Origin of the sequence: Cystobacter fuscus, assembly GCF_044360685.1 — a bacterium.
Taxonomy (GTDB): domain Bacteria; phylum Myxococcota; class Myxococcia; order Myxococcales; family Myxococcaceae; genus Cystobacter; species Cystobacter fuscus_C.
In genome coordinates this window covers 9,642,459-9,700,129 of sequence record NZ_CP043491.1, presented here as the reverse complement: position 1 = coordinate 9,700,129, position 57,671 = coordinate 9,642,459, and the positions used below count along the sequence as shown (strand labels likewise).

At 68.3% G+C, this 57,671-nt stretch carries 41 protein-coding genes (2 of these 41 cut by a window edge); 15 read left to right on the top strand and 26 right to left on the bottom strand.

The window, feature by feature from the left end:
* From F0U63_RS39730 to F0U63_RS39705, 6 genes are all read right to left on the bottom strand, one after another.
* Positions 1-354, bottom strand: the start of a protein-coding gene (locus F0U63_RS39730) for a hypothetical protein (RefSeq protein ID WP_395838601.1). 1,080 nt of this gene lie to the left of the window's left edge; the window shows 354 of its 1,434 coding nt (coding positions 1-354); the start codon lies at positions 352-354; the stop codon falls past the left edge of the window.
* Between the two features lie 36 nt (positions 355-390).
* The gene (locus F0U63_RS39725) at positions 391-2,274 is read right to left on the bottom strand and encodes an AAA family ATPase (protein WP_395838599.1); all 1,884 of its coding nucleotides are present in this window, start codon (positions 2,272-2,274) and stop codon (positions 391-393) included.
* Positions 2,275-2,346: 72 nt separating this feature from the next.
* On the bottom strand, positions 2,347-3,240 hold the full coding sequence (locus F0U63_RS39720; protein ID WP_395838597.1) for an EamA family transporter: 894 nt from the start codon (positions 3,238-3,240) through the stop codon (positions 2,347-2,349).
* Positions 3,241-3,324: 84 nt separating this feature from the next.
* The gene (locus tag F0U63_RS39715) at positions 3,325-4,926 is read right to left on the bottom strand and encodes a sodium/solute symporter (protein WP_395838595.1); all 1,602 of its coding nucleotides are present in this window, start codon (positions 4,924-4,926) and stop codon (positions 3,325-3,327) included.
* Positions 4,927-4,944: 18 nt separating this feature from the next.
* Positions 4,945-5,223, bottom strand: coding sequence for a DUF485 domain-containing protein (locus F0U63_RS39710; protein ID WP_395838593.1), 279 nt, complete (start codon positions 5,221-5,223; stop codon positions 4,945-4,947).
* 171 nt (positions 5,224-5,394) lie between these two features.
* Positions 5,395-5,763, bottom strand: coding sequence for an Hpt domain-containing protein (locus F0U63_RS39705; protein ID WP_395838591.1), 369 nt, complete (start codon positions 5,761-5,763; stop codon positions 5,395-5,397).
* A gap of 372 nt (positions 5,764-6,135) precedes the next feature.
* On the opposite strand from F0U63_RS39705, the gene F0U63_RS39700 reads away from it, so the two are divergent.
* Both F0U63_RS39700 and F0U63_RS39695 read left to right on the top strand, forming a co-directional pair.
* A complete protein-coding gene (locus F0U63_RS39700) occupies positions 6,136-6,528 on the top strand; it encodes a DUF2750 domain-containing protein (RefSeq protein ID WP_395838589.1) in 393 nt (130 codons plus the stop codon).
* A gap of 147 nt (positions 6,529-6,675) precedes the next feature.
* Positions 6,676-9,525 carry a kelch repeat-containing protein gene (locus F0U63_RS39695; protein ID WP_395838587.1) on the top strand — a complete coding sequence of 950 codons (2,850 nt, stop codon included), beginning with the start codon at positions 6,676-6,678 and terminating at the stop codon, positions 9,523-9,525.
* A 58-nt stretch (positions 9,526-9,583) separates the two neighbouring features.
* Here F0U63_RS39695 and F0U63_RS39690 read toward each other — a convergent pair whose 3' ends face one another.
* From F0U63_RS39690 to F0U63_RS39665, 6 genes are all read right to left on the bottom strand, one after another.
* Positions 9,584-12,733 (bottom strand): protein kinase, encoded by a 3,150-nt coding sequence (locus F0U63_RS39690; RefSeq protein WP_395838585.1) that lies wholly within the window; start codon positions 12,731-12,733, stop codon positions 9,584-9,586.
* Between the two features lie 100 nt (positions 12,734-12,833).
* Positions 12,834-13,307 (bottom strand): GNAT family N-acetyltransferase, encoded by a 474-nt coding sequence (locus F0U63_RS39685; RefSeq protein ID WP_395838583.1) that lies wholly within the window; start codon positions 13,305-13,307, stop codon positions 12,834-12,836.
* A gap of 69 nt (positions 13,308-13,376) precedes the next feature.
* Complete coding sequence (locus F0U63_RS39680; RefSeq protein WP_395838581.1) at positions 13,377-14,189, bottom strand: hypothetical protein; 813 nt, start codon at positions 14,187-14,189, stop codon at positions 13,377-13,379.
* Between the two features lie 174 nt (positions 14,190-14,363).
* The gene (locus tag F0U63_RS39675; RefSeq protein WP_395838579.1) at positions 14,364-15,245 is read right to left on the bottom strand and encodes an aldo/keto reductase; all 882 of its coding nucleotides are present in this window, start codon (positions 15,243-15,245) and stop codon (positions 14,364-14,366) included.
* Position 15,246: 1 nt separating this feature from the next.
* Entirely contained in the window at positions 15,247-16,065 is an 819-nt protein-coding gene (locus tag F0U63_RS39670) for a hypothetical protein (RefSeq protein ID WP_395838577.1), read from the bottom strand.
* An 80-nt stretch (positions 16,066-16,145) separates the two neighbouring features.
* Entirely contained in the window at positions 16,146-16,601 is a 456-nt protein-coding gene (locus F0U63_RS39665) for a Spy/CpxP family protein refolding chaperone (protein WP_395838575.1), read from the bottom strand.
* A 362-nt stretch (positions 16,602-16,963) separates the two neighbouring features.
* Between F0U63_RS39665 and dnaE the strand changes: the two genes are divergently transcribed.
* From dnaE to F0U63_RS39640, 5 genes are all read left to right on the top strand, one after another.
* The gene (dnaE, locus tag F0U63_RS39660) at positions 16,964-20,533 is read left to right on the top strand and encodes a DNA polymerase III subunit alpha (protein WP_395838573.1); all 3,570 of its coding nucleotides are present in this window, start codon (positions 16,964-16,966) and stop codon (positions 20,531-20,533) included.
* Between the two features lie 67 nt (positions 20,534-20,600).
* Entirely contained in the window at positions 20,601-21,836 is a 1,236-nt protein-coding gene (locus F0U63_RS39655) for an ATP-binding protein (RefSeq protein ID WP_395838571.1), read from the top strand.
* A 27-nt stretch (positions 21,837-21,863) separates the two neighbouring features.
* On the top strand, positions 21,864-22,667 hold the full coding sequence (locus F0U63_RS39650; protein ID WP_395838569.1) for an SDR family oxidoreductase: 804 nt from the start codon (positions 21,864-21,866) through the stop codon (positions 22,665-22,667).
* A 143-nt stretch (positions 22,668-22,810) separates the two neighbouring features.
* Positions 22,811-24,964, top strand: a complete 2,154-nt coding sequence (locus F0U63_RS39645; protein WP_395838567.1) for a lamin tail domain-containing protein — start codon at positions 22,811-22,813, stop codon at positions 24,962-24,964.
* 220 nt (positions 24,965-25,184) lie between these two features.
* On the top strand, positions 25,185-25,637 hold the full coding sequence (locus tag F0U63_RS39640) for a hypothetical protein (RefSeq protein ID WP_395838565.1): 453 nt from the start codon (positions 25,185-25,187) through the stop codon (positions 25,635-25,637).
* 69 nt (positions 25,638-25,706) lie between these two features.
* On the opposite strand, the gene F0U63_RS39635 is transcribed toward F0U63_RS39640, so the two are convergent.
* Entirely contained in the window at positions 25,707-28,214 is a 2,508-nt protein-coding gene (locus tag F0U63_RS39635) for a glycogen/starch/alpha-glucan phosphorylase (RefSeq protein WP_395838563.1), read from the bottom strand.
* A gap of 311 nt (positions 28,215-28,525) precedes the next feature.
* Here F0U63_RS39635 and F0U63_RS39630 point away from each other — a divergent pair, with 311 nt between their 5' ends.
* Positions 28,526-29,113: a TIGR02265 family protein gene (locus F0U63_RS39630; protein ID WP_395838561.1), complete on the top strand. Its 588-nt coding sequence runs from the start codon at positions 28,526-28,528 to the stop codon at positions 29,111-29,113.
* 42 nt (positions 29,114-29,155) lie between these two features.
* Here the strand turns inward: F0U63_RS39630 and F0U63_RS39625 are convergent, their stop codons facing one another.
* The 6 genes from F0U63_RS39625 to F0U63_RS39600 all read right to left on the bottom strand — a co-directional run bounded on the left by F0U63_RS39625 (position 29,156) and on the right by F0U63_RS39600 (position 40,465).
* Entirely contained in the window at positions 29,156-30,238 is a 1,083-nt protein-coding gene (locus F0U63_RS39625) for a class I SAM-dependent methyltransferase (RefSeq protein ID WP_395838559.1), read from the bottom strand.
* A gap of 180 nt (positions 30,239-30,418) precedes the next feature.
* Entirely contained in the window at positions 30,419-31,591 is a 1,173-nt protein-coding gene (locus tag F0U63_RS39620) for a peptidoglycan DD-metalloendopeptidase family protein (RefSeq protein WP_395838556.1), read from the bottom strand.
* A 153-nt stretch (positions 31,592-31,744) separates the two neighbouring features.
* On the bottom strand, positions 31,745-33,238 hold the full coding sequence (locus tag F0U63_RS39615; protein WP_395838554.1) for a SpoVR family protein: 1,494 nt from the start codon (positions 33,236-33,238) through the stop codon (positions 31,745-31,747).
* 50 nt (positions 33,239-33,288) lie between these two features.
* Positions 33,289-34,398: a DUF444 family protein gene (locus F0U63_RS39610; RefSeq protein ID WP_395838552.1), complete on the bottom strand. Its 1,110-nt coding sequence runs from the start codon at positions 34,396-34,398 to the stop codon at positions 33,289-33,291.
* A gap of 21 nt (positions 34,399-34,419) precedes the next feature.
* Entirely contained in the window at positions 34,420-36,492 is a 2,073-nt protein-coding gene (locus F0U63_RS39605; protein WP_395838550.1) for a PrkA family serine protein kinase, read from the bottom strand.
* A 430-nt stretch (positions 36,493-36,922) separates the two neighbouring features.
* Positions 36,923-40,465, bottom strand: coding sequence for a PAS domain-containing protein (locus F0U63_RS39600; protein WP_395838548.1), 3,543 nt, complete (start codon positions 40,463-40,465; stop codon positions 36,923-36,925).
* 392 nt (positions 40,466-40,857) lie between these two features.
* Here F0U63_RS39600 and F0U63_RS39595 point away from each other — a divergent pair, with 392 nt between their 5' ends.
* Complete coding sequence (locus F0U63_RS39595) at positions 40,858-42,453, top strand: ArnT family glycosyltransferase (protein WP_395838546.1); 1,596 nt, start codon at positions 40,858-40,860, stop codon at positions 42,451-42,453.
* Positions 42,454-42,555: 102 nt separating this feature from the next.
* Positions 42,556-45,042: an ATP-binding protein gene (locus F0U63_RS39590; RefSeq protein WP_395838544.1), complete on the top strand. Its 2,487-nt coding sequence runs from the start codon at positions 42,556-42,558 to the stop codon at positions 45,040-45,042.
* Positions 45,043-45,075: 33 nt separating this feature from the next.
* Here F0U63_RS39590 and F0U63_RS39585 read toward each other — a convergent pair whose 3' ends face one another.
* Both F0U63_RS39585 and ruvX read right to left on the bottom strand, forming a co-directional pair.
* On the bottom strand, positions 45,076-45,987 hold the full coding sequence (locus tag F0U63_RS39585) for a hypothetical protein (protein WP_395838542.1): 912 nt from the start codon (positions 45,985-45,987) through the stop codon (positions 45,076-45,078).
* 185 nt (positions 45,988-46,172) lie between these two features.
* Positions 46,173-46,634: a Holliday junction resolvase RuvX gene (gene ruvX, locus F0U63_RS39580; RefSeq protein ID WP_395838540.1), complete on the bottom strand. Its 462-nt coding sequence runs from the start codon at positions 46,632-46,634 to the stop codon at positions 46,173-46,175.
* 207 nt (positions 46,635-46,841) lie between these two features.
* Here ruvX and F0U63_RS39575 point away from each other — a divergent pair, with 207 nt between their 5' ends.
* On the top strand, positions 46,842-47,933 hold the full coding sequence (locus F0U63_RS39575; protein WP_395838538.1) for a hypothetical protein: 1,092 nt from the start codon (positions 46,842-46,844) through the stop codon (positions 47,931-47,933).
* A gap of 8 nt (positions 47,934-47,941) precedes the next feature.
* The gene (locus F0U63_RS39570) at positions 47,942-48,457 is read left to right on the top strand and encodes a tetratricopeptide repeat protein (RefSeq protein WP_395838536.1); all 516 of its coding nucleotides are present in this window, start codon (positions 47,942-47,944) and stop codon (positions 48,455-48,457) included.
* A gap of 50 nt (positions 48,458-48,507) precedes the next feature.
* On the opposite strand, the gene F0U63_RS39565 is transcribed toward F0U63_RS39570, so the two are convergent.
* The 4 genes from F0U63_RS39565 to F0U63_RS39550 all read right to left on the bottom strand — a co-directional run bounded on the left by F0U63_RS39565 (position 48,508) and on the right by F0U63_RS39550 (position 52,995).
* On the bottom strand, positions 48,508-49,704 hold the full coding sequence (locus tag F0U63_RS39565) for a M48 family metalloprotease (protein ID WP_395838534.1): 1,197 nt from the start codon (positions 49,702-49,704) through the stop codon (positions 48,508-48,510).
* Between the two features lie 38 nt (positions 49,705-49,742).
* Positions 49,743-50,858, bottom strand: a complete 1,116-nt coding sequence (locus F0U63_RS39560; RefSeq protein WP_395838532.1) for a tol-pal system YbgF family protein — start codon at positions 50,856-50,858, stop codon at positions 49,743-49,745.
* A gap of 68 nt (positions 50,859-50,926) precedes the next feature.
* Entirely contained in the window at positions 50,927-52,078 is a 1,152-nt protein-coding gene (locus F0U63_RS39555; protein WP_395838531.1) for an ArsA family ATPase, read from the bottom strand.
* Complete coding sequence (locus tag F0U63_RS39550; protein WP_395838529.1) at positions 52,075-52,995, bottom strand: ArsA family ATPase; 921 nt, start codon at positions 52,993-52,995, stop codon at positions 52,075-52,077. Before F0U63_RS39550 ends, F0U63_RS39555 begins: the two co-directional genes overlap by 4 nt.
* 161 nt (positions 52,996-53,156) lie before the next feature.
* Here F0U63_RS39550 and F0U63_RS39545 point away from each other — a divergent pair, with 161 nt between their 5' ends.
* The 3 genes from F0U63_RS39545 (at position 53,157) to F0U63_RS39535 (ending at position 57,258) form a co-directional block, all read left to right on the top strand.
* A complete protein-coding gene (locus F0U63_RS39545; protein ID WP_002632664.1) occupies positions 53,157-53,456 on the top strand; it encodes a hypothetical protein in 300 nt (99 codons plus the stop codon).
* Positions 53,457-53,826: 370 nt separating this feature from the next.
* Positions 53,827-55,257 (top strand): beta-1,3-glucanase family protein, encoded by a 1,431-nt coding sequence (locus F0U63_RS39540; protein ID WP_395838527.1) that lies wholly within the window; start codon positions 53,827-53,829, stop codon positions 55,255-55,257.
* A gap of 102 nt (positions 55,258-55,359) precedes the next feature.
* The gene (locus tag F0U63_RS39535; protein ID WP_395838525.1) at positions 55,360-57,258 is read left to right on the top strand and encodes an RICIN domain-containing protein; all 1,899 of its coding nucleotides are present in this window, start codon (positions 55,360-55,362) and stop codon (positions 57,256-57,258) included.
* Positions 57,259-57,328: 70 nt separating this feature from the next.
* On the opposite strand, the gene F0U63_RS39530 is transcribed toward F0U63_RS39535, so the two are convergent.
* Positions 57,329-57,671: the 3' portion of a polyhydroxyalkanoate synthesis regulator DNA-binding domain-containing protein gene (locus F0U63_RS39530; protein WP_395838523.1), read on the bottom strand. The gene runs 302 nt beyond the window's last position; 343 of the gene's 645 nt are visible here — the last part of the coding sequence; its start codon lies off the right edge, out of view; the stop codon is at positions 57,329-57,331.

The following is a 57,671-nucleotide window of genomic DNA, read 5'->3' as shown; positions in this document are numbered from 1 at the left end:
CTTGTAGAACCAGCGGTAGAAATCCCGGCGCTCGATGATGCGGGTGTAGCGGCGGAAGTTGTTCGCCCTCAGATTGTAGAGGCAGGCATCCTTCCAGCGTTGGGTGGCGTTCTCACGATCACTCTCCGTCCAATCTCCCGGTGAGAGCAAAGCGCTGGTGGGCAACACTCCACCGTGTTCGACTGGGCCCTCCGTTTTCAGCGTCAGTGTGTTGGACGCGAGCCGATTCTGCGCAGGGGAGAGCTGTGACTGAGGAATCCTGACCAGCGCCACGATGTGGCTCTGGTTGGAGGGGCAGATTGGCGTGCTGTTCTGGAACTGGCGCTTGCAGCTACGGCACTCGAACGTGTTCATGCGTCATGCTCCTCTGAGTGCGATGTTTCCCGGAGGTCATTTCTCCGGGTATCGCTCCAGCGCGAGTTGGGCATTGGCGTAGAGAAGGGTGAAGTGTGCGTGCCGGCGTCCGAGTTGGTACGTGCGCTGACTCATCTCGACGGCACGAATCTGACGGATCTCCGCATGAGCGCGCTTCAACACCTTGCCGAGCGCCTTGCCGATGCTCTTGGGGGTGACCTTCTTGAGCGCCGACCGGGTAATGGCGAATGCCGTCAGCCGGGCATTGGCTTCCGTGTGGAGGGGGCACACGGCCTCCTGGGAGCGGAAGAGTTCCTGGAGCGCCAGTTCGTCCAGGATGACGTATCCGTTCTCATGTGGCAGCTCGCCCACGTTGGGAAGCTGGTCCTCGAGGATGACGAGCCTTCCATCCTTGGCGAGGACGTCGGAGATGTCGTTGAAGCACCGCTGCCAGTCCTCCACGGGAACCTCGTGGAGCACATTGCACATCACGACGATATCCATCGGTGCCGAGCCTGGACCTGTGAGCTTGTAGAGGCTATCAACGAGGTACTGCTCGGGGGCGCCTGGCTGCTCGAGCTGTCGGATGTGCTGTAAGCACTCTTGAGCTTCGTCCTGCTTGGAGAAGCGAGGATCGTTGAAGGCGTAGTAAGTGAACGGGCGGTTGGCCGTGAGGCCCGCTTGCTTGAGGGCGGCGGCGAAGCGACCTCTTCCCGCCGAGAAATCCAGGATGCGAACGTTCTCCTTGTGGCCTCCGGTGTTGGACGCGATTCCCACCATTTGTGCCTGCTGTGGGTCCTTTTCCCGGGCACTCGCCACTTCGGGGGAGAGCAGGCATTGAGCGGCGAAGACATCGAAGGCGATCTCCCCTGCATCGGAGAGGAACGTGCGAAGCTTGGTACGTCCCTCGTGCCCTCCCATCAGCCGGTCGATGACTTTTTCGATCTTGTTGCCGGCGTACGTGATGGTGCCATTGTCCACGAAGTACACCGAATCCATGCCCGCGTGCGCGATCAATGGGATGGAGTGGGTGGCCAACCAGATCTGTCCATCGGGTCCGATGATGTCCTTCTGGAGCGCGGAGAGCGCCCTGATGCAGACGTCGGGGTGGAGGTGGTTTTCGGGTTCATCAATCAAGATGCAGGCGCCTTTGAGCCAATCCTTCTGCCGATGGAGGAGGATTGCCCAGACAGCCAGGACGAGTTCTCCCTTGGATAGTTCATCGGGGTCGAACGGTCGGCCTCGGATCTGCGCGACGACTCGCCTGTTCGCGTTCAGGGCGGGCTCTATTTCCACGTTCAGGAGCGCGCGTAGAACCTTGTTGAAGGCCTTCGCATCCGCGAGTGCTTGGACGACTTCCTCTATCTCTCGTGAGCGTGGATGCTCTGCTTCGTGGATCGCACGGGCCACTTCGAAGAAGTATGCGTAGACACTTCTAAGGGCACTGTTGAAGCCACCGGCCGTGTTGGATGCCACCGTTTCGTCAACGGAATCAGGTGAGGCAGTAAGGGGATTTCTACCATATTCTCCTGATCTTCTGACGATACTGTCCGATTTGTACTCGATGTTGATGTTGTACGTCAGTGGGATGGTCTTGAGGGCGGTCTCTCCACTTTGCTTGATGAGTTGTAGTGTGGATTGGAGTCCAGGGATCTGGCTCTGAATGGTTTCAATCGCATGACGCTTGTCGGGCGAGTCACGGCTTCCCTCCAACATCTCTAGGAGATTCTTCTTGTGTTCCAGGTCATTGCGAGCGGATTCCACGACACCCGAGATCTTCTCAACGAGTTCCAGATAGCGGGACTTTCCGGCTCCATTGGGTCCGGCCAACACGACGAGCGATTTGAGTTCGCGGAGCGTGGCCGGTTGGAGTCCCAGCGGTGTTGTGTGCTCCCCGGTGAATTGAATGTCAGTGATCACGGCGGCTTCCTGTGCGCCTCGATGCGCGTCTAGAAACTCTAGAGAGACAGCTCGGGTGAAAGTGGTTCCCGGTCATCCTTTGATGACGGGGACGCTCGCTGGCGAGGCAAGGCGCAGGGGGCGCCGGCCCAGGACGATGAGCACCAATCCGGCGAAGACGAGCAGCGCGGCCCCCATGGCCACGGGGCTCAGCCGCTCGGCCAGCACCAGCGAGGAGCAGGCCATGCCGAAGAGGGGCACCAGCAACGAGAAGGGCGCCACCACGTTGGGCGAGTACTTGCGCATCAGGTGGCCCCAGATGCCGAACGCGAGGATGGTGGCCAGGAGGCCCGTGTACAGCACGGCCCCCGCTCCCTTGACGGTCATCAACCGCGACAGCGCTTCCGTCTGACCGTCCTCGAAGAGGAAGGACAGCACGAACAGCGGCAACGGCGGCACCACGCTCATCCACACCATCAGCTTGAAGGTGTCCACCGATGCCTTCTTGATGAGGATGTTGGCGAAGGACCACGCCACCGCCGCGGCGATGACGAGCGCCAGACCCAGGCCGCTGACGTCGCCCTGGCGCGTGGTGGCGATGAGCACCATGCCGAGGAGCGCCACGCCCATGCCCACCCGCTGCCATGGCGACGGCGAGTCCTTGAGCAGGTACGCCGACAGCACCGTGGTGAAGATGACCTGCGACTGGAGGACCAGCGACGACAGCCCCGCCGGTACTCCCGCCTTCACGCCCAGGTAGAGCAGCGCGTACTTCACGACTCCCAGCACCAGACCCACCTTCAGGAGGGTGCTCCAGCCGAGGGAACCGCGGCGCAGGAAGAAGACCGCGGGGAAGGCCGCGAACAGGAAGCGCAGTCCCGAGAAGAGCAGGGGCGGAAACGCGTCCAGCCCCTCCTTGATGACGACGAAGTTGAAGCCCCAGATCGCCGCGACCAGCACGGCGAGGAGGATGTCGCGAAAGGCCATGGCTCCACTCCATACCACCGTGGCCTCGGGGAACAGCCCACCCAGGAGGAACCCACGCCTCCTGGTGGCAGCGCCTTCCACCCGTCAGTTGTGGGGCGTCGCGGGGACCACGGGCGCCGCCGGAGCCGCGGGGGCCACGGCGTCCTCCTCCTTGCCCATGTGCATGCGGTGGCGCACCTCGGCGAAGCGCTGGGCCGCCTCGGGCTCGGGCGAGAGAATCGACACCACCCAGCCCACCAGGAAGGCCAGCGGCATGGTGACCAGGCCCGGGTTCTTCAGCGGGAAGAAGGCTTCGGGCCGGCCGAGCATCTCCACCTGCACCGTGGGCGACAGGATGATGAGCACCACCGCGCTGATTGTGCCAGTGAGCATGCTGACCACCGCTCCGCGCGTGGTGAAGCCCTTCCACGCCATGGACAACAGCAGGGCGGGGAAGTTGCCGCTCGCCGCGATGGCGAACGCCAGTCCCACCATGAACGCCACGTTCTGCCCCTTGAAGAGCAGGCCCAGCACGATGGCGAGCACGCCCAGCCCGAGGCTCGACAGCCGCGCCACGCGCAACTGCTCGTGCTCGGGGGACTGGCCCTTGCGCACCACGTGCGTCCACAGGTCATGCGACAGCGCCGCCGCGCCCGACAGCGTGAGCCCCGCCACCACCGCGAGAATGGTGGCGAAGGCCACCGCGGAGATGAAGCCGAGGAACGGCGTGCCGCCCACGGCCTCGGCCAGCAGCGTCGCGGCCATGTTTCCGCCCTTGTCCACCTGGGTGATGGTGCTCCGGCCCACGATCACCGAGGCGCCGAAGCCGAGGATGAACGTCACCAGGTAGAAGTAGCCGATGAGCCCCGTCGCGTAGAACACCGAGCCGCGCGCCGCCTTCGCGTCGGGCACCGTGTAGAAGCGCATGAGGATGTGGGGCAGTCCCGCCGTGCCGAACATCAGGGCGAGCCCCAGGGAGATCGTCTCCAGTGGGTTGGACACCAGCTTGCCCGGCGCCAGCGTCTCCGGCCCGTACTGCTTCACCGCCTCCTGGAAGAGCAGCAGCGGGTTGTAGGAGAAGCGCGCGAGCACCATCAGCGCCAGCGCGCTCGCCCCCGCGAGCAGGAGCACCGCCTTGACGATCTGCACCCACGTGGTGGCGATCATCCCGCCGAAGAGGACGTAGAGGATCATCACCCCGCCCACGATGAGCACGGCGGCCTCGTAGGACAGGCCGAACATCATCCGGATGAGGTTGCCGGCGCCCACCATCTGCGCGATGAGGTAGAAGCTCACCACGGTGAGCGTGCCCACCGCGGCCGCCAGGCGCACCGGCGTCTGCTTGAGCCGGTAGGCCACCACGTCCGCGAAGGTGTACTTGCCCAGGTTGCGCAGGGGCTCGGCGATGAGGAACGTCACCACCGGCCAGCCCACCAGCCAGCCCACCGAGTAGATGAGGCCATCGAAGCCCGAGAGGGCCACCAGCCCCGCGATGCCCAGGAAGCTCGCGGCGCTCATGAAGTCACCCGCGAGCGCGAAGCCGTTCTGCACGGCGCTCACTCCGCCGCCCGCGGCGAAGAACTCCGAGGTCGTCTTGGTGCGGCGCGCCGCCCAGTAGGTGATGCCCAGCGTGAGGCTCACGAAGGCGAGGAAGAAGATGATGGCGGTGGGATTCGCCTGGCCAATCGTTGTCGTTGCCTGATTCATGGCGGTTGGAGTCCTCGGTCAGCGGCGCAGTTGGCGGATGGTCTTGTCGTAGCGGCCGTTGGCCCACCAGACGTAGGCGCCCGTGAAGGCCCACGCGGCGATGATGACGAGCGCTCCCAGGAGGATGCCCACCGACAGCCCCGGCACGAGCTGCTGGCCCATCAGCGGCTTGTTGTAGGCCACGAGCAGGATGAAGCCGAAATAGGACACGAGCGTGGCCGTGGTGAGGACGGCGGCCACGCGCCAGCGCGCCGCGGCCAGGACCTCGAGTTCTCGCGATTGGGGGGTTTGCTGCATGCTTGCGGCGTTCTCCTGCTGGGGTGGAGCGCCAGTAGAGCACGTTGGCGCTGGACCGTGCCCACATGGACCCACGACGCCATGTGTCGAAGGGGGCCACGGACGGTCCGCCCAGGAGACGTCCCGGTTGAAATATTCGGCGCGAACCGCCGGCTCGGCGGTGGCGGGTGCTCAGTCGCGCAGCTTCAGCTCGGCCATGAGGAGGGGCCGGGCCTCGGCGTAGGCCTGTTCCACCTGGGTGAGGAGCCCCTCCGCGCCCTCCAGGCTGGGGCCTCGCGCGAGGTTCTCCAGCGCCTTGCAATGCTGGCGCACCCGCATCATGCCGAACATCCCGCTGGCTGTCGCCAGGCCGTGGGCCTCGTTCGCGAGCAGTCCGGCATTGCCCGCCGTCAGCAGCTCACGCAGCCGCGAGAGCCTCGCCGGGGTACGGGCAAGGTAGCCCTGGGCCATCTCCGCCACCAGGTTGGGGGCGTCCTCGTCCTGCAGCACACTCAACTTCTCCAGTTGCCGCACATCCAGCGCGAGGGCCTGCTGCTCCATGGGGGGCCATTGTGCCTCAGCCTTCCTGGGACACCCAACTTCCGTATTTTCCAACTTGGAACGGGAGGGGGGGTCTTCGCCTCCCCAGCCCCACCGCGATAGAACGGGGATGGCTTCCTCCTGTGCCTCCCATGCGCGTCATCGTCCTCGGTGGTGGAGTCTCCGGGCTGTCCTGTGGTGTCCGGCTGCTGGAAGCCGGGTACCCCGTGGACCTCTGGGCGCGTGAGCTTTCGCCGGACACCACGTCGCGGGGGGCGGGGGGGACACTGTCGTGGGGCTGTGCCGAGGAGGGCGTCTCGCTCCTGGCGCGGGCCCGGCGGGCGGCGGCGCATGTCGGACCCATCGCAAATCCTTCGATCACGGGGAGTTCGGATGGAACGTGAGCAGAATCAGGAACGAATCGAAGCCGTGCTGCGGTTGCCCGCCGCACGGCGCTACGCGTACTTCCTTCAGCGTGTGACGGAGTCAGGAGAGGTGTGGGGCCTGGATGGAGAGGGCTGGGCACTCGCGCTCGACGACGCCGGGCGGGACGTGCTGCCCCTCTGGCCGGCCCCCGAGTTCGCTGAGTTGTGTGCCACGCGGTTGTGGTCCGGCTTCAAGCCGCGCGCCATCCCGTTGCAGGAGCTGCTCGAGAGCGTGCTGCCCCAACTGGAGCAGGAGGGCATGCCGGTGGGCATCTTCTTCACCCCGCAGGGACAGGGCCACCCGGCCTCGGCGCGTGAGCTGATCGACGCCCTGCGCTCGGCCCGGGCCCCCCTGGCCTGACGGGCGGGGACGTGCTCGCGGGTTTCGCGCGCATTGCATGAATAATCGCGTGCCCTCTCCGTCGGGGCACCGCGGGCGCGACGAGCGCGATTGCCGCCAAGGCGGCGTGTGGCGCCGTGCGCGACGCTTCGAGACGGAGTTCTATCAATGCAATCCGAGCTTCACCTGGAGAGGTGTCGCGGCATCCCGATGCGCGCGTGGATGGCCGCGTGCGTGCTGGTGCTCGCGGCCTGTGGTGGCGAGTCCCTGTCGGAACTGGACGGCGAGCCGCTGGGGTCCGAGCCGGACGCGGTCTCCCCGCGAGCGAGCACCCGGCCCCAGGGACTGGTCAGCGGCGACAAGGTGCTCATCCTGCGCGACACGGTGGAGATCCTCCGGGCGGGCGACAGCGTCGAGGAGCGGAAGGCCCGGGCGCTGGGCTATCAGGTGGATGTCTTCGACCGGGCGCGCTGGATGTCCCTGGGCTCCGCGGACTTCGCCTCCTACCGCGCCATCATCCTGGGAGACCCTTCGTGCAAGACGGATGTGGGCCGCATGGCGGCCGCCGAGAGCACCAAGCACCTCTGGGGCCCGGTGATCGACGGCAACGTCATCATCGTGGGAACGGATCCCGTCTACCACGGCAAGGCGGACGATCAGGTCACCTTCAACGCCGTGAAGTTCGCCACCGCCCAGCCGGGCAAGACAGGCATGTACATCAGCCTGAGCTGCTACTACCACGTGGAGCCGCCCAAGACGCCGGACCCGCTGCCCATCGTCCCCGTCCCGGTCCCGGTGCTCGATCCCTTCGGCTCCTTCGTGGTGACGGGCGTGGGTTGCTACAACGACGCGCACATCGTCGCCTCGCACGAGGCCCTCACGGGCCTGACGGACGGCGTGCTGTCCAACTGGGGCTGCTCGGTGCACGAGGCGTTCGTCTCCTATCCCGAGGCGAACTTCACTCCCCTCGTCATCGCGCGGGATGATCCCTTCCGGGCTCGCTGGCCGGGCTCCCGGGACTTCGCGGATGGCTCGCGGGGCGTGCCGTACGTGCTGGTGCGCGGAGCGGCGCCGGTGCGCTGTGGAGACGGGGTGGTGCAGTACCCCGAGCAGTGCGACACGGGTCCGCGCAATGGCGTGCCGGGCACGCCGTGCTCGTCGGTGTGCCGCACGCACTGGTGTGGCGATGGCGTGGTGGATCCGGGCGAGCAGTGTGACACGGGGGCCGCCAACGGCTCGGGCACCTGCAGCGCCTCGTGCCGTTCCGTCACCCCCGCCAACCGTCCTCCGGTGGCGCAGTGCAGGGACCTGTCGCTGGCGGTGGGCCCCACCTGCGGCGTGAGCGGTTCGGTGAACGCGGGCTCGTACGATCCGGATGGCAACCTGAAGGAGTGCACGCAGAGCCTCGTGAGCTTCGGTCCGGGCACCACGCACGTGACGCTCACCTGCACGGACACCGCGGGTCTGAGCTCGAGCTGCACGGCCACGGTCTCCGCCGTGGACACCACCCCGCCGACCATGGAGTGCCCGGGGGACTTCACGGCCGAGTGCTACAGCGGCGGCCTCTTCGGGGTGTATCCGCCCCAGTCCGCCCAGGACAACTGCGGCATCGCCGATGTCATCGGACCGTCCAACAACTTCTATCCGCTGGGCACCACCCGGCGGACGTACACCGCGCGGGATCCGTCCCGCAACGAGTTCTCCTGCTCGTACACCGCGACGGTGGTGGACACCCGGCGCCCGATGCTCAGCCTGTACGGCTCCGCCTCCGTCACCTTGCCGTGTGGCGAGAACTTCGTGGAGCAGGGCTACATGGCCTACGACGAGTGCTCGGGTGGGCGGCAGGTGACGCGCTCGGGCACGGTCAACACCCGGGTGCCGGGCACCTACCCCCTCACGTACACGGCGACGGACTCGGTGGGCCTCACCAGCACGGTGACGCGGACCATCACGGTGGTGCCGAGCCCCGCGTGCGAGGAGGTTCCCCAGGGCGGGTGGATTCCCACGGGCGGCATGGCGCTGCCACGTCTGTCCCATACCGCGACCCTTCTGGAGGATGGCCGGGTGCTGGCGGCCGGTGGCTTCAACTCCACCGCCGAGCTTTATGATCCATTCACCAAGACGTGGTCCCCCACGGGCAGCACCCAGAGCGCCCACCGCGGCCATACCGCCACCCGGCTGCGCGATGGCCGCGTGCTCATCGCGGGCGGCACCGGCTCCACCAGCAAGCCCTCCGCCGAACTCTACGCTCCCGCGTCGGGCACGTGGCAGGCCACCGGCTCGCTCACCGCGCGGCGCTTCTACCCTGCCGCCGTGCTGCTCAATGATGGCCGGGTGCTCGTGGCTGGTGGCTTCGGCACGGAGTCGCGCGGCCCCGCGCTGAACTCGGCGGAGCTGTATGACCCGGCCACGGGCGTGTGGTCCGCCACGGGCAGCCTCGCCCAGGCGCGTGGCTTCCACACCATGACCCTGCTGCCCGATGGCAAGGTGCTGGTGACGGGAGGCAGCGAGCAGCCGGAGGACGACGTGGAGGAAGACGCGCTGCTCTCCAGCGCCGAGCTCTATGATCCGGCGACGGGCACGTGGACGAGCGCGGGGAGCCTGAGCACGGGCCGTGCCTGGCACTCGGCCACGCTGCTGCCCAATGGCCGGGTGCTGGTGGTGGGTGGGGCGGGCATCGACATCGCCCTGAGCGCCTCGGCGGAGCTGTATGACCCGGCCACGCGCGCGTGGTTGCCCACCGGAGGCATGAAGTCGCCGCGCCGCTGGCATACGGCCACGCTGCTCGACAATGGCGAGGTGCTGGTGGCTGGCGGCTACCACCAGCTCCTGGGCATCCAGTACGCCTCCGAGCGCTACAACCCGGCGACGGGCACGTGGTCGGTGACGTCCCGGATGAACGTGGACCGCTACCGGCACACGGCGACGCTGCTGCGCAACGGCACGGTGCTCGCGGTGGGCGGAGCGAGCAACCACGATCAGGCCTCGGCCGAGTACTACGACCCGCGCGGCCTGTAGCCGCGAGGAGCCCGGGAGGGCGGTGGGCCGCCGTCCTCCCGGGGTGGTTCAAGGGGATTCAGCGAGGGCCGGGCTGGGCGATCGAGCTGGGAAGGGAGGCCTCCCGGGGGGCGTGCCGCCGCAGCAGTTTCTCCAGCCTGGCCAGCTCATTGGCGTGGCGGATGGGCGAGCGGGAGTAGGTGGCGTGGGCGGCCATGGCGAGCTTCCAGGCGCGCTCCGGCTGCTGCCGGGTGTCCCAGAGCGAGCGCGCGAGGGCGGCCTGTACCGCGGCGGTGTACGCCGGGCGCATGGGATGGGTCTCGATGATGCGCAGCACGCGCTCCAGTAGCGGAAGCGCCTCGGCGGCCCTGCCCAGTTGCTGCAGGGCCTCGCCCTTGCCCGCCAGCGGCAGCACGCCCGAGGGCGAGTCCGCGCTCAACGTCTTCTCGAAGAAGTCCTGCTCCTTGTCGTAGAGCGCCAGCGCGCGCGCGGGATCTCCCAGCTCCAGGTAGCTGCTGGCGATGGCCACGCGCATGAGCGCCGTGTGGATGTGCTCGGGGCCCAGGTCGCGCTCGCGCAGCTCCAGTGCCTGCTGCCGCAGGTGGAGCGCCTGCTCGTGCTGGCCGCGCGCGTCGTTCAGGTCCGCGAGCCCGGCGAGCGCCTGGGTCTGCACCTGGGCGTACTGGCGCGGGTCCTTCTTCGAGAGCTCCAGCACCTGTTGGTAGGTGCGCTGGGCCGGCGCGAGCTGTCCGAGCTCCGTCCGGGCATCCGCTTCCTTCACCAGGGCCTGCATCAGCTCCAGGCTCTCGGCGCCCGTGAGCTCGCGGAACAGGTGCGCCGCCTCCTCGTAGTGCCCGAGCGCCTCGGTGTCATGGCCCTCGGCGGCCTCGAGGTCTCCGTAGGCGATGTGGAACTGGGCCCACTCCTCCGAGCGCGCGCCATAGGCCTGCTGGCCGATGACCCGTACCCGATCGAGCAGCCGGCGCGCATCGGCGAAGCGCCCCTGGAAGGCGTAGAAGTTGGACAGGTTGGACAGGGGTTGGCTGAGGAAGGGGTGCAGGGGGCCGAGGTTCGTCTCGCCCAGGTGCACGAGCATCTCGAAGGCCCGCTGGGTCTCGTCGACGCGGTCCAGGTTGCCCAGCGCGGCCACCGAGTTGGTGGCGTAGCGCAGCGTCATGGCGTTGGCCGCGCCCAGGTTGTGCTCGGCCAGCGCGAAGGCCTTGTCGAAGGCCTCGTAGGCCTCGGCGAAGTTGCCCTGCTGGTAGAGCGCCAATCCCCGGTTGTTGTGGAAGATGGCGCGCAATTCGCCTTTCTCCCCCAGCCGATCGAGCGATGCCTGGGCGAACTGTTCCCAGTGCCGCGCCTCCTCGGGAGGCCCGTGCGCGCTGTGGTAGCCCATCAGCCGCACGCTGGCGGCCGCCGCGATCCGATCACTCTTGGATGCGTGCGCGAGCCACAGCGCGCGCTGGAGCAGCGCGGGCACGCCCTGGTTCTCCCCGGCGATGAGCTGCGTCCAGCCCTGCATGAAGAGAGCCTCGGCGTACAGGGGAGGGTAGTGGAAGTCCGCCGCCTTCTCGGCCACGTCCTTGGCCAGCTTCTGGGCGTGCTTGAACTTGCCCGCCTCGGTGAGCGCCTTGACGCGGGCGAGCTGGGCGCGCGCGGTGTCCACGGACTGGCGCGTGGCTTGATCCTCCGGAGGCGTCACCTCGGCCATGAGCGCCTCCACGTCCGCGCACCCCTCGAGCCCCCGCAGCGCGCTGGTGGCGGAGATGGCCTTCTCCACCACCGTGGCGTCCGCCTCGGTGAAGACCTCGGTGAGCGCGGCCACGTCCTGCAGCCGGTTGTCCAGGCAGGCCATGCGCAGCGACAGGACGGCCTCGGACTGCTCGCCGCGCAGGCGCGTGGCCTCGCACGTGCTCTGGTGCATGTTGCGCCAGGCGGCGGTGTACGTGTCGAGCGCGTCGTGCACCCGTTGCCACGTGTCGTGGGCGTAGGAGCGCTGGGTGGCGAGGAACGCCTTCTGGATGGCCCTTTGCCGGGGCGCGTCCCAGACGCCGCGCAGCCGCTCCGAGGCGCCGGTGCACAGGCTCGCCTGGCGCTGGTGCCAGGAGAACCAGGCGAGTGTCCCCGAGCCCACGACGAGCAGCAGCAGGGCGGCGGCGGACAGCCGGCGGCGGCGCACCTGGGCGGGATCCCGCTCCAGCAGGGCGAGCAGCGCATCCAGCGACGGGTAGCGCGCCGCGGGCTCGGTGTTGAGGGCGCGCAGCAGGGCCCGCGTCACCCACGGGGGCACGTCCGAGTAGGCCGGTGGCGTGCGGATGCGCCCGTCCAGCACGTTCTGGCGGCGCTCGCCCGTGGTGGTCCCCTCGAAGGGGCGCTCCCCGTACAGCGCTTCCCACAGCGACACGGCGAAGGAGAACTGATCACTGCGCGCGTCCGCCGCGGCGCCACGGAACTGCTCGGGGGCCATGTACGCCGGCGTCCCGAGCACCGCGCCCCGCTGCGTCAGCTCCAGCTCCAGCATGCTGTGCGCCTTGACCGGGCTGGTGTCGCGCGTGCCCGGAGAGGGCTCGGGCTCGGAGGGCTCCTCCGGGGGCGCGTTGTGCGTGCGCGCCAGCCCGAAGTCCGTCACCCGCACGCGGCCGTCCTTGCCCACCAGGACGTTGGTGGGCTTGAAGTCGCGGTGGACGAGCCCCGCGGCGTGCGCGGCGGCCAGTCCCCGGCCCGCGGACAGGAAGGCGGCGAGGATCTCCTTCCACCCGCGCTTCTGCTGCCGCTGCCACTGCAGCAGCGTCTGTCCCTCCACCAGCTCCATGGCCATGAAGACCTGGAGGCCGTGCTGGTGCACGTCGTAGACGGCCACCACGTTGGGGTGGGAGAGCCGGGCCATGGCCTGCGCCTCGCGCAGCAGCCGGGCCCGCCCCGTGGTCACCTCGGGATCCCCATCCAGCTCCCCGGGCGGCAGCAGCTTGAGCGCCACCTTGCGGTCCAGCACCGAGTCATAGGCGGCATACACCATGCCCATGCCCCCCTGACCCAGGGGTTCGAGCACCACGTAGCGATCCAGGGCCGTGCCCCGGCCCAGTGTGGCTGGCGCGTCGGCCTCGGGGGGGTGGGCCTGGGGTTGTTGGGGCGCCTCCGCCGTGCCGATCGCCTGCGTGCGGTGGTTCTCGGTCCTCACCGTGCGGCGATCGTCGGTCCTCACCGTGCGGCGCTCTTTGTCATCCATGGGCTGCATGCGCCTTTCTTCCCCGTCCCATGTTACGCCGTCCTGCTCGCGCGCAGATGGGGCGGCCAGGAGGGCCTCGCCGCCCGGTGGGTGGCCGAGCCTACGTGCTTCCCGCCAGCCGCGTCAGGGCCTCCCCCGTGAGCCGGAAGACGGTCCAGTCGCTCATGGGCACGGCGCCGACCGACTCGTAGAAGGCGATGGCGGGCGCGTTCCAGTCCAGCACGGACCACTCGAAGCGCCCGCAGCCCCGCTCGACGGCGAGCCGCGCCAGGTGCGACAGCAGGCCCTTGCCATGGCCTCCGCCCCGGTGCTCGGGCAGCACGAAGAGATCCTCCAGGTACAGGCTCGGCCGGGCCAGGAAGGTGGAGTACGTGTGGAAGAAGAGGGCGAAGCCCACCACCGTGCCCGCCTCCTCGGCGAGGACGACCTCGGCATGGGGCCGCTCGCCGAACAGGTGCCGCTTCAGGTCCTCTTCCTTGAGGACGGCCTGATGGGAGAGCTTCTCATACTCGGCCAGGGCCCGGATGAGCCGGGCGATGACGGGGACATCCTCGGGGGTGGCGGAACGGATCATGGGCGCGGATGCTAGCGCCCCTCTCCCACGGGGTGGGAGCCCCGGGGGTCCGTTCCGCTCGAGCTCCGCTCACTGGCCGTTGGTGGCCGCGCCCTGGGCGGGAGCGGCGGCCGGAGCTCCCGGCTCGGTGGGCTGCTTGTCGATCTCCTCCGTGGGGTAGCCCTTCGCCGCGTCGAGGTAGCGCGCCGGCTTCACCTTGCGGCGATCCTTCGCGCTCAGGCCTTCGGGCGACACCAGCGTGGGCTCCGCGCTCGCCGAGGCGGCCTGGACGCGGTGCCCATCGCAGAAGAGCCACTCGGTGCGGCCATCGGCGAACCTGCGCGCGTAGAAGAGATCCGTGCTGCCCACCTCGGGGTCCTTCGCGCACCACGTCTGCCGCGCCGTCTGCTCGCGCTGGGGCGCCTCCTCCTTCCACTTGAGCTGGGCCGCCTCGACCTTCTTCGCCTCGTTGCCCTCGGCCAGGCGCGCGCGGGACATCTCCACCAGCTCCAGCCCCCGCCGGCCCAGCTCCGGGAACGCCCCCGAGCGCGCGAAGCCGCAGCCCTGCAGGGCCTTGAGGTTGGACTGGTGCACGTCGAGCACCTTGCCCAGCGAGCCCGCGGCCTCCTTGAGCAGCGCCATCTGCTGCGCCTGCTCCGCCGCCCCCGGCGTGTTCGCCTGCTCCGTCGAGGACACGAAGCGCGCCAGCAGACCATTCATGCTGCTCAGCTCGTCCATCAACCAGCGCGGCTCCGAGTCGCAGATGTTGGCCCGCTCTCCCGCGTAGTCCCGGTACTCCGCGCGCCCTCCCGCCAGGGCGTACTGCTTCACTGGCACCTGCTGCGTCGCGCACGCTCCCAGCACCAGACCCGCGCCTACGATGACCCCTTGCTTCCAGCTCATGAAATTCATCGCTCCCAACTCTAGCGGACCATCGTCCGGCTGAATCAGTTTGATGTCAAACCACCTCGCCCGGAAGGGACGGACTCCGGGGGCGGGGTGCTGTCGTGACAGGGGTGGAGGGGACTTGCAAGGAGCGGATGGGGTTTCGCGGGGGGAGCGCGCCGAGGTGGGGCCTCAAATGAGGCCGTCCCAGGCGGCGCCCTGGCGGAGGAAGGCGTCGCGGATGGGGTGCACGAGGGGCTCGGGCAGGGGGCCCTGCTCGAGGGCGCGCAGGTTGTGCTGGAGGTGTTCCAGGCGCGTGGTGCCCACGATGCAGCTCGCCACTCCCGGGGTGAAGGCGGTGAAGCGCAGGGCGAACGCGTTCCAGTCCAGCCCCTGGGGGTCCAGCCCGAGCGCGTGCATGCGGTCCCAGTACGTGGCGATGTCCTGGGCGGCGGGGCGCTGGGGGAAGCGCCAGGGGGCGTTGCCCAGGGGCCGCTTGGCGATGACGCCGATGCCCCGCTCGCGCGCCAGGGGCAGGGCCGTGTCGAGCGCACGCTGGTCGAAGAGGTTGAGCGAGAGCTGCACCGAGCCGAACGCCCCCGAGCGCAGGGCCCAGGCGAGCGCCTCGTTGTCGCCCGAGTACGCGGCGACGCGCACCTGGCCCCGCTGCACGGCGGCGTGGAGCGCGTCCACCACGCCGGGGCGCTCGAGCACCTCCACGGGACAGGAGTGGAAGTGCACCACGTCGAGGAAGTCGGTGCGCAGCCGGCGCAGGGCCTGTTCAATCCCCTGGGTGATGCAGGGCCCCGTCCAGTCCTCCACGCCGGGCACGCCGTAGCCGCACTTGGTGGAGAGGACGAACTCGTGGCGCCGGCCCTGGAGCGCCCGGCCGATGCGCTCCTCGGACAGGCCGTAGCTCGGGGCGGTGTCGAGCAGGTTGATGCCCGCGTCGAGCACCCCGTGCAGCAGCGCGTGGGCCGCCTCCTCGGACAGCTCGGGACTGCCCACGGGTCCCGCTCCATAGCCCAGCGCGGACACGTGTGGGCCTTGGGCGCCCAGGGGACGGCGAATCATGTCAGCTGCTCCCACCTCCGCGCGCCGCCAGGTCGATGAAACCGCGCACCCAGATGAGGTTGATGGCGTGGCTGGCTTCGAGCGGAGTCTGGGTGGTGGTCTCCAGCGCCGCAGTATAGGGCACGCCGCTGCGCATGAAGTAATCGGTGACGCTGCCGTCGTGGTACTCGATGAGCCCGAGGCGGTCCGTGCGGTTGTTCTCGTCCACCTTGTCGTCGCGGATGACGTGGGCGTGCGCGGACGCGGCCTCCATCAGCGGCACGTAGGCGGCCTTGTCCCCGAAGGTATACGCGTAGGTATGGGCCCCCGGAATGTAGTTGTCCTGGTGGATGTCCAGCGCGGCGGCGGGGGCGGGGTGCCGGGCGATGTCCGTGCGCACCGCGCGCGTCTCCTTGGGCCCGCCGTCGAACAGCACCCAGCGCAGGAAGGACTCCTCGCGCTGCACCTCGCCCTTCCAGGTGCCGGGCGCGGTCTCGTAGCGCAGGAAGTCGTTGTTGATCTTCTCCCCGCTGCGGTTGTAGCGCGTGCCGTCCTCGAAGCCCGAGGGGTTGATGCACGGGTAGACGCGCAGCCCCACGCCGCGCTCGCGCGCGTACGCGGCGATCTCCTCGAAGTGCCAGCTCAACGTGAGGGGCCCGGCGGGCTCCTCCCCGTGGAAGCCCGAGGTGATGACGAGCCAGCGCTCCCCGGGAACGGTGAGGCGGAAGAGCGGGTACTCGACTCCTCCCTCAAGCACCCGGGCGTACTCGTTCACCTCGGCCAGACGGGAGTAGTCACGGATGCGGCGGGCGAACTCCTGGTAGTTTTGTGGCACCCCCATAACGTAGCCATTCGGCGGGGGGCGCGGATTGTCCCAGGGTCGAGGGCCTGTCCACCCGTGAGCATCCGGAGGCGCTCGGGCTAGTGGCGCTCGTTCATGTGTTCACGGGCGTTGGCCGACACCTGCTGGCGCTGCGCGGGGGTGAGGACGCGGTGGGCCTCCAGGGCGGCGTCGGCCACCTTGTGGGCGAAGGCGCGCCAGGCGTCCACGCGGGCGTCCACCAGGGCATGCACGGCGCGGGTGTCGGGCTGGGCGGAATCCCACTGCTTCACCAGCTCCTTGCGCGTGTCCCGCTGCTCCTCCATCACCCGTTGGCCCTCGTCGAAGAGGGAGTCCTTGAGCCCTTGAATCGTCCGCTTCTGCTCGTCCGTGGCCTTCAGGTCCTCGAGCTTGTCATCCAGGCGCCAGGTGATCATCTGCTTCATGCGCTCGGGGTTGCGCGCGCCCCAGCCCATGTGCCCGCCCCGGAAACCCGTGAGGAGGACGACGCCGAGGACCGCGGAACCGACCAGGAGGATCTTGCTCTTCGTGTTCATGACGGTTGCTCCCTGGAGGACCCCGGGGGCCCTCTCGTGTGTGGCGCGCCGTTCATTCGGCGACGGTGGAGAGAATGCGCGGCGCACGTCAGGGGCGTTTGTCGTGGGCATGAAGAAGTGTGAAGGGCACCGTCCAGCGGGGCGGCCGGGCGGGCGGGCGCCCGTTCCGAGTCCCTTCCAGGAGACGGGCCGGGTGACGCCTGGACAACCCAGGGGCTCCTTCACCGGGGGTGAGGGCCGTGCGACAAGGCGCCCGGGCCGCGCTTCCGGTCCCGGACGAACCGGGTGGACGGGAACTGGCGGGCGGCTCGGGCCTGAACAATCGTCTGGTGAAGCCACCCTCAGCCGACTACTTATCCGCCATGTCCTTTACCCACCTCCACCTGCACTCCCTGTACTCGCTCCTCGACGGAGCGATCCGGATGAAGGATCTCATCAAGACGGTGAAGGAGAAGGGGATGACGAGCGTGGCCGTGACGGATCACGGCAACATGTTCGCCACCATCGACTTCTACAAGAAGGCCAAGGACGCGGGCATCAAGCCCATCATCGGCATGGAGACGTACGTGGCCGGCCCCAAGGGGCGCGCGGACCGTACGGAGAAGGTGGGCCACCACCTCATCCTCCTGGCGAAGAACAAGGAGGGGTACGACAACCTCAAGTACCTCTCGTCCATGGCCTACCGCGAGGGCTTCTACTACCACCCGCGCATCGACAAGAAGCTGCTGGCCGACCACAGCAAGGGCCTGTTCGCCCTCACCGCATGTCTGGGCGGCGAGGTGACGGGAGCGGCCTTCCGTGGTGACATGGACCACGCGCGCCGCGCGGCGCTCGAGTACAAGAACATCTTCGAGCCGGACCACTTCTTCCTCGAGGTGCAGTCCAACGGGATGCCCGAGCAGGAGACGGCCAACACCAACCTCAAGCAGCTCAGCCGCGACCTGGACATCCCGCTGTGCGCCACCGCGGACGCGCACTACATCAAGAAGGAGGACGCGCGCGCGCACGAGCTGCTCATGTGCATCGCCAGCGGCAAGACGCTCGCGGACGGCAAGCGCATGAAGCACTCCACGGACAAGCTCTACGTCACGAGCCCCCAGGAGATGCTCGAGTACTTCCACGACACGCCCGAGGCCGTCCACAACACCCAGCGCATCGTCGAGCAGATCAACCTGGAGCTGAAGCTGGGCAAGCCCATGCTGCCCACCTTCCAGGTGCCCGACAGCCACACGCCCGATAGCTTCATGGCGGAGCTGGCGCGCGCCAACCTCGAGGAGCGCTTCAAGGAGATCGACCTGGCGCGCTTCCGCGCGGGCCAGCCGCCCGTGGACCGCGAGCCCTACAAGGCGCGCCTGGAGCTGGAGCTGGGCGTCATCCAGAAGATGGGGTTCAGCGGCTACTTCCTCATCGTCCAGGACTTCATCAACTGGGCCAAGCAGAACAACATCCCGGTGGGCCCGGGCCGTGGCTCGGGCGCGGGCAGCCTCGTGGCGTACTGCCTGCGCATCACCGACCTGGATCCGCTCCCGTACAACCTGCTCTTCGAGCGCTTCCTCAACCCCGAGCGCGTGTCGATGCCCGACTTCGACGTCGACTTCTGCCAGGACCGGCGCGACGAGGTCATCAAGTACGTGGGCCGCAAGTACGGGGAGAACAACGTCGGGCAGATCATCACCTTCGGCTCGCTCAAGGCCAAGAGCGTGCTGCGCGACGTGTGCCGCGTGTTCGCGCTGCCCTTCAGCGAGGGGGATCGCATCGCCAAGCTGGTGCCCGAGGTGCTCGGCATCACCCTCAAGGACGCGATCGAACAGGAGCCGCGGCTCAAGGAGATGATGGAGAAGCCGAGCGCCATCGGCCAGGTGGATGGCAAGGACGTCACCACCAAGGACGTGCTGGAGATCGCGCTCGCGCTCGAGGGCCTGCACCGCCAGCCCGGCATGCACGCGGCCGGCGTGGTGATTGCCGACAAGCCCCTGTGGGAGTTCGTGCCCACCTACCAGCCGCCGGGGGAAGACACCCTCATCACCCAGTTCGCCAAGGACGAGGTGGAGGCCGCGGGCCTGGTGAAGTTCGACTTCCTCGGCCTCAAGACGCTCACCGTCATCCAGAACGCGCTCAACCTCATCAACCGCAACCCGCCTGACGGCAAGCCCATCCTGCGCGAGGACATCCCGCTCGATGACGCCGAGGTGTGGAAGCTCATGGCGGATGGCGACACGGCCGGCGTCTTCCAGATGGAATCCAGCGGCTTCACCGAAATGGTGATGAAGCTCAAGCCGTCGTGCTTCGAAGACGTCATCGCCGCGGGCGCGCTCTACCGTCCGGGTCCGCTCGACTCGGGCATGGTGGACGTGTTCATCAACCGCAAGCACGGCCGCGAGAAGGTGGTGTACCCGCACCCGCTGCTCGAGCCCGTCCTCAAGGACACCTACGGCGTTATCGTCTACCAGGAACAGGTGATGCAGATCTCCCAGGTGCTGGGAGGCTACACCCTGGGCCGCGCGGACCTGCTTCGCCGCGCCATGGGCAAGAAGAAGGCCGAGGTCATGCAGGCCGAGCGGGCCGGCTTCCTCGAGGGGTGCAAGAACAACAACGTGGACCTGAAGGTCGCGGGGGAGATCTTCGACCTGATGGAGAAGTTCGCCGAGTACGGCTTCAACAAGAGCCACTCGGCGGCCTACGGACTCGTCACCCTGCACACCGCGTGGCTCAAGGCGCACTACCGCGTCGAGTTCATGGCGGCGCTGCTCACGAGCGAGAAGGAAAACACGGACAAGGTGGTGCTGCACATCGGCGAGGCGCGCCAGTCGGGCGTGCAGGTGCTGCCGCCGGATGTGAACCAGTCGGACATGGCGTTCGGCGCGGTGGAGGGGAAGATCCGCTTCGGCCTGGGCGCCATCAAGGGCGTGGGCGAGGGCGCCATCGAGGCCATCGTCGAGGCGCGCAAGGAAGGGCCCTTCAAGAGCCTGTTCGACTTCTGCGAGCGCGTGGACTCGCGCAAGGTGAACCGCAAGGTGCTCGAGGCGCTGGTGAAGGCGGGCTCCTTCGACTTCGAGAAGCGCCCGCGGCGGCAGATCTTCGAGAGCATCGAGCGCGCGATGAGCCGCGGCTCGAGCAGCCAGAAGGACAAGGCAGCCGGGCAGAGCTCGCTCTTCGGCATGCTGGGTGGGGGCGCATCGGGTGGGGCAGACCTGAAGAACGACTACGTGCAGGTGGAGGAGTGGTCGGAGAAGGAGCGCCTGGCGCTGGAGAAGGAGGCCATCGGCTTCTACGTGTCGGGCCACCCGCTGCATGCCTACGACAAGGAGCTCAAGCGCTACGCGCGGCCCATCACGGCGGTGCAGCGCGCGCGCAAGGACGAGAAGCTCACCATCGCGGGCGTGGTGGCGGCGCTGCGCGAGCGGCCCACCAAGACGGGCAAGCGCATGGCGTGGGTGACGCTGGAGGACCTGTCCGGCTCGATCGAGCTGGTGTGCTTCCCGGGCAAGGACGGCACGCGCAACGTCATGGGCAAGGACGGCAAGTGGACGAAGTCGGGGCCCAAGCCCGGCTTCGAGCACTGGGAGTCGCTGCTCAAGAGCGATGACCCCATCCTCGTGACGGGCACGGTGCAGATCAACCAGCGCGACGAGGACACGCCGGTGGCGGAGTTGATCGTCGAGGACATCCAGAGCCTCAAGGCGGTGCGGGAGAAGCGCACCAAGCGCCTGGAGCTGCGGCTGCCGGCGGATCTCGCCACGGACGAGCGGCTCACGAAGCTCGCGCAGCTCGTCAAGCAGTACGAGGGCGCCACGCCCCTGGCGGTGAGCCTGCTGTTCTCCAACGAGGCCGAGGCGCTCATCGCCAACCTGCCGCTCAAGGTGCAGGTGAGCGACGAGCTCATCCAGTCCGTGGAACGGCTCTTCGGCATGAAGGTGGTCGAGTTCGGCTGAGCGCCCGGCTGGGTCGATTGCTGCGCGAGCGTGGTAACCATGCTATCGGCGGTGGGAGGAGGTCCTCATGACGCCCGCCGCTGTCTCACGCCTCGAATTGGATGATCCAGCGCCCTTCCTGCGCTGGCTGGGAATGGATCCAGTGGGGGTGGACCTGGGGGCCAGCGATCCGGTGGAGATGTGGGGTCTCGTCGCGCTCGCGACCCTCGGCCGTGTCCAGGGAGACGAGCCCCTGCGGATCCGGACGGATTGGGCCGCGCGCTCCTGCGAGTTCGCCCGTGCGGTGGGGTTCGAGGATCTCGTGAATGGAGAACCCGCCTCGGGTCCCGGAGAGCCTGGGCGCACCGTCAAGCTCACCCGCATCCGCACCTCCGATACGACCGAGCCGGTGGCGGAGCGGATCTCCAGGCTGCTCATCACCGAGGAGCGGTTCGAGGATACGCGGAGGACCCTCTACTACGTCCTCAACGAGCTGCTGCGCAACGTCGTCCAGCACAGCCGCGATCCTCTGGGCGGAGTGGTGGGGGCGCAGGTCAACAGGGGCGGCCGCAACGCGGAGCGCCCCGCGGTGCAGGTGGCCGTCGCGGATGCGGGCGTCGGAATCCCCGCGAGCCTGGTGTCCCGGCACAAATCCCTGACGGAACCCCGTGAAGCGCTCTCCCGCTCGCTCTGGCCGCATGTCTCGAGCACCTTCGATGAAGGCGAGACGGGAAGCATCCAGAACGCGGGGATGGGTCTGTTCTTCATCGCGGAGATGACGAAGCTGGTGGGCGGGCGGCTGGTGCTGGCCTCTCGGGGCGCGACGCTCATTCTCGAGGGAGATGAGCGCTTCGAGGACCCTCATGGGAAGACGAAGTTCCTGGAGCCTGGAGTGGGCTTTCCCGGGACCCTCGTCGCCTTCGAGATGCCCTCCGAGGCCGATCAGGACTACGAGGGCATGATCGAAACCATCAAGGAGAGGGCACGGGAGAGAACACCTCGCCGCGCCGTCCACAAATGGTTGGCCTTCGAGCCGCCTCCCGCCGAGGCCCAGCGCTTCATCGTCAGCCAGTCGCGAATCGAGGACACGGTGGAAGCGCAGCGCTTCTCCGAGGAGAAGCTCCTTCCCCGGCTCTTCAACAAGCAGCCCATTGCCCTGGACTTCATGGGCATCCCGGTCTGTACGCAGAGTTACGTGCACGCCCTCCTGTTCGAGCCGCTTCGGATGGCCTGGGCGCGCAAGGCGAAGATCTACATCCTCAACGCCCAACCCGCGGTTCGCAGCACGTTGGAACTGCTGGAGAATTACGCGTTGGGGGGCTGAGCTTTCAACGCAGAGGAGGGGAGTGACATGGCACAGGGTGTGTTCCGGGATGGATTGCTGGCGGGCAAGTCGGCGTTCATCACCGGGGGCAGCAGCGGCATCAACCTCGGCATCGCCGAGGCGCTCGTGAAGGCGGGCGCGAAGGTCGCCATCAACGGCCGCAACGTGGAGAAGTTGGAGGCGGCCGTGAAGGGGCTCCAGGCGCATGGCACCGCCTTGGGCGTGGCCGCCGACGTGCGTCAGTACGACGCCCTGGCCCAGGCCCTCCGCACGGCGCGTGACGCCCATGGGGAACTCGACATCCTCGTGTGCGGCGCGGCGGGCAACTTCCCCGCGCCCGCGGCCGGCATGTCCTCCAACGCGTTCAAGTCGGTGCTGGAGATCGACGTGCTCGGCACCTTCAACACCTGCCGCGCCGCCTTCGAGCACCTGCGCAAGCCGGGCGCCTGCGTGCTCAACATCTCCGCCCCCCAGGCCTACCTGCCCATGGCCATGCAGGCCCACGTGTGCGCCGCCAAGGCCGGCGTGGACATGCTCACCCGCACCCTCGCCATCGAGTGGGGCGGCGTGGGGATCCGCGTCAACTCCATCACCCCCGGTCCTATCGACGACACCGAGGGTATGCGTCGGCTCGCTCCGGGTGACGGCGCGCGTGGCAAGCTCCTCGAGGCCCTACCCCTGGGTCGCCTCGGAACGAAGCAGGACATCGCGCAACTCGCGCTTTTCCTGGCCTCCGATGCCGCTTCGTACATCACCGGCTCCTTGATGGTGTGCGATGGAGGCCAGTCCCTGCTGGGCTCGGGGCTCATGCTCAAGGCCCTGGGTTTGTGAACGGCTCGTGACGTTTTGAGAGGAAGCGAGCGTTCTTACGGGGCTGTGTTTTTCCAGGTAGGGAGCATCTGGTAAGAGGGTCGTGTGCCCGCGAAGCCTCCTGGCTGGCGGGTTCGGTTCCCTCTTCAGCCTGGAGCTGCTTCATGAAGCATGGCCCCCCCTCGCTCGCGCGCTTGGTCGCGTCGAGCGTGTTGTTGCTCGGTCTGTCCCTCGGAGGATCGGCGTGTCGTGAGCAGCCGCCCCCGCCTCCCGCGGCGCAGGAGATGCCGGACACGGACGTCTCCTCGGTGGAGGTGAACCCGGCGCAGGGCGCGCGTGCCAACGGCCAGGACACCGTGGAGATCCGGGTGACGGTGCGCACGGCGGAGGGCGCTCCGCTGGAGGGCCGCGCGGTGACGGTGGAGGCCTCGGGCGAGGGCAACACGCTGGTGCAGCCGTCGAGCCCCACGGATGCGCAGGGCGTGGCGATCGCGACGCTCGCGTCCACCGCCGTGGGCACGAAGACGGTGACGGCCACGGTGGACGCGGAAGGGGGCCCCGTGACGCTGTCCTCCCAGCCCACCGTCGAGTTCGTCTCCGTGTGCGCGGGAGTGACCTGCACGCCGGACGCTCCCTCCTGTGCGGCGGATGGTGTCTCGCGGACCACCTACACGGCGGCTTGTGTCGACGTGAATGGCACCGCCACGTGCCAGCAGACGGGGACGGACACCGCGTGCACGGGCACCAACGCCGTCTGCTTCAAAGGCGAGTGTGGAACGGCCACGCGGCCCACGGCCAACCAGTTGCTCGTCTCCGAGGTGATGCACTCGCCCTCGAGCGGGACGACCGAGTACTTCGAGCTGACCAACACCACGGAGGGCCTGCTCGACCTCAACGGCCTCACGGTGATCTACAAGAACAGCTCGGAGGCCGTGCGCTCGTTCCTGGTGGGCTCGGGGAGCGTTCCGGTGGTGGTGGGCGGCAAGGGCCACATCGTCCTGGCCCAGAACAAGGATCGGGCCACCAATGGGGGTGTTTTCGCCAGCTACCAGTACCCCAGCTCGATCGCCATGGAGGAGGCGGGGTCCCTCATCGTCTCCAATGGCACGAGCCCGGTGACGGAGTTCCGCTACACGCCGTCCTTCCCGCGGAGCACGGGTAAGTCGATGAACCTCTCCTCGCTCATCCTGGGCACGCGGGCCTCGGCCCTTCCCTGGTACTGGTGTGACTCGACGGATGCGCTCCCGGGTGGGGATTACGGCACGCCCGAGGCCGCCAACACCACGTGCGGCGTGACGGCCAGCCCGGTCGTGAGCCTGTGCTACATCCAGAGCCCGAAGACGATTCCGCCCACCCTGGCGGGCACGGCGGTGGATGTCTCCAGCCGGTTCAAGGCCGTGGGCGTGACGGACCGGAACACGGCTGGAAACGACGGCTACCCCTACGTGGTGGCGGAGCTGGGCTACGGCCCGGACACGCGCCCCGCGACGGAGTGGACCTGGACGGCCATCTCCTTCAATGGGGAGTACGCGCCGACGGTCAGCGACGAGGACGAGATGCTCGGGGTGCTGCGCATCTCCACGCCCGGCTCGTACAAGTACGGCTTCCGCTATTCCCTCAAGGACCCGGTCACGGGCGCGCTGTCGACCCCTGTCTACTGCGGTGCGAGCGACATCTCGGATCCGACCAATGGCGTCTTTGGCACGGTGACCATCACCGAGCCGCCGCCGCCGGCGACCGACCACGTGGTCATCAGCGAGTTCGCCTCGAAGAACTTCAAGGCGGATGGGGCGACCATCGAGCACAACGATGAGTTCATCGAGCTCTACAACCCGACGAGCGCCGCCGTTCCGCTCACGGGGTGGAAGATCCAGTACGCCTCGGCCTCGGGGACCTTCAGCGACCTGGCGAATCTGACGCTCACGGGGAGCATCGCGGCGAAGGGTTATTTCCTGCTTGGCTACAAGACCACGTTCACGGGTCCGACGCCTGATGCGACCTACACCACGTCCACCGGCCACGGCGGGGGCGCGCTGCGAATCCTCGATGCGGCGGGCAAAGTGGTGGATCTGCTGGGCTGGGGCACGGCCTCTGCCTCGAACCGTGAAGGCACCGCGGCTTCAGCCGTCCCTGACACCCAGGCGGGTGGAAGCATCGAGCGCAAGGCGGTGTCCTCCTCGGACGCAGACACGATGAAGCCGGGCGGCGGCGACGCCCTGCGTGGCAACGGCTACGACACCAACAACAATGGGAACGACTTCGTACTGCGCGCCACGCGTGATCCGCAGAACTCCTCGAGTGCTGCCGAATCCCCGTAGGCGCTCGCGTTCCGCTCGAACATTCCAGGCCGCTCCGGTTCCGCCGGGCGGCCTTTTTCTCATTCTTCACGAGCCCAGGATGACGCGCCGCCTCTCTTCTGCTAGGCTGCCGCGTCACGGAGCTTCCTGGGGGGGAGCGTCGACATCCGAACGCTGGGAGCCAGGCCTCGCCTGATCCATTCCCCTCCTCGACTCCGAGCTGTCCGCATCGGGGGGATGCATGTTCGCTGTCATTACTTTCGACGATTCGTCGTGGCCGTTGCTGTCGGTCCGCATGAGCGGGAACGTGTCGGACGCGGAGTACGCGCGCTTCCTCGCGCAGATGGACAGCTATCTGGACCGGGGCGAGCGCTACGTCTGCGTGATGGACGTGAGCCTGTGCTCCATGCTCACGGTGACCCAGCGCTACATGCATGCGGAGTGGATCCACCGCAACGAGGCCCGGTTGAGCCAGCAGCTGCTCGGACTCGCCTCCGTCATGACCTCGGCGCATATGCGCCTGTCGAGGAGTCTGCTCACCTACCTCAAGCCGATGCCCGTGCCGTGCGCCACCGTGCCCGACATGGACGCGGCCTTGCGCTACGTGGCGGGCCGGCTGGCGGGTGAGGGGCTCCTCGCCTCGGCCGAGCGCCTCCGCCATCGCTTCGGCCTGCGCATCCGCCAGGCGGGCTGAGCCCCTCGCGCCCGTTCCGGTAAGGCCGCGGTGCGCTGGGGCCCCGCGGCCTCCCGTCACCCCGTCAGCTCAGGGCTTCACGTCGATGCGCTTCACCTGCCAGATCTCCTCGGCGTACTGCTTGATGGTGCGGTCCGAGGAGAAGATGCCGCCGTGCGCCACGTTGTGGATGGCCATGCGCGTCCAGCGCTCGGTGTCCTTGTAGGCGCGCGCCACTTCCTGCTGCTTGGCCGCGTACGAGGCGAAGTCGGCCAGCACGAGGTAGCGGTCCTCCTCGAGCAGGCTGTTCACCAGTGGCCGGAAGAGGTTCTTGTCCTCCGGCGAGAAGAAGCCCGAGCCGATGAGATCCAGCGCCTCGCGCAGCTCCACGTTGCGCTCGTACTCTTCGCGCGGCCGGTAGCCGGCGCGCTTGCGGGCGATCACCTCGTCGGCGGTGAGGCCGAAGAGGAAGAAGTTGTCGTCGCCCACCGCCTGGCGGATCTCCACGTTCGCGCCGTCCAGCGTGCCCAGGGTGAGCGCGCCGTTGAGCATGAACTTCATGTTGCCCGTGCCGGAAGCCTCCCAGCCCGCGGTGGAGATCTGCTCGGACACGTCCGCCGCCGGGATGATGCGCTCGGCGAGGCTCACCCGGTAGTTGGGCACGAACAGCACCTGCAGGCCCGTGGTGCCCGCGTCGCTGTTGACCACCTCGGCGATGCCGTTGATGAGGCGGATGATGAGCTTGGCCTCCACGTAGCCCGGGGCCGCCTTGGCGCCGAAGAGGAACACGCGCGGGGCGATGATGGTGCTCGGGTCGCGCCGCGCCTTCATCCACAGCGACACGATGTGCACCGCGTCGAGCAACTGCCGCTTGTACTCGTGCAGACGCTTGATCTGCACGTCGAAGATGGCGTCCGGGTTGAGGTCCACCCCGCACAGCCCCTTGAGGTGGCGCGACAGGTCCGTCTTGTTCTGCCGCTTCACCTCGGCGAAGGCCTGGCGGAACGCCGCGTCGTCGGCGAGCGGCTCGAGCTTGCGCAGCTGATCCAGGTCCGTGACCCAGCCCTCCCCGATGCGGCTGGTGATGAGTTTGGCCAGCCGGGGGTTGCTCCACAGGAGCCAGCGGCGCGGCGTCACGCCGTTGGTCTTGTTGTTGAAGCGCTCGGGGTACATCTCCGCGAACTCGGGCAGCACGTCACGCCGTAGGAGGTTGGTGTGCAGCTCCGCCACGCCGTTGACGCTGTGGCTGCCCACCACCGCCAGGTGCGCCATGCGGATCTTCTTCTCCGTGCCTTCCTCCACGAGGCTCATGCGGCGGATGCGCTCGGTGTCGAAGGGGTAGCGGATCTGCACCTGGCGCAGGAAGCGCTGGTTGATTTCGTAGATGATTTCCAGGTGGCGCGGCAGCAGGCGCTCGAAGAGCGAGGCCGGCCACTTCTCCATGGCCTCGGCCAGGAGCGTGTGGTTGGTGTAGCCGAAGGTGGCCTGGGTGATGGCGGCCGCCTCTTCCCAGCCCAGGCGCTTCTCGTCCACGAGCACGCGCATCAGCTCGGCCACGCCAATGGCCGGGTGGGTGTCGTTGAGCTGGATGGCGACCTTCTTGGGGAAGTCGCGGAAGTCCGAGTGGTTCTTGAGGTAGCGCCGGACGATGTCCGCGATGGAGCAGGCGACGAAGAAGTACTGCTGCTTGAGGCGCAGCTCCTTGCCGGCCTGGAAGGCATCGTTGGGGTAGAGCACCTTGGAGATGACTTCCGAGTCGTTCTTCTCCACCACCGAGCGCTCGTAGTCACCGGCGTTGAAGAGCTTGAGGTCGAACTCCTCGCTGGCGCGCGCCTGCCACAGCCGCAGGGTGTTGACGGTGTTGTTGCCGTAGCCGGCGATGGGCGTGTCGTAGGGCACGCCGATGACCGTCTTGCCGCCCACCCAGCGCGCCACGGGCTTGCCATCCGCGCCGTGGAAGTGCTCCACGTGCCCGTAGAAGCGCACCGGCACCGCCTTCTCCGGCCGGACGATCTCCCAGGGGTTGCCGAACTTCAGCCACTCGTCGGCGCGCTCCACCTGGTAGCCCTCGACGATGTCCTGGGTGAAGATGCCGAACTCGTAGCGGATGCCATAGCCCATGCCGGGGTAGCCCAGCGTGGCGAGCGAGTCGAGGAAGCACGCCGCCAGCCGCCCGAGGCCGCCGTTGCCGAGTCCCGCGTCCGGCTCCATCTCCACGAGCGCGCCCAGGTCCACGCCCACCTCGCGCATGGCCTGCTCGGCGGCCTCGTACATGCCGATGTTGAGCAGGTTGTTGCCCAGGGCGCGGCCCAGCAGGTACTCCGCGGACAGGTAGTACGCGCGCTTGACGTCCTGCTCGTAGTAGGTGCGCGCCGTGCGCACCCAGCGGTTGGCGAGCCGGTCGCGCACCGCCAGGGCCAGGGCCATGAAGTGATCGTGGACGGTGGCGTTTTCCGGGTTCTTGCCGCGCGAGTAGCGCACGTGCTCGAGGAAGCCACGGTGCACGCTGTGGGGATCCAGCCCGGTGCGGCTGGATTCCTGCGCCGTATCAGGCGGGGCGGAGGTGGTCGGGGTGAGGATGGGTGAGGCGTTCGACATTCGAGGGGTTCCTCGTGAGACGCACGGCCCTCTGGGCCAGCCGTGTGTGGAGCATGATAGGGTAGACCGACCCACGTTGGACCGCATCGAAAGAAACCCATGGCTGCCCCCCCGCCCAGGTCTCTTCCTTGCTCCGGTTGATCTGGAATTTCAGCGCCTTTCCAGGATACCTGGGCTCCCAGGCGGGAGTGAGACGGCGCGTGCGTGCTGTCCTGCGGGACGAGGATCGCTCGCGAAGCGGGGGAGGAGTCTGGTAGGAAGCGGGATCATCCAGGTTCTGCCTCCAACCTGGGACCTAGAAGGTTCCTTCCATGCCCACTGACAAGAACGACCTCGCTCAGCGGATCGCCATCTGCAAGCCCGAGGACACCGTGAGGGGCTTCATCTTCAAGTCGGTGTACGGCCTGGTGGAGCAGCGGATGGGGAACACGGGAGTGGACCGGCTGCTGCAGCAGCTGCGGGTGAGCAAGCTGCCCGTGGACTTCTTCTCCTACCCGTCGGCGGACTTCCTGCGCTTGCTCTACACGGCCTCGGACATGCTGGAGCCGTACTATCCGTCCGTGGAGGAGGCGATCCGCGCATGTGGGGCGGCCACCGTCACGGGCTTCTTCAAGTCCTATGTGGGCAACACCCTGGTGAAGCTCATCGGGATGAACGATCCCAAGCGGCTGTTCTCCTCGGTGGACACCGTCTATTCCACGCTGGTGAGCTACGGGAAGCGCACGTACGAGGACCTGGGTCCGACGCGCTACCGGCTGGACTTCCAGGGGGACATGCAGCCGGTGTACTTCCACGAGGGCGCCCACCGCGAGGCCCTGCGGGTCATGCGCGGCAACGGCACGGTGACGGGGACGGTCCTCTCGCTCAACCACGCGCAGTACCTGCACGAGTACACCTGAGGACGCCTCCCCGCCTTTGTCCCGCCCTGGACCCGGCCCGGCTCAGCCCTGCTTCTGGCCGGCCCAGAGGATGTTGGTGTGGGAGGGCGCGTCGGTGATGTTCTCCAGCGTCTTCACGCCGCGCGCGGGGGTGCCCTCGCACAGGGCCTGGAACTTGTCCTGGGTGCGGTGGATGACGTACCAGTCACACACGTACTCCATGAAGGACTGCCAGGGGTTCTCCTGGTGCAGGTTCGTGAGCAGCAGCAGCCCGCCGGGCGCGAGCAGCGAGCCCATGGTGTCCAGGAAGCGGTGGATGACGTTGTCCTTGAGGTAGTCGAGGATGCCGGCGGCGATGACCACGTCCATGGGGCCCTCCGGGTGGCGCAGCTTCTCCGGGGCCTCGCGCTGGCGCAGCAGGTTGTAGGTGGACATCTGGATGAAGCGCACGTTGGGCGGGGGCACGCCGTTGCGCGGCAGCCGGGCGAGCTTCTCGAACTGGCGGCGGTTGAAGTCGAGCGGGGCGGGGTCGAAGTCGCACAGCGTGAAGTCGCCGGTGCTGCCCAGCGCCGTGTACTCGCGCAGGGTGTGCTCGGGCCCGCAGGCGAAGGACAGCACGCGCAGGGGGCGTCCCAGGGCCTGGGCCTGACGGTGCAGGTGGCCCAGCAGCCAGGGCACGCGCGCGCGGTGTCCCCGGCCGGGTCCGCAGTTGACGGAGTAGTGCGTGAGGATGCGCGCGAGCGTGGACACGCCCCGGTCCTCGCTGTCGAAGATCATCTCCACCGTGACGTAGTCGCCGGGGTAGCCCAGGGGCTTGTCCACCGCGCGCCGCACGAAGGGGCTCTGCAGGAAGAAGGGCTGGACGGCCGAGCGGTGGTGCTCCAGCGCCCGTTCGCGCTCCTCGTTCGTGAGCTGGTGGTTGAGCTGCGTGAGGCGATGAAAATAGCCATCCAGCCAGACGGTGACTTCCGGCAGACGCTTGCGCAGCAGTGCCGCCTGCTCCTCCTGCATCTCCTGGCGCTGCTGAGGATCTCGCGGAAAGCGCGCCAGACGCTCGGGAAGTCCCTGTTGCAACTCGGCGCTGAGGCTCACGAGTCCACGGTGGAGTTCCTCGGCGGTATGGATGAAGTCTGCGATCGCGGGCATGGGGGGTGGGGGACTGGGAAGGGGGAGGGCAAGGCGCTGCTGCGACGGGAAAATCCCATCCTATCAGACAGGTTGCCCCTCCGGCATAGCCTCAGACCCCAGGACAGTATCACCCTCTCCGAGGAGAATGTGCGAACGAGCCCTACATGAGAGGTAGGGTGGACCCGCGCGGGGGACGGCTCAGGGCTGGGCGCTGGCCTGGGCCACGGAGACGGCGTCGAGCTGCTGCGCCAGGGGGGCGACCTTCGCGCGGAAGTCCGCGAGCAGACTCTTGGGGAGCGGCTCGGTGCGAGGGAAGTTCTGGTTGAGCGGGTTGACGTAGTGGCCGCTGCGCTTGAGGGCGTAGTGCAGGTGGGGGCCGGTGCTGCGGCCCGTGTTGCCCGACAGGGCGATGACCTGCTTCTGGCTCACCCGGGCGCCCGCGCGCACGCCCTGGCCGAAGCGCGACAGGTGCAGGTAGCACGTCTCGAAGCCATTGTTGTGCCGCAGGCACACGGTGTTGCCGCCGGCGCCCGTGTTGGCCGCCACGGTGACGGTGCCATCGGCCACGGCCCACACGGGCGTGCCCACGCTCGCCGCGTAGTCCACGCCGTTGTGGGCCTTCACGTACTGGAGCACCGGGTGGAAGCGGCTGCCGAAGGTGCTCGTCACGTGGGCGTACTTGAGCGGGCTCTTGAGGAAGGCCTTGCGCGCGCTCGCGCCGTCCTCCTGGAAGAAGCTCGGCTTGCCGTCCGGCAGCTCGTAGCGGAAGACGCGCTTGCTCCCCACCGACTCCCCCTGGTAGCTCGCCGCCAGCACCTCGCCGTAGCGCAGGAAGCGGCCCTTGGAGACGAACTTCTCCACCACCGCGCGCGCCCGGTCCCCCCGGCGCACGTCCCGGTAGAAGTCGATGTCCCAGGCGAACACGTCCGCCAGCACCATGCCGATGAGCGGATCCTCCCCCGCCGCCAGCGCCGCCTCGTACAGCGAGGAGTTGACCTCCAGCGACACCACCGTCACCTGCTTCTCCACCTCGATGGCGCGCTTGCTGCCCACGAAGCGCTCCCCATCCCGGCGCACCTGCCACTCGTCCACCGCGCTCTGCCGGTAGCCGAAGAAGTCCAGCTCGCCCTCGCGCAGCACCAGGCGGAACTGGTCGCCCACGCGCGACTTGCGGAAGTCGAACACGCCCTCCAGCGCGGCGATGACCGCGCTCACCTGCTCCGGCGGCAGTCCCGCCTCCTGCAGGGCCACCGCGAGCGGCTGGTTGGGCTCGATGCGGCGGTTGCGCACGCTGTAGGTGGTGTGGGCGGCTTCGACGAGGGGCGCGGCGAACAGCACACCCAGGCACAGGACGACGGGGGCGAGTCTCATGGGGCTCGCGCAGTGTACGGGAGCTACAGGGCTGTTCCCAAATTCCAGCCCCTCATCTTCTCAGCTCCGGCGGCAACTCGGCCGCCTGGTGGGTTGGCAATCCAACCAGACGGTGTTTTTCCCGCGGGGCGGCAACGAGGCGGAGCGAGCGCCTCAGAGATCGATCTTCTTCTCGGTGTGGTTCTGCCCGTCGAAGCGCAGCAGCACGCCCTTGTTGTCGTAGCGGGTGATGATGCACGCGGGGCGGCGCCACAAGGACTGCACGTTGCGCAGCGTCTCGCGCGCGTAGTCGCCCTTGAGATCCTGCCCGTCGTGCTTGTGCGCCATGAGCAGCTCGCCCCGGTTGTCGTGGTTGCCGTCGACGACTTCGATGATGGGCTGGCCGAAGTTGGTGAGCTGCTGCAGGAGCTTGTTCTTCACCTTGCGGAACTCCCGGTCGAGGATCTCCCAGGAGTTGCGCTTGTCGTTGAAGCCATAGACGAAGAGCTTCTGGTCGATGGCGAACTCGGCGGTGAGGAAGGTGTCGATGAAGGTGATGTCGTTGTAGTGCTTGCGCACCTCGAAGATCTTCTCGCGGCCCATGCCCGTCTTCTTGTCCCAGGAGCGGCGCGCGCGCAGGTCATCGCACTCGTCCCACTCCTTGCCGAAGCGGCCCTTGTTCCATCGCTCCTCGATGTCGCGCCACAGCTCGATGCCGAGCTTGTACGGGTTGAGCGCGCCGGGCCGGGTGCCCATGGTGCCCGAGTGCCGGTCCGCGTAGTCGATGACCTCGTCGTCCTTGAGCGCGCGCCGGGTCATGATGGTGGAGTGCCAGTAGCTGGCCCAGCCCTCGTTCATGATCTTCGTCTGGCCCTGGGGCGCGAAGTAGTAGGCCTCGTCGCGGATGATGGAGAGGATGTCCGACTCCCACGGCTCGAGCGGGGCGTGCTCCAGGAGGAAGGCGAGCACGTCGCGCTGGGGGCGCTCGGGGAACTTCTTCGTCTTCGCCTTCTCCTCCTCCACCTTCTTGCGCTGGCTGTCGAGGAACTCGGAGGGGTTGATGAAGCCGCGCATGTACTCGCGGTTCACCTTGAAGCCCTCCACGCGCTCGTTGCTCTTGAGCTCGTCCTCGGCGCGCTGCGGGTCCGGGTTGCGGCGGATGTGGGGCGCGTGCTGATCGATGAGGTTCTCCAGCGACAGCGCCCGGTCGATGAAGTCCTCCACCTTCTCCACGCCAATCTTGTCGATCCACCGGCGCACGCGCGTGGCGTGGTTGGCCATGTCGTCGATCATCCGGCGGTTGGTGTGGCGGAAGGAGAAGTTGTTCTTGAAGAAGTCGCAGTGCCCGTACACGTGCGCCATGACCAGCTTCTGGTCCACGTCCGAGTTGCTCTCCAGGAGGTAGGCGTAGCAGGGGTCGTTGTTGATGACGAGCTCGTAGATCTTGCTCAGTCCGTACTCGTACCCCTTGGACAGCTGCTCGTACTCCATGCCCCAGCGCCAGTGCGGGTAGCGCGTGGGGAAGCCGCCATAGGCGGCCACCATGTTGAGCTCGTCGTAGCTGAGGACCTCGAAGATGGTCTCGAAGAAGTCGAGGCCGAACTCCCGGGCATGGCCCTCGATCTCCTGCTTCAGTTTGGCCAGCGGCGGGGTGAGGCTCTTGGGCATCGCGAACTCCGGAAGCGGGGGGCGGCGGGCGGGAGGAGGCGAGGGGGCGGTCAGCGGCCCTTGCCGAGGAAGTCCTTGATGGAGGAGTAGATGGCGTCCTTGTCGGCGATCTCGCTCAGGGCCACGTTGTTGGAGTCACCCACGGCCTCGCGCAAGTCCTTGATGAACTGGCCGCTGCCGTAGGGGCTCTCCACCTGGCCATAGGCGAACTGGTTCACGCCGGGCAGGATGTCCTCGCGGAGCATCTCGATGCACTGGCGCGTGTCATCCGCGCTCCAGTTGTCTCCGTCCGAGAAGTGGAAGGGATAGATGTTCCACGCGCTCTTGGGATAGTCCGACTTGATGATGTCCCGGCACAGCTTGTAGGCGCTGGAGATCATCGTGCCGCCGGACTCGCGGGTGTGGAAGAAGGTGTCGCGGTCCACCTCGCGCGCCACGGCGTCGTGGATGATGTAGCGCGCCTCCAGACCCTTGTACTGGTGGCGCAGCCACGTATCGAGCCAGAAGCTCTCGATGCGGACGATCTCCTTCTGCTCGTCGCCCATGGAGCCGGACACGTCCATCATGTAGATGATGACGGCGTTGGTTTCCGGCAGCTCCTGGAGCTTGTAGCTGCGGTAGCGCCGGTCCTCGCGCGTGGGGATGATGACGGGGCGGGCCGGGTTGTACGTGCCCATGGCGATCTGCCGCCGCAGGGCCTGCTTGTAGGTGCGCTTGAAGTGGCGCAGCGACTCGGGGCCGGTGGTGTTGACCCCGGTGTACTTGATCTTCTGGGTGACGATCTTCTCGTTCTGCCGCCGCTCGATGTTGGGCAGGCGCAGCTCCTCGCCCAATATCTGCGCCAGCTCGTCGAGCGTGACGTCGACCTCGAGCGAGTGGTCGCCCTCGCCCTGGCCGGCCTGGTGCCCGTCCCCGGGCTGCACCGCGCCCGGGGAGAGCTGCTGCCCCACGTCCCCCTCCCCCTGCCCGACGCCCCCCTGCTCCTTGTGGCCGTACTTGAAGTGGGGGATGTCGATGAAGGGAATGGGGATGGAGATCGTGTCCTTGCCCTTCTTGCCGATCATCTCCCCCTTCTGCACGTACTTGCGCAGGTTGGATTTGATCTTCCCGCGGACGATCTGTTTGAAGCGTGAGTGGTCCTGGTGGATGCGCAAAGACACGAGTGCTCCCCTTCCCGGTTGCTATTCCTTGGCGTCACCGCGGGCGAAGATGCTCGCCACGAAGTTGAGCACGTCCGTGGAGCAGATCTCGCAGTAGCCGTAGTTCTTCATCATCCGGTCCTTCACGAGATCGATCTTCTCCTGCGTCTCCTTGTCCACCACCGTGGACACCAGGTTCTTGAGCTTGATGCTGTCCTTCTGGTCCTCGAACAGCTTGAGCTCGAGCGCCTTGTGGAGCCGCTCGTTGGTCCGGTAGTTGAACGTCTTGCCGTCCACGGCGAGCGCGCCGATGTAGTTCATGATCTCCCGGCGGAAGTCGTCCTTGCGGCTGTCGGGGATGTCGATCTTCTCTTCGATCGACCGCATCAGGCGCTCATCCGGCTCCTCGTAGAGGCCGGTGTACTTGTTCTTGACCTTCTCCTTCTGGGTGTAGGCCTTGATGTTGTCGATGTAGTTGCCGCACAGCTTGCCGATGGCGTCCTCGTCGGCGCTGATGGCGCGCTGGACCTCGTTCTTGACGATGTCCTCGTACTCCTGCTTCACGCTGGTGAGCATCTCGCGGAAGCGCTTGCGCGCGTCGTCGCTGTTGATGAGCGAGTGGCCCTTGAGGCCCGCCTCCAGCTCGTTGAGCACCATGAAGGGGTTGATGCAGCCCTCGCCCTTGTCGCTCACCAGGGCGTTGGAGATCTTGTCCTGGATGTAGCGGGCGCTGATGCCATCGAGGCCCTCGCGGCTGGCCTCCTTGCGCAACTCCTTGATGTTGTCCTCGGTGAAGTTGGGCAGGGTCTTGCCGTTGTAGAGCTTGAGCTTCTGCAGGAGCGACAGGTTGTGCTTCTTGGGCTCCTCCAGGCGCGTGAGCACCGCCCACATGGCCGCCATCTCCAGCGTGTGCGGCGCGATGTGCTTGCCCTTGATGGCGCGGGAGTTGAAGTCCTTCTCGTAGATCTTCACCTCCTCGGACAGCTTGGTGATGTACGGGATGTCGATCTTCACCGTACGGTCACGCAACGCCTCCATGAACTCGTTGGTCTCGAGCTTCTTGAACTCGGGCTCGTTGGTGTGCCCGATGATGACCTCGTCGATGTCCGTCTGGGGGAACTTCTTGGGCTTGATCTTGTGCTCCTGCGAAGCCCCCAGCAGGTCATAGAGGAAGGCCACGTCGAGCTTGAGCACCTCGACGAACTCAATGAGGCCGCGGTTGGCGATGTTGAACTCGCCATCGAAGTTGAAGGCGCGCGGGTCCGAGTCCGAGCCGTACTCGGCGATCTTCCGGTAGTTGATGTCGCCGGTGAGCTCGGTGGAGTCCTGGTTCTTCTCGTCCTTGGGCTGGAAGGTGCCGATGCCCACGCGGTCCTTCTCGCTGAAGATGAGGCGGTTGACCGTGACGTGCTCGATGACCTTGGCGAAGTCGCCCTTGTACTGGGTCATCAGATCCTTGAAGACGTAGCGGCACGCGGGGCACAGCTCGCTGCCGTCGGGAATCGTGTAGCCGCTCTCCGGAGGGGACAGCTCGGTGAGCACCTTGCCGCGCCACTCGCGGGGGATGAGGTTGAGCGGCTCCTCGTTCATCGGGCACTTCATCTTCTCACGCACGGTGCCCGCGCCGTCCGGGTTCTTCTTGTCCAGCGTCCAGCTGAAGGTGTAGGCGGCGCCCTCGGGCGTCTTGGAGTACTCCTCCAGGCCCTTCTTGAGCAGACGCGCGATGGTGGACTTGGACGAGCCCACGGGGCCGTGCAGGAGGATGACGCGCTTTTCCGTGCCGTAGCCCTGGGCGGCGGACTTGAAGACGTTGACGAGCTTCATCAACGGCACGTCCAGGCCGAAGATGGCGTCACGGCCACCGAACCGCTCGTCGGAGAAGAAGTGGTAGCGGATGAGCTTCTTCTTGTTGTCGATGTACTCCGTCTTCCCGTGCGAGAGGATCATGTCGTAGATCCTCTGGAAGGCGGTACGGGTGACCTTGGGGTTCTTGCGGACGATCTCCAGGTAGTCCTCGAAGGACCCTTCCCAGTGGAGCTCCGCGTAGGTCTTCGCGTCCTGGAGCGCCGCGATGCGCGCGATCCACGACGACCCCTTGTTTTCCACGTCCTTCATGACGCTCCCTCGGGCCCTCCAGATGCGCGGAATTCCCGCGACCTCTCGGAAGGCCAAGAATTGAACCTGGGGGGGTACTGGGCCATTCCAATTCCCACCCGTGACGGGTCCCAGAAAGACACGACCGTGCGACCAGCCCTTTCGGGACCCCGCCGCGGGGTGGGACCGCGAGGCAAGAACGTGAAGGGCGCGTCGTGACCACGGCGCTTCCCCTCCACGGGGTGAAAAGGCACAGATGATTATACGCGCGAGCCTTGGCGCGCGCAGGGGGGGGGGCCGCGGCAGGTCATCATTGAACGGCCCATGGGGCGGATGGGCGGAAATTGAACGCTCGGCTGTGGGGCCGCGTCCCCTCCCGCGCTACATGTCGGCACTGCACGGACAGGCAGGGGACCGAGAGGGTGTCCGGAAAAGGACATCCGCAGGGAATTCAGCCGCGAGGCGAGAGGGCCACGAGGTTGGAGAGCACGGAGAGCAGCTCGTCGGGCTCGACGGGTTTGGACACGTGCATGTCGAAGCCCGCGGTGAGGGCCCGGGCGCGGTCCTCGATGCGGGCGTAGGCGGTGAGGGCCACCGCGGCGATTGTTCCTCCCTGGGCGGGGGGCAGGGCGCGCACCCGGTTGATGAGCGCGTAACCATCCTCGCCGGGCATGCCGATGTCCGACACGAGCAGCTCGGGCCGCTCGGCGACGAGCACGCGCAGGGCCTCCTGGGCGGAGGCGGCGGTGCTGACACGCGCCCCGTGGTCCTCCATCACCAGCCGGAGCATCTCGCGGCTGTCGTCCTGGTCATCCACGACGAGGATGTGCCGTCCGGCGAGGGCGGGCCAGGTGTGGGGGGCGGGCGCGCTCGAGGGCGTGGGGGGCCCGGCGGCTTCCGGCGCGAGCGAGGACGGCATGGGGGGCAGGCGGACGGTGAAGAGGGCGCCCCGGCCCGGCGCCCGGCTGGTGGCGTGCACCGTGCCCCCGTGCAACTCCACGAGGTGGCGCACGATGGCGAGCCCCAGACCCAGACCCCCGTGCTGGCGGGTGCTGCCTCCTTCCAGCCGGCGGAAGCGCTCGAAGAGGTGGGGCAGGAATTCCTCGGGAATGCCCGGGCCCTCGTCCTCCACCGTCAGCTCCACCGCGCCGCCCTCGCGCCGCAGCCTCACCCAGATGTCGTGCTCTCCGGGGGAGAACTTCACCGCGTTGGACAGCAGGTTCCACACCACCTGTTGCAGGCGGGCCGCGTCTCCCATCACCACGTCGTCCCATGTCTCGAACTCGGCGTTCAAGCGCATGCCCTTGGCCTCGGCCGCGGGGCGCATGGACTCCATGGCCGCCTGGATGATGCCCGCCAGGTGGACCGGCTGGGGTTCCAGCCGCAGCTTGCCGGAGACGATGCGGCTGACGTCCAGCAGGTCCTCAATGAGCTGGGCCTGGGCGTGGGCGTTGCGGTCCACGGTCTCCAGCGCGCGCGCATGCTTGGCGGGGGGCAGGCGGCCATCCCGGAGCAGCTTCAACCAGCCGATCATCGCCGTGAGCGGCGTGCGCAGCTCGTGGCTGACGGTGGCGAGGAACTCGTCCTTGAGCCGGTTGGCCGCCTCGGCCCGTTCGCGCTCCGTCCGGGCGAGGGAGAAGAGCCGGGCGTTGTCGATGGCGAGCGCCGCGCGGTGCGCCACTTCCTCGAGCCGCAGCACGTCGCCGCGCTCGTAGCGGCGGCCGGAGAGGGAGGTGGTGAGGAACGTCAGCACGCCGAGCGTGCGGCCTCGTGCCAGCAGCGGCACGGACACGACCGAGCGCAGCTTGAGCGCGAGCACGACGCGCAGGTGCTCGGCGTCGCGGGTGTACTGCTGCAGGTGCGTGCCCGTCACCTCGGCCAGGTAGATGGTCTGGTCCGTGCGCGCCGCCTGGGAGGTGGGGCCGGTGGAGGGGAGGCGGGGAGGAGAGCGCCGCAGGGTGTCGGCGAGGTCCGAGAGCGCGGGGTCGGCGTGGGCCACCTCGACCCGCTCCAGGCGGTTCTCCTCGTCCATCACGTCCACGATGCACCAGTCGGCCAGCGTGGGCACGGCGAGGCGGGCCACCTGCCGGAGGGTCTCCGCGTGCTCCAGTGAGGTCGCCAGCACGCCACTCATCTCGGAGAGGAAGCGCAGGGACTCGCTGCCGCGCTTCTGCTCGTCGATGTCCGTGCAGGTGCCAATCCAGTGGGTGCGGTTGCCCGCGGAGTCGCGCAGGGCCAGGCCCCGCGTGATGAACCAGCGATAGGCCCCGTCCGTGCCCCGGCGCAGCCGGTGCTCGACGACGTAGGGCTCTCCGCTGGCGACCGCGCGCCGCATCGTCCCGAGCGTGGGCGCGACGTCGTCCGGGTGCAGGGCGCGCATCCAGCCATCTCCCCGGCCCTGCTCGGCGGTCTGCCCCGTGTACTCGTACCAGCGCGGGTTGAAGTACTCGGCCGTCCCATCCGCGCGCGACATCCAGATGAGCTGGGGGAGGGTCTCCGCGAGGATGCGGAAGCGGTTCTCCGACTCGCGCTGCGACTGCTCGGCGAGCTTGCGCTGGGTGATGTCCAGGAGCACGCCCGCGAGCTTCACCGGCTGCCCGGCGTCGTCGAACAGGAGGCGGCCCCGGTTCTCGTGCCAGCGGATGCCGCCGTCCGTGCGCAGGACGCGGTACTCCAGGCGGAACTCACCTGGGTCGTTGCTCGAGGGCGCCAGGCGCTGGGCGAGCGGCTGGCGATCCTCGGGATGGACGAGCGCCAGGAAGGAGTCCACGGTGCCCGGAAACGAGTGGGGCGCCATGCCGGACATCGCCTCGGCTTGAGCGGACCACACCACGCGCTGGGTGCGCAGGTCCGCCTCCCAGGAGCCCACGTCCGAGGCCTTCAGGGTCCGCCGCAGGTGGGCCTCGTTCTCACGCAGCGCCGTTTCCGCCCGCTGGCGCTGGGACAGGGCCTCCTCCGCGGCGCGCCGCGCGCCCACCTGCTCCGTCACCTCCACCGCGAACAGCAGCACGGCATCCACCTGTCCGCGCGCATCCTGCAGGGGCTGGTAGGTGAGGTTGACGAAGGACTCGGTGCTCCGGCCGTCCGCGGCGCGCTCGAGCACGAGGCGGTAGCCGTTGGTCGTATAGGGCTGGCCGCTGCTCAGCACCGTGTTGAACATCTCGACGAGGCGGCCGCCCGGGGGCTCGGCGTGGACGTCGCGCACGGTGCGGCCCACCAGCTCCCGGCCGCCGTAGAGCTTCATGAGCGCGGGGTTGGCCAGCTCGCAGCGCAGATCGGACGCCCGGAACAGGCCCACCGCGGCGGGCACCTGCAGGATGATGCGCTGGTAGTACAGGCGCTGCCGCTCGCCCTCCGCCGCCATCCGGGTTTCGTGCTCCCGCGTGCGCGCCCGCTCGCGCTCGAGCTGTTCCCGCTCCCGCAGGCGCATGTCCCGCCTGGAGCTGAACGCGGCGATGCCGAGGAAGGCGAGCAGGAAGCCGCTGCCTCCCAGGACGATGAGGTCGGCCTGTTCGGAGGTCCGCACCAGCTCCGCGTTCTGCTCCGCGAGGCGTCGCTCCTCCTCCTGGTCCATCGTCCGCTCGACCTTCCACAACTCGTCCATCCCGCGCTGGCTCGTCTCCGCGCGCAGCGCCTGGATCGCGGCCTCCGGCTTGCCGGCCCGCATGAGCGCGAGGGGCCGATCCATCGACGCGAACTCCCGCTGGATGAGCGAGGCCATCCGCTCGAGCCGCTCGAGCTGGCGGGGGTCGTCCGGCGCGAGGGCGCGCAGCCGGTCGAGGGAGGGGACGATGAGCCGCCGTGCTTCCTCGTAGGCGGCCAGGCCCCGTTCCTCGCGCAGCAGCAGATAGCCACGCTGGTTCGCCTCCGCGTCCTTCACCAGGGAGACCAGGTGGTCCGCTTCGTTGATGAAGTCCAGGGTGCGCGCCAGGCGGAAGGAGGCCTGGGTCAATGCATGGCTGGAGCGCAGGAAGAGGCCGGCGATGAGGACCACGGAGAGCAGCGCCGCGGCGTACCCGGCGAGTGCCGGCAGCGCGGGCCCACCCGGGCTCCGGGGGGGTGGGTCCCGAGGGGGGGGAGAGCCGGGGCGCTGTGGAGGGGTTGCATCCATGCCTGGGTCGGAGTGCTGGGCCCCGCTGCCGCTCCAGAGCCGGAGCGGCGGTGGGGCCAGGGTCGCACGGGGCGCTGCGTAACACATCGCCACGTGAAAAGACGCGGTTGCTCCCGGGCATGCGCGCCATGGAACACAACGCCCGGGGACGCCAGGGGGCACGTCCACACGCACATGGGCGCCGCTCGGCAACCGGGTAGGGGAGTGAGAAAAGGTCCACTCCGGGGAGGTGGTCCCTTGGTTTTGGGCCGCGCCTGCGTATTCTCCGCGGCCTCATGTCGTCCGCCTCGCCCGTTTCCTCCCCGCCCTCGCGCCTTCCGGGCGCCTCGTCCCCCCTGTCCGCGGTGCCCGATGCCGCGCCGGAGCCCTCGACCCGGCTGCTGATCGCCCTGCTCATCGCCGCGGCGCTGTTGCCTCGTCTGCTGTTGATGCCCTTCAACGAGAACTATTACGGGGACGCGGTGGCGCGCACGGAACTGTCCGAGCGCTGGGCACGTGAGCCGCACGTGATCACGTCCTATGGAGACGGCACCTACCAGTTCGGTCCGCTCCACATCTATCTCGTGGGGGCGGCGCTCAAGGCGGTGCCGGACAAGGCGCTCGCGGGCCGTCTGGTGAGCCTGCTGTTCGGCGTGCTGGCCGTGGTGCCCCTCTTCTCCCTCACCCGGCGGTTGTTCGGCTGGCGCGCGGGGATGGTGGCGGGGCTGTCGCTGAGCGTCTGGGGCATGCACCTGCAGATGTCCACGACGGCCGCCAGCGAGGCGCTCTCGCTCTTCCTCATGCTGTGGGTGTTCGCGCTGGTGGCCCAGGGCCTGGACGAGAACCGCATGGGCCCGCTCTTCGGGGCGGCGGCGGTGCTCAACCTCGCGTGCGCCACGCGCTACGACGCCTGGCTGTTCATGCCGCTGTTGTGTCTGGCGCTGCTCTTCTGGGGGCCGGACCGGATCGCCGGCCTCACGCGCGCGGTGGGCTTCGGCATCGTGTGCCTGCCCTTTCCGCTGCTGTGGATGCAGGGCAACGAGATGGCGCATGGGGATCCATTCTTCCCCATCCGCGCGGTGGAGCAGTTCCATGACGCCTGGGTGAAGGACGGCATCGCCCGGGTGGGCCCGTGGCGCTACCGCCTGGAGAGCCTGGCCTTCTGGCCCGGCATGGCGCTGCTCACCCTGTCGCCCGGAGTGGGCCTGCTCGGCATGGTGGGCATGTGGCGCACGTGGCGCACGCGGCCGGACGTGCGTTGGCTGACGCTCGCGGCGGTGGTGCCCACCGCGTACTTCACCTTCCGGGCCGCGGTGCTGCTCGACTTCCAGCCCCTCGGGCGCTTCACGGTGACGGAGCTCGCGCTGCTGCTGCCCTTCGTGGGGCCCGGCTTCGTGGCGTGCGTGGGCTCGCGCGGGGCCGGCGTGCGCGGCGCCCTGGCCAGTGTGTGCGCGGTGCTGGCGGTGGCGGTGCCCGTGGCCATGGGCCTCTACACGTTCCGCGCCGATGGCGGCCTGCGCGACAGCCTGCGGCCCGTGAGCCCCACCTCCACCAACCCGGTGCCCCTGATGCAGGTGGCCCGCTTCCTCAAGGACGAGGTCGCCGCCAGGGGCGGCGCGGCCGTGCTCGACGAGGATCCGAGCTACATGGACCTCCAGCTCGCCTTCTTCTCCGGTCTGGACGATGAGCGGCTCGCCCGGGTGCGCTGGGCCACCTTCCGCGATCACCTGCGCCGCGCCCAGCCGGAGTACCTCGTGCGCTTCGACAATGGCCGCCTGGTGAAGGACGCGGGCGTGAAGTGGGACGGGGGACGCACGCTGGTGCTCGATGGTGTGGAGTACGGCGAACTCGACGGCTTCTCCCCGCCGCTGCACGTGTACCGGCGCCGCTGAGCACCGGGAGGTCCGCTCGCCCGGGGCCCGGCCATGCGACGGGCCCTCCTCCTCCTCTCGGGGGAACCGCCAGGGGGACGAGGCGTCGAGGCTCCGGGCTGAATGAGGGCCGCGCGAGACGTTGCTCCGCGGATGGTCAAGCACGGCACTGGCGGTACGGAGCAGTTGCACCTGGGCAGCTTCATCCGCGAACAGCGGGCTCGTATCCTGGCGGACTGGGAAGGGGCCGTTCGCCAGCTTCCCTACGCGCAGGGCCTCTCCCAGCCCCGGTTGCTCGATCACCTGCCAGACCTGCTGGACCGTATCGCCAACGTGGTGGAGACGGTCCACACCGGTGGTGAGTCGTCGCTCGACGAGATGCCCGAGGTGCACGCCCTGGAGCGGCTGGACTCGGGCTACGACCTGGACGAAGTGGCCGAGGAGTACGCGCTGCTGCGCGCCTGCATCCTCCAGCTCTATGGCGAGCACCTCACCTGCGTGGGGGCGTCGTCCCTGGTGGTGGCCATGCGGGAGATGGTGTCCTTCAACCGCACGTTCGACGAGGCGGTGTCCGCCGCCGTCTCCCGCTACACCCGCGCCCGCGAGCGCACGCTGGTGGCGCTCGACCGCATCTCCGAGGCGGCGCTCGGGACGGAGGAACTGGACGTCTTCCTGCCGAGGTTGCTGCGCGTGATGTTGGAGACCACCGAGGCGGTGGACTCCGTCTCCCTGCTGCTGCGCGAGGACGACGTGTTGCGCATGCGCGCGTCGGTGGGCCTGGAGGGCGATGGGGACCGGGACTTCCGCGAGCGCCTGGGCGAGGGCTTCAGCGGGCACATCGCGGCGGAGCAGCGCCCATTCGAGGTGCGCTCGGCGGCGACGGATCCCCGGGTGCGCTGCGAGGCGTTCCGGTCCCGGGGAACGCGGGCCCTGTATGGCGTGCCCCTGATGTACGGCGGCGAGGTCATCGGCGTGGCGCAGATGGGCAGCCGCACCACCTTCGAGTTCTCCAACGAGGACAAGCTGCTCTTTCGCGCCATGGTGAGCCGGGTCACCGCGCTCATCATCCAGGCGGGGCTCGCCGCGCGGGAGCACGCCGCGCGCGTGGAGGCGGAGGAGGGCCGGCAACTGCTGCAACTGCTCATCGAGCAGAGCAGTGACTCCATCGTCATGGCGGATGCGCGGGGCGTGCTGCGGGTCTTCAACTCCGCGGCGGCGCGCATGCATGGCTTTGGTCTGAAGGACGTGCCTCCGTCGGAGTGGAGCGAGGCCTACGGACTGCTCACCCTGGACGAGCGGCCCCTGCGCACCGAGGAGCTGCCGCTCTTCCGCGCCCTGCGCAACGAGGTGGTGACGGAGGCCCGGTGGAAGGTGCGGCACGCGGATGGCTCGGTGCGCACGCTGAGCGGCACCGCGTCGCCGCTGCGCCGGCCGGATGGCTCACTGGTGGGCGCCGTGCTCAACGCCCGGGACGAGACCGAGCGGTTGCGACGCGAGCAGGAGCGGCTCGAGACGCTCGCGCTGCTGGACGCGCTGCTGGCCACGGCGCCCGTGGGCCTGGCCTTCCTGGACCGAGAGCTGCGCTACGTGCGCGTCAACGAGATGGTCGCCGCCGCCCACGGTCGTTCCATGGAGGCCTTTCCGGGCAGGACCCTGGCCGAGGTGCTCGGCGACAAGGCCGCGTGCATCGAGCCGCTCCTGCGGCGGGTGCTGGAGACCGGGGAGATGTTCAAGGGTCACGAGTTCGAGGTTCCCTCGTCCGGGGCCTCCGGCGTCTCCGCGCACTGGGTGGGGGACTACTTTCCGGTGCGAGCGCTGGATGGACGGGTGCTCGGGGTGGGCTGCGTGGTGTCGGACATCACCGAGCGCAAGCAGCAGGAGGAGCGGATGCGCCAGACGGCGGAGTTCCGCGAGCGCTTCCTGGGCATCGTCTCGCACGATCTGCGCAACCCCCTCAATGCCATCCTGCTGTCGGCCAGCGCGCTGTTGAAGCTGGACGCCATGCCCCCGGGTCACACGCAGAAGGTGCGCCGCATCGTCACCAGCGCCGAGCGCATGGGGCGGATGATTGGCGAGCTGCTCGACTTCACCCGGGGACGGCTGGGTGGAGGAATTCCCATCCAGCCTCGAGCCGCGAACCTGCGCCACCTCTGCCAGCAGGTGCTGGAGGAACTGGAGAGCAGCCACCCGGGCCGGCGGTTGCGCTTGAGGGCCGAGGGCGATTTCCAGGGCGTCTGGGACGCGGACCGGCTCGTCCAACTGCTGGGCAACCTGGGCAAGAACGCACTCGACTACAGCCCGCCGGGCACCCCGGTGGACTTCGTGCTGCACGCCGAGGAAGACGCCGTGCGGGTAGAGGTGCACAACGAAGGGCCGCCCATCCCGGCGAGGCTGTTGCCGGAGATCTTCGAGCCCTTCCGGCGGGCCGTGTCGGGGGAGACGTCCCCGAGCTCCGGCCTGGGGCTGGGGCTCTTCATCGTGCAGCGCATCGCCCAGGCCCACGGCGGCTCCGTCGAGGTGCGCTCCACGGAGGACGCGGGGACGACCTTCACCCTGCGCCTGCCCCGGCGGGCGCGGCAGGTCCCCGGGTCCGCTGGCGCGCGGCGCTGAGTCGCCGCGCGCCGCGGGGCCTCGGGGCACGCGCTACGGGTAGACCTCCCGGCGGGTGGGCGGCAGCGTGCCCTCGGGCGGAACGCGCGAGCCCTCCACGAGCTCCTTCTGGTGCCGGTTCACGCCCACGATGCCGCCGAGGATGGCGGAGACGAGGCCGAGGAACAGCGCGCCGAAGACCCCCCAGAACACCTTGCCCGTGGCGTCCGCGGCCTTGAGCGCGCCCGTCTGGATGTTCTGCGCCGCCTGTCCGGCCTTGTCCTGGAAGGCGTTGAACTGGTTCTCCACGCGGATGGCGACCTCCTGGGCGTCCGAGTGCGAGAGGTTGGTGTTGGCGGTGATGGCCTGGAGCAGGTTTTCGCGATCGATTCGCCGCTCGCGTACCGCGGTTCCCACCACGTCCCGGGTCGCGCCCTCGAGCTGCTCGGCGGTCACGGTGGGCTTGCCCTCGGCGGCCAGGCGCTCGTTGATGGGGCGCAGGGCATCATTGGCGTCGAGGCCGAAGCTGCGCGCCAGTTCTCCCACGTTGCCAGCCTGGGAAGCGCCCGCCGCCACGGTGGCTCCCGTGGCCTGGACCGCCGTCTTGCCCACGGAGAACAACCCCCCGGCCACGGAGGACATCACGTTGCCCAGCAGCCAGATGCCCACGAGCGTGGTGAGTCCCCACATCACGAGTCCGTGCAAGCCGCCGCTCGACCGGCTCAGGACTCCCGCTCCGCGCCCGGCCACGATGCCGCCCACGAAGAGCGCGATGAGGGGAGAGAGCAGCCCCCAGATGCCCGTGAAGATGCCGGAGGACTTCGCGCTTCCCACGTCCGCCGGGTTGATGGAGGACAAGCCCAACGCCAACCCGAGCGTGTACAGCAGCGCCCACAAACCGAGCGCGGTTACCGCTCCCGCGAAGATCGCCCCCCAGCGCACATTCACGGGAGCGCTCGTCATCATGCTGACTCGAACCCCTTCTTGAGTTGTCACCGCCATGGCCCACCTCATCGAAAGACAGGGGAAATCCCCTGTCCCTGGAAGATGGACATGCGCACGCCCGGAGAAGGGCGGCCTTCCCCGCTGCTTCCTCGTCCCCTCGCGGATGACCTCCGGCGAGCGGTCAGCGAGACGCTCGCGAGGTGGGCTCACTCCTCCGGATCGTCGCCATCCCCGGCGTGGAAGTTCGTGGTCCGCGCGATGCTCCGGGCATCCAACCAGCCCTGGAGGATGAACTGGGCGGCCATCTGATCGATGACCTCGCGGCGCTTGGCGCGCGACAGGTCCGCCTCGAGCAGGGTGCGCTGGGCGGCCACGGTGGACAGGCGCTCGTCACACAGCTCCACGGGCAGGCCGAACGTCTGGGTGAGCACGTCCACGAACTTGCGAGTCGCCTCGGCGCGCGGTCCCTCGCTCCCATCCATGTTGAGGGGCAGCCCGACGACGAAGCACTGGGCTTCGTACTCCTCCACCAGCGCCTTGAGCGCGGCGAGGTCCGCCTTGAGGCCGCTTCGCCGGATGGTGGTGACCGTCTGGGCGGTGAGGCCCAGGGGATCTGAAACGGCGACGCCAATCGTCTTGGTGCCCACGTCGAGGCCCAGGGTGCGCATGCGCGCCGCAATCTAGCCTCAATCCTCGTCCGTGGACCGCCCCGTCCGATGCCCAGGACGCCGCCTGTCGCACGGGCCGAGCCAACCCTCTGAATTCGTTGGTCTGACGAGGCATTGGGGACGCGGCATCGCCGCTGCAATGCGTCCGGCGCGCAACACGACGCGGTGCTCGGGGGCACGGAGCCCTCGTCCCGCGCGGGAGGCACCATGGAAGGCATCGGGAAGTTGTTTGGAGGACTGACGAACGTGCTGTCGGGAGGCTTTCTCGTCGACACGTTGGGCAACGCACTGGGTCTGCCCCCCGTCATCACCAACGCCGCCAAGGCGATTGTTGGGGCGGCGACGGGCAACGTGATGCTGGCGATGGACGGTGCGGCGGGAGTGGCCCAGGAGCTGGGCAAGAACCCGCCCGCGTCCACCGAGTACTGCCCGCCGAAGGACAGCGCGCGGGCGTGCGAGGGCTATTCTCGGCCGACGCATGGGAGTTCTCCGGTGGGCGGGGGCCATTCGCGGCCGACGCATGGGAGCTCGCCGGTGGGCGGGGGCGAGGGGCGGCTGGACCCCAAGATGAAGGACTACCTCCAGTCGCTGCAGACGCTGGAGCGCAACTTCCAGTACCTCGACGCGACGGATGGAAAGATGGAGGGGTCCCTGCGGCTGTCGGACCTCCAGCGCATCGCGGGTGATCGCCGGGTGTCGCCCGAGCTGCGCGAGGCGGCGCGCTTCCTCGTGGCCAACCCGGGCTACTTCGAGCGGCTCGACGTCTCGACGGATGCGCAAGGCTTCATGGAGGCGCCCTTCCGGGCCATCAAGAACGACAACGCGTTCAATGTGCGGGACCTGCGCGGGGAGATCGGCAAGGTGAAGGCGGAGCTGGCCGCGGGCGGCACGGCGAGGCCTCGTCCCGGGCCGTCGTGTCCGACGACGGGGGGCTCGACGCCGGGTTCGACGTCCGGCTCCACGGCCAGCTCGAGCGTGAAGGGCATCATCAACGATCCGAACATGAGCCTGGAGGAGAAGATCAACGCCATCCTCATGAACCTCACGGAGAAGATGGACGACGAGATCCTCCAGACGATGGACAGCCTCGCCGCGGCTCAGGACAAGAAGGCGGGCATCTCCAACGAGAAGGGCAACGAGAAGTCGCTCACCGAGGCCCAGCGTGACATCGACCGGCTGTCCATGCGGCTGCAGCAACTCGTGGAGAAGCGCAAGACGATGTTCGAGATGATGAGCACGATGTCGATGAAGTTCAACGAGATGGCGAAGACGGCCCTCTCCAACATGCGCAGCGCGTGAGCCGGGCGATGGGACGGGTCATCAAGTACGAGGGAGCGGCCATGGACACGGCGACGGTGCAAAAGCTCGAGGCGTTCGTGCGGGGAGAGGCGACGTGGGCGGAGGTGGAGGGGATGACCTTCGAGGAGGCGAAGGCCATCGCCCGGGTGGGGTGTGACCTGGCGGGGGCGGGGCGCCACGAGGAGGCGCGCATCCTCTTCGAGGGGTTGGTGGCGGGAAATCCCCAGGACGCGGCGAGCCGGGCGGCGCTGGGCACGGTGTACCAGAAGCTGGGCCGGCTGCAGGAGGCGCTCAGCGAGTACAGCGCGGCGCTGGAGCGCGATCCGGGCAATCCGGTGGCGCTCGTCAACCGGGGCGAGCTGTACCTGCGGCAGGGCAACCGGCAGGGCTTCACCGACATCGCGAATGCCGTGGAGGCGGACCCCGAGGGCGCGACCCTGGCGGGACGGCGGGCCCGGGCGCTGGTGAAGGCCATCGCGCTGGCGGCCGTGGAGAAGATGAAGGGAGAAGCGGCGCGGGCGTAATCCGTCCGCGCGTGGGGGGGCTGGGTGGAGCGGGGGGGCTCCGTTCGGACTCAAGGGGCGGGGGGGACGGCCGCCAGCCGCTCGCTCAGGGGCGGGTGGCTGTGCCCCTTGAGGACGGCCCAGCGCGGAGGATCGGGGTCCATCTTGTTCACCCGGGCGGCCTTCACGAGCATGCGCCGGAAGGCGGCGGGGTCCTGGGTGAGCTGGAGGGCGTAGCGGTCGGCCTCGCGTTCGCGCTCGCGGGAGAAGGCGGCGGACACGGGGGTGCTCAGGAAGAAGACGAGGAAGGAGAGCAGCCACAACAGGGGCAGGGTGCGGATGTCGGCGAAGCGCGTGGTGCCGAACCACCCGCGCCTCGCCGCGAGCCGGAGCAGCCGGTCGATGGCGAAGAGCAGCGCGATCAACGCCACCGAGGAGGCAATGCGTCCCGGCCATTTCGGTTCGTGCACGTGGCCCGCCTCGTGGGCGACCGCGGCGAGGATCTCCTCGGGCGAGAGTTCCTTCACGATGACGTCGTTGAGCACGATGGCGCGCGTGGGGCCCTGGCCGGCGAAATAGGCCTGCAGGCGCTTGCTGGCCACGGAGGTCTTCTCCACCCGGACGTCCTCGAAGGGCACGTGCGCGCGGGCCATGAGGGCGGTGATGCGCTCGCGCAGGGGGCCGGGCTCCAGGGGCCTCTGCTCGAAGTAGAGCTGTCCGCGGTAGGGATCCAGGGCCGAGGCGACCAGCAGCAGCAGCGCCGAGGGGATGCCCAGCACGAGCCACCAGCGCTTCACCCGGCGGGCCAGGCCATACAACCCGAGCACCAGCATGGAGGTGGCGATGGCCGAGAGCGCCAGGCCCTTGAGCTCGTCCAACGCGTAGCGCAGCGGGGTGTAAGTGGACATGCCGTAGCGGTGCTCCAGCACGTAGTCGAAGTAGATGTTCGAGGGGGTGTGGACGAGCTGGATGAAGAGGTCCACCAACAGCGCGAAGAGGATCGCGGTGCCCCAGCCCGGCTCACCCCAGATGCGGTCCAGGGCCTGGAGGATGACGCGGCTGACGGGGGCCGTCCTGAGGAAGGCGAGCCGGCGGGAGAGCCAGGCCGCGCAGGCCTCGGCGCCCCGGTGGAAGGGCCGCACCAACGCGCCGAGGATGAGGGCGAGGACGCCGAGGTAGACCAGCGGACTCACCGCGCTGCCGAGGTAGAGCGGCTGGTGGTAGGCCTTGATCTCGGCGAGCTGCTCGGGCGTGAAGAGAGGCTCCATGGGGGGAGCCTACCCGGTGGAGCCTCCGTGCACCCAGCTCAGGAGTGGGGCGGGGTGCCGGCGGGGGCGGCGTTCTCCGAGTCCTGGAGCAGCAGGGCCTTCATCTTCTCCAGGCTCTGGCGCGTCTTGTCGACGAACGTGTTGTGGGAGCCGATGCGCTCGGCCGCCTCCAGGGTCTGCTCGTAGACGTCGATGGCCTTGGTGAGCAGCACGCGCACGCGCTGGCGCAGCTCCTCGCGGTAGATCTCCGCCTGCTCCGCGTCCAGCTCCTTGGGGGCCGGCGAGTTCACGAGCTTCTCGTACAGGTCCTCGTAGAGCGAGCCGATCTGCGTGCCGGCGGCCGTGGCCCAGTGGCCATTGCCCACGCGGATGGCGCGCAGGTAGTGGCCCTGCGCGGACAGCAGCAGCTCGGCCTTGTCGTTCAAGTCGTTGGCGAGCGCATCGGCGCCCTTGCCCGGGTCGAGCGCCACGTCCGCGTAGCGCAGCCGGTAGATCTCCCCGATGAAGAAGTGGGCCTGGGCGGGGTAGTAGTCCTGCACCTCGTCCTTGTCCGCGAGCCCCTCGTAGGTGGTGACGGCGCGGCGCAGCGTGGCCTCCGCCTTCTCGGGCTGCCCGGCCTCCAGCTCGCACACGCCCTGCTGCACCTGGGCCTCCAGGCGCTTGCTCACGGGCAGGTCCTCGCGTGCCGCGACCGTGGCCAGGAGCTGGGCGGCCTCCGGGTAGTGCTCCAGGTGGTAGTGCGTCTCGGCGAGGCGGAAGACGGACTCCAGCGCGTCGCCGGTGCCCTGCTTCGCGTCGGCCAGCTCGGAGAAGCGCCGGGCCGCGGCTTCCCACTGCTCCAGCCGCTCGTGGGCGAGTCCCGCCTGGTAGATGGCCTCGCGCCGGTGGGGGCTCTGGGGATGGAAGTCCGCCAGCCGCTCGAAGTAGAGCGTCGCCTGGACGAAGTCCTTGGCCGCGAAGGCCGACGTGCCGGCCGCGAAGAGCTCCTCGTCATTGAGCGCCGCGAGCTCCGCGTTGCCCGTCACCCGCTCCGCGTCGAAGCGCACTTCCTGCCGGGGCTCGCCCGAGGCGTCCCGGCCCGCGGACCCCGTCGTCCGGCATCCCACCAGACCCAGCACTCCCACCCACACCCATTTGCGCCAGGTGGCCGACATCCATGTCCTCCGCTTCTCGGGGCCCCCGGGGCCCCTCCAGGTCCATTGTCCCAGGACAACATCGCGTGTCATGGGGTTCCCGAGCCGGCCGTGAGCTGGGGCGGCGGCAGGGCAATCACCTCTTCGCCCATCAGGAAGCGTCCGGTGCGCCACAGGGCGCCGATGTCGTGCACGTCCAGCTCGAAGCGCGGCACCTGGACGAGGGGCGTGCCCTCGCAGGCGGCTTGCAGCTCGAGGATGCCGCGGGCGTCCTGCTCGGCCAGCAGCGTCATCTCGCGCAGTGTCTGTTCCACCTTCGCGCGCCGGGCGGGAAGCAGGCTCCGGGCCTCTTCCCAGAGGGCGGCGGGAGGCATCGGGTGGACGCGGTTGACCACCACCGCCACGATCTCCATCCCGTTCTGCTTGAGCAGCTTGTGGAAGTGCACCACCTCGTCCAGGCGCTCCCGGCCGGGGCTCGTCACCAGGACGAAGCCCGTCTGCCGCGCCTCCAGCAGCTCGCGCACGCCGCGCGCCCGCACCCGGAAGTTCTCGTTCATGGGGGCGATGGAGAGCATGAAGGCGGCCAGCTCCTGGAGCGTCTCCGTGCCGGTGAAGCGGGAGATGGTCTTCGCCATGTAGCTGCTGCCCAGGTTGAAGAGCGACAGGCCCACCTTGCCCGCGGCGAGCGCGGGGGTGAGCAGCCACTTGGCGGCCTCGTTGTCCAGGAAGTCCAGCACCCGGTTGGGGGCCTCCAGGAAGTCGAGCGCGTGCGCGGTGGGCGGCGTGTCGAGCACGATGAGCTCGTAGTCGCGCTGGGTGCGCAGCTCCCAGAGCTTCTCCATCGCCACGTACTCCTGGCTGCCGGCGAGCGCGCTGGAGAGCGACTGGTAGAAGCGGTTGGCGAGGATCTTCTCGCGCTTGTCGGCGGGGGCGTTCTTGACGATGAGATCGTCCCACGTCTGCTTCATGTCCAGCATCATCGCGTGCAGGCGGGCGCGGGCGGTGACGCCCAGCGGCTCCAGGGCGCTGGCGGGCACCTCGGCCTCCACGTTGCCCAGGGCATGGAGCCCGAGCGAGTTGGCGAGCCGCTTGGCCGGATCGATGGTGCACACGAGGCTGCTGCGGCCATCCACCGCGGCGCGCAGGGCGAGGGTCGCGGAGATGGTCGTCTTGCCCACGCCACCGGAGCCGACGGACACCAGGACGCGCTTGGACGCGAGGGCTGCTGACAGCGCGTTCATGGGGACGCCTTCCCCGTCACCAGCGGCTCCAGGTGGGTCATGACCTGCTCGATGGCCGAGCGGTCGAAGCACGGGGTGAAGATGCGCGGCACGGAGTGGACGGGCACGTGCAGGTTGCGCTCCAGCTTGAGCTGCGCGAGCACCGTCTGGTTGGCCCGGGCATGGTGGGCCCGGGCCACCCGGAGCAGCTCGGGCTGATCCACCAGGGCCTCCAGGTCATCCTCGGTGAAGCGCTCGGGGAAGGTGGCGTTGAGCACCGCCGCGTGGGTGCGTACCCGCACCTGGTCGCGCAGCGCGGCGTGCAGCTCGAGCGTCTCGTTCACCGGCATCTCCTCGGGCAGGGACACCAGCACCGCGGCCGTCACCGCGGGATCCTCCAGGAGATCCTTCATCTTCAGGGCCTCGCGGGACATGGGCCCGGGGGGCACCGTCTGCATGAGCACCTGGGGCACCCGGAGGAAGGTGATGGCATGGCCCGTGGCCGGCGCGTCCATGACGATCGTGTCCCACAGGGGCTGGCCATCCGGGCGCTTCTCCTGGGCGTGGAAGAGGATCTTCCCGAGCAGCACCAGCTCCTGCAGCGAGGGGATGAAGCGCAGGAAGTAGCGCACCACCTTGTTCTCGAAGACCGTCTTGTAGAGGGTCTCGAAGCGCAGCACCATGAGCGCGTACTCGCGCATGGCCTCCTGGGGGCGCACGTCCACGGCCCACAGGTTGTCTTCCAGGGGCGTCACCTGGGGGCCCACGGGGCGGTGTCCGAGCAGGCCGCTGATGCGCTCCTGGGTATTGACCTCGCACACCAGGGTGCGGCGGCCCGCGCGGGCCGAGCGCAGGGCCAGGGCGGCGGCGACGGTGCTCTTGCCCACGCCACCCTTGCCGGAAACGATCCACAACCGCTTGTCGAACAGCGCACCCATCGGGAGGGGGGACCCTAGGGACGGCCCCCCCACCTGTCAACGCACTCCGTCGCGGGTCCGACACACACTTGACACGTCGCGTCGCGTGCTTCCAGAGTCCGCGTGGTTGGACCCGGGGCCTGCCGCGTCCCCCCCGACAATTCGCGGATCGAGGAAACCCCATGATCATGAACAACCCGATGGTGAAGAGAATCGTCGAGACGGGCGAGGAGCGCGTGGGCAAGCTGACCCAGCAGCTCATGTCGAACGAGAAGTTCGTCGCGGCGGTGCAGTCGCTGGTGACGCGCTCGTTGGCGGCCAAGGGCACGCTGGACAGCGCGCTGCGCACGGCCCTGTCGGCCATGAACCTGCCGTCCACCGCGGACCTGGAGCAGCTGCGCGCCAAGGTGGATGACCTGGAGCGCCTGCTCACGTCGGTGGAGTCCAAGGTGGACGCGCTGTCGGCCGCCAAGAAGAAGTAGCCAGAAGCAGGTCCGCTCGGCGAGCCAGACCCCACTGGACACCTCGCCGGGCGGTACCGCTCGGCCACCACTCGTTTCGAGCACTCCACGAGCGTTCACGACGGTTGGCTGAACGGGGTTCAGCAAGGAATTGAGCAGCGTTTTCACCTCACGGATCCGAGTGGCGATGAACTCGCGGTGTGGAGTGAACCCAGACACCGCGTGAGGACGCCCCGTGTCATGGCCGTGGAGCGGCATCTCCGTCCGTGGCGTCTCACCAAAGGACTCGCTTTTTTCTGACCCGAATCATTAAGTCGGCTTCTCCTATTTTCGCTCATTTCAAGGAGAAGCCATGTCTCACCATTCATTCCGGGATTTCCGTCTTGTTGGAGTGACAAGCAAGAGTGCGCTGCTGGCGGGTGGCGCGGGGTTGATGCTGGCCGCGGCCCTGGGCTGTGGCCAGACGCCGGAGACCAACAGCCACGAGGACCTGGTGCGCAAGGCGCAGACGGCCATCGTGGGCAGCCGCATCCAGGCGGAAGGCTGGAACTCCTCGCTGACGACGGCCGGTGCCGTGTTCAACGAGGGCGGCGGTGACGGCCAGTCGGTGGCCGGTCTCCAGGTCAACGAGGTCATCGGCTACAGCGGGGTGAACTTCGGCAGCGGCGTGAACCAGATCCAGGTTCGCGTGGGCGCGCCCTACGCGGGCGGCAAGGCGGAGATCTGGGCCGACGCGGTGGGCAGTGGCACGAAGCTCGGCACGGTGGCGATCAACGCCGCCACGGGCAGTGATTGGAATGCCTTCACCACCCTGACCATCGCCACGCCGACCATCAGTGGCACGCACAACCTGTTCTTCAAGGGCGTGGCGACGGGCGGCGACTGGTTGTTCAAGTTCGACTACTTCGAGCTGTACAACACGGGCTCGACGGGCGGTGGCACGCCGCCTCCGACGGGCACGGTGCCGGTGGTGGTGACGAACAAGTGCCCGTTCGCCCTCAACGTCATCCTGTCGGGTGTGGGTGACATCCCGCTGGAGAAGGACTCGGCGGGCAACAAGATCTACCGCAACCTCGGCACCGGGGGCAGCTACACCTACTACGCGCCGAGCAACTACCCCAGCGGCCGCGTGAGCGCCTACCGTACGCTGCCCTCGCCCTCCTCGCCGCGCGAGCTGGAGAAGGCCGAGTTCACGCTCGGACCCGACGGCAACGGCGTGCAGAACATCTACTACAACCTCACGTACGTGGATCACGTGGGCCTGCCCATGCAGATCTCCACCGTGGGCAACAACGGCTGCAACATGGCCCAGTGCAACAAGAGCTACAGCGCGCTGAGCTCGGCCATCGCCAACGCGTGTCCGGACGGGCTGCGCTACAACATGGGGGGCGGCACCATCTGCCTCGCGCCGCGCTCCTTCTGCCTCGACGGGGAGTACTCGAGCGACCCGCGCCGCGCCTCGGTGTGCAACCGCCTGGACAGCGAGATCGCCCGGTGCGCGAGCAAGTACCCCGGCCAGTGCAACCCGGGCACGGCGAAGACGCCCCAGGTCTATGCCTGCTCCGCGCCCTTCTTCGATCAGAGCGCCAAGTGGTGCTCGGCCATCACCCGCGGCATGGTGGACAACCCCGACAGCACGAACGTGGCCCAGTACTACAACACCGGCAAGCCCTACAATCAGTACGCCAAGTGGGTGCATGACCAGTGCGGCGCGGTGTACTCGTTCGCCTACGACGACTACCCCATGGCGGCCAACCAGGCCGGCTTCTACACCTGCAACGGGGGCCGGCAGCTCAACGTGACGTTCTGCCCCGCGGGCTGAAATCCACACCTCTTTGTCCTGACGCCCAGGTCCTCCCACGGGGGGATCTGGGCGTCGTCGTTCCTTCATCCTGGTTTCCCATCACACGCAATGGATTGGCTCATGACTCTCTTCAAGAAGAACACGCGGACGGGTGTCTCCCTGGCGATGTGGGGCCTGTGCGGGCTGGTGCCCTCGCTCGCCTCGGCGGCGGGTGAGTCCGTCCAGGTCTGGTTGACCACCACCTCGGGCAGCTCCCTCTCCAAGCGCTTCAACGCCGAGGCGAACAAGACCTTCGGAACGCCGAGCGGCACCTCGACGACGATCGACATCACCGAGTCGACGACCTACCAGACCATCGACGGCTTCGGGGGTGCGCTGACGGACTCGTCCGCGTGGCTCATCTACAATTCACCCCAGCGCAACGCCATCATGAACGATCTGTTCAGCGTGTCGGCGGGCGGGGGCTACGGCATGGTCCGTCTGCCCATGGGGGCGTCGGACTTCGCGCGCAACAACTACAGCTATGACGACACGTGCTGTGACTTGAATGGCTTCTCCATCAACCACGACACGGCCTACATCATCCCGCTGCTCAAGCAGGCGCTCCAGCTCAACCCCGAGCTGAAGATCACCGCCCTGCCGTGGAGCGCCCCCGCGTGGATGAAGTTCAACAACTCGTTCACCGGCGGCGGCTACCTGCGCAACGATCTGTACGGCATGTACGCCGATTACTTCGTCAGGTTCCTCCAGGGCTACAAGGCCCAGGGCGTGCCCATCCACTCGGTGAGCATGCAGAACGAGCCGCACAACGCCAACAGCACGTACGCGACGATGCAGATGGAGCCGGCGGACCAGGCGAACTTCGCGGCCAACAACCTGCGGCCCGCGCTCAACAACGCGGGCTTCGGCTCGGTGAAGATCTTCGCCTGGGATCACAACTGGTACGAGAACAACGTCCCGTCGCGCTTCGCCTACGACACCCTGGCCTACAACAACGGCCAGGCCCAGGCGGCCATCGCGGGCGTGGCCTGGCACTGCTACGAGAGCCCCGAGACCGGCTCCGCCGTCCAGAGCGACTTCCACAACGCCTATCCCAACGAGGAGATCCACTTCACCGAGTGCACCGGCGGCGAGTGGGCGAAGGACGCGGCGGCCAACTTCACGTGGAACGTGCGCAACGTGATCATGGGCCCGCTGCGCAACTGGGCGCGCAGCTCCCTGTACTGGAACATCGCGTTGGATCCCAACCACGGCCCCTACACGGGCGGCTGCGTCGACTGCCGCGGCATGCTGACGGTGAACAACGCCACGGGCACCTACACGAAGAACGAGGACTACTACTCCTGGGCGCACTTCGGGAAGGTGGCGCGCGCGGGCGCGGTGCGCATCGGCTCGACGAGCCTGGGCAATGGCAACATCGAGACCGTGGCCTTCAAGAACCCGGACGGCTCGCTGGCGCTGGTGGCGCTCAACTCCAACGCCAGCCAGACGCTCACCTTCAAGGTGCGCTGGAACGGCCAGGCCTTCGACTACTCGCTGCCGCCGCGCTCGGTCGCCTCGTTCAAGTGGAAGGCGGGCTCCTCGGGGGGCACCACCACCGCCTACCGCCTGGTGAACAAGGCCACCGGCAAGTGCGTGGACGTCGAGGGGCCGAGCACCGCGGATGGCACGAAGATCCACCAGTGGGCCTGCCACACCGGCTCGAGCCAGCAGTGGACGCTCCAGCCGACCGACAGCGGCTACTCCCAGCTCGTCTCGCGCTACAGCGGCAAGGCGCTCGATGTGGCGGACGTGAGCACCGCGGATGGCGCGCCGGTGCAGCAGTGGGTCTGGTCCAATGGCTCCAATCAGCAGTTCAAGACCGTCTCCCTGGGCAACGGCTACGTCCGCATCGAGGCGCGCCACAGCGGCAAGGTGCTCGACGTGACGAACTGCACGAGCAGTGGGGATGGGGCGAAGCTCCAGCAGTGGGCATGGTCGAACAACGACTGCCAGCAATTCCTGCTCGAGCCGATGTGATACCCCCCGGAACTGTGTGAGGAGGCCCCCGTGCCCTGTTGGGGCGCGGGGGCATCACCCCCTCCACGGCTCAGGACTGCTTCTTCTTGTCCATCTCGTCCAGCTTCTTCTCGAGCTCCTCGAGCCGCTGGGTGAGTACCTGCATGTCGCGGCCCATCGCGGGCAGGTTGCCGGCCAGGTTCTCCACCGCCTGCTTGACCCGCTCGTCGATCCGGCGCTGCCAGTCCTCGAGCGCGCGCTGGCTGGCCTTGAGCAGCTCCGCCGCTCCGCTGGGAGCCGGTGCCGCGGTGCCGCCGGCGTCCTCCGGGGGAGCCGCGGGCTCGTCGCCCGGCGTGGCCTCGTCGCGGCGCAGCAGCTTGTCGAGCCGGGACTCGGCCTCCTCGCGGATGGACGCCACGCGGGGCGTGACGGCC

Bases quoted from the DNA above. Each gene is read 5' to 3' on its own strand.
- F0U63_RS39585 (WP_395838542.1), bottom strand. From the start codon at position 45,987: ATGATGACGAGCGCTCCCGTGAATGTGCGCTGGGGGGCGATCTTCGCG.
- F0U63_RS39690 (WP_395838585.1), bottom strand. From the start codon at position 12,733: ATGGATGACAAAGAGCGCCGCACGGTGAGGACCGACGATCGCCGCACG.
- F0U63_RS39680 (WP_395838581.1), bottom strand. From the start codon at position 14,189: ATGAGCTGGAAGCAAGGGGTCATCGTAGGCGCGGGTCTGGTGCTGGGA.
- F0U63_RS39650 (WP_395838569.1), top strand. From the start codon at position 21,864: ATGGCACAGGGTGTGTTCCGGGATGGATTGCTGGCGGGCAAGTCGGCG.
- F0U63_RS39615 (WP_395838554.1), bottom strand. From the start codon at position 33,238: ATGCCCAAGAGCCTCACCCCGCCGCTGGCCAAACTGAAGCAGGAGATC.
- F0U63_RS39550 (WP_395838529.1), bottom strand. From the start codon at position 52,995: ATGGGTGCGCTGTTCGACAAGCGGTTGTGGATCGTTTCCGGCAAGGGT.
- F0U63_RS39705 (WP_395838591.1), bottom strand. From the start codon at position 5,763: ATGGAGCAGCAGGCCCTCGCGCTGGATGTGCGGCAACTGGAGAAGTTG.
- F0U63_RS39720 (WP_395838597.1), bottom strand. From the start codon at position 3,240: ATGGCCTTTCGCGACATCCTCCTCGCCGTGCTGGTCGCGGCGATCTGG.
- F0U63_RS39535 (WP_395838525.1), top strand. From the start codon at position 55,360: ATGACTCTCTTCAAGAAGAACACGCGGACGGGTGTCTCCCTGGCGATG.
- F0U63_RS39555 (WP_395838531.1), bottom strand. From the start codon at position 52,078: ATGAACGCGCTGTCAGCAGCCCTCGCGTCCAAGCGCGTCCTGGTGTCC.
- F0U63_RS39605 (WP_395838550.1), bottom strand. From the start codon at position 36,492: ATGAAGGACGTGGAAAACAAGGGGTCGTCGTGGATCGCGCGCATCGCG.
- F0U63_RS39565 (WP_395838534.1), bottom strand. From the start codon at position 49,704: ATGGAGCCTCTCTTCACGCCCGAGCAGCTCGCCGAGATCAAGGCCTAC.
- F0U63_RS39675 (WP_395838579.1), bottom strand. From the start codon at position 15,245: ATGATTCGCCGTCCCCTGGGCGCCCAAGGCCCACACGTGTCCGCGCTG.
- F0U63_RS39715 (WP_395838595.1), bottom strand. From the start codon at position 4,926: ATGAATCAGGCAACGACAACGATTGGCCAGGCGAATCCCACCGCCATC.
- F0U63_RS39700 (WP_395838589.1), top strand. From the start codon at position 6,136: ATGGAACGTGAGCAGAATCAGGAACGAATCGAAGCCGTGCTGCGGTTG.
- F0U63_RS39695 (WP_395838587.1), top strand. From the start codon at position 6,676: ATGCAATCCGAGCTTCACCTGGAGAGGTGTCGCGGCATCCCGATGCGC.
- F0U63_RS39645 (WP_395838567.1), top strand. From the start codon at position 22,811: ATGAAGCATGGCCCCCCCTCGCTCGCGCGCTTGGTCGCGTCGAGCGTG.
- F0U63_RS39640 (WP_395838565.1), top strand. From the start codon at position 25,185: ATGTTCGCTGTCATTACTTTCGACGATTCGTCGTGGCCGTTGCTGTCG.
- F0U63_RS39655 (WP_395838571.1), top strand. From the start codon at position 20,601: ATGACGCCCGCCGCTGTCTCACGCCTCGAATTGGATGATCCAGCGCCC.
- dnaE (WP_395838573.1), top strand. From the start codon at position 16,964: ATGTCCTTTACCCACCTCCACCTGCACTCCCTGTACTCGCTCCTCGAC.
- ruvX (WP_395838540.1), bottom strand. From the start codon at position 46,634: ATGCGCACCCTGGGCCTCGACGTGGGCACCAAGACGATTGGCGTCGCC.
- F0U63_RS39625 (WP_395838559.1), bottom strand. From the start codon at position 30,238: ATGCCCGCGATCGCAGACTTCATCCATACCGCCGAGGAACTCCACCGT.
- F0U63_RS39635 (WP_395838563.1), bottom strand. From the start codon at position 28,214: ATGTCGAACGCCTCACCCATCCTCACCCCGACCACCTCCGCCCCGCCT.
- F0U63_RS39630 (WP_395838561.1), top strand. From the start codon at position 28,526: ATGCCCACTGACAAGAACGACCTCGCTCAGCGGATCGCCATCTGCAAG.
- F0U63_RS39545 (WP_002632664.1), top strand. From the start codon at position 53,157: ATGATCATGAACAACCCGATGGTGAAGAGAATCGTCGAGACGGGCGAG.
- F0U63_RS39590 (WP_395838544.1), top strand. From the start codon at position 42,556: ATGAGGGCCGCGCGAGACGTTGCTCCGCGGATGGTCAAGCACGGCACT.
- F0U63_RS39595 (WP_395838546.1), top strand. From the start codon at position 40,858: ATGTCGTCCGCCTCGCCCGTTTCCTCCCCGCCCTCGCGCCTTCCGGGC.
- F0U63_RS39665 (WP_395838575.1), bottom strand. From the start codon at position 16,601: ATGAACACGAAGAGCAAGATCCTCCTGGTCGGTTCCGCGGTCCTCGGC.
- F0U63_RS39570 (WP_395838536.1), top strand. From the start codon at position 47,942: ATGGGACGGGTCATCAAGTACGAGGGAGCGGCCATGGACACGGCGACG.
- F0U63_RS39560 (WP_395838532.1), bottom strand. From the start codon at position 50,858: ATGTCGGCCACCTGGCGCAAATGGGTGTGGGTGGGAGTGCTGGGTCTG.
- F0U63_RS39685 (WP_395838583.1), bottom strand. From the start codon at position 13,307: ATGATCCGTTCCGCCACCCCCGAGGATGTCCCCGTCATCGCCCGGCTC.
- F0U63_RS39620 (WP_395838556.1), bottom strand. From the start codon at position 31,591: ATGAGACTCGCCCCCGTCGTCCTGTGCCTGGGTGTGCTGTTCGCCGCG.
- F0U63_RS39710 (WP_395838593.1), bottom strand. From the start codon at position 5,223: ATGCAGCAAACCCCCCAATCGCGAGAACTCGAGGTCCTGGCCGCGGCG.
- F0U63_RS39670 (WP_395838577.1), bottom strand. From the start codon at position 16,065: ATGGGGGTGCCACAAAACTACCAGGAGTTCGCCCGCCGCATCCGTGAC.
- F0U63_RS39575 (WP_395838538.1), top strand. From the start codon at position 46,842: ATGGAAGGCATCGGGAAGTTGTTTGGAGGACTGACGAACGTGCTGTCG.